Source organism: Clostridium sp. CF012 (assembly GCF_018861755.1).
Lineage (GTDB): Bacteria > Bacillota > Clostridia > Clostridiales > Clostridiaceae > Clostridium_AD.
Genome location: NZ_JAHLEF010000007.1, coordinates 57,672 through 115,342 on the forward strand (window position 1 = coordinate 57,672; position 57,671 = coordinate 115,342).

General features: G+C 31.7%; 55 protein-coding genes, 2 pseudogenes and 1 riboswitch (2 of these 58 cut by a window edge). Of the genes and pseudogenes, 18 read left to right on the top strand and 39 right to left on the bottom strand.

The genetic code is table 11. The features are described from left to right. The 4 genes from KPL50_RS08745 to KPL50_RS08760 all read right to left on the bottom strand — a co-directional run. Positions 1-29: the beginning of a GNAT family N-acetyltransferase gene (locus KPL50_RS08745; RefSeq protein WP_216298080.1), read on the bottom strand. Its footprint begins 181 nt before the window's first position; only the first 29 of its 210 coding nucleotides appear in the window; the start codon lies at positions 27-29; the stop codon falls past the left edge of the window. A gap of 54 nt (positions 30-83) precedes the next feature. Beyond that, positions 84-884 (bottom strand): serine hydrolase, encoded by an 801-nt coding sequence (locus KPL50_RS08750; RefSeq protein WP_216298081.1) that lies wholly within the window; start codon positions 882-884, stop codon positions 84-86. Between the two features lie 164 nt (positions 885-1,048). Beyond that, positions 1,049-1,762 (bottom strand): purine-nucleoside phosphorylase, encoded by a 714-nt coding sequence (gene deoD, locus KPL50_RS08755; RefSeq protein ID WP_216298082.1) that lies wholly within the window; start codon positions 1,760-1,762, stop codon positions 1,049-1,051. A gap of 239 nt (positions 1,763-2,001) precedes the next feature. Continuing rightward, complete coding sequence (locus KPL50_RS08760) at positions 2,002-3,156, bottom strand: ribose-phosphate pyrophosphokinase (RefSeq protein ID WP_216298083.1); 1,155 nt, start codon at positions 3,154-3,156, stop codon at positions 2,002-2,004. Between the two features lie 376 nt (positions 3,157-3,532). Here KPL50_RS08760 and nudC point away from each other — a divergent pair, with 376 nt between their 5' ends. Beyond that, positions 3,533-4,360, top strand: a complete 828-nt coding sequence (gene nudC / locus KPL50_RS08765; RefSeq protein WP_253200527.1) for an NAD(+) diphosphatase — start codon at positions 3,533-3,535, stop codon at positions 4,358-4,360. A gap of 536 nt (positions 4,361-4,896) precedes the next feature. Beyond that, complete coding sequence (locus KPL50_RS08770) at positions 4,897-6,075, top strand: DUF4317 family protein (protein ID WP_309245150.1); 1,179 nt, start codon at positions 4,897-4,899, stop codon at positions 6,073-6,075. Positions 6,076-6,174: 99 nt separating this feature from the next. Here the strand turns inward: KPL50_RS08770 and KPL50_RS08775 are convergent, their stop codons facing one another. The 10 genes and pseudogenes from KPL50_RS08775 to KPL50_RS08820 form a co-directional block, all read right to left on the bottom strand. After that, entirely contained in the window at positions 6,175-6,870 is a 696-nt protein-coding gene (locus KPL50_RS08775; RefSeq protein ID WP_216298084.1) for a response regulator, read from the bottom strand. Further along, positions 6,863-8,446, bottom strand: a complete 1,584-nt coding sequence (locus KPL50_RS08780) for a sensor histidine kinase (RefSeq protein WP_216298085.1) — start codon at positions 8,444-8,446, stop codon at positions 6,863-6,865. Before KPL50_RS08780 ends, KPL50_RS08775 begins: the two co-directional genes overlap by 8 nt. Positions 8,447-8,463: 17 nt before the next feature. Then, a complete protein-coding gene (locus KPL50_RS08785) occupies positions 8,464-8,817 on the bottom strand; it encodes an FMN-binding protein (protein ID WP_216298086.1) in 354 nt (117 codons plus the stop codon). Positions 8,818-8,919: 102 nt separating this feature from the next. Continuing rightward, positions 8,920-9,663, bottom strand: coding sequence for an ABC transporter permease (locus KPL50_RS08790; protein ID WP_216298087.1), 744 nt, complete (start codon positions 9,661-9,663; stop codon positions 8,920-8,922). Further along, on the bottom strand, positions 9,660-10,412 hold the full coding sequence (locus KPL50_RS08795) for an ABC transporter ATP-binding protein (RefSeq protein ID WP_216298088.1): 753 nt from the start codon (positions 10,410-10,412) through the stop codon (positions 9,660-9,662). Before KPL50_RS08795 ends, KPL50_RS08790 begins: the two co-directional genes overlap by 4 nt. Next, a complete protein-coding gene (locus KPL50_RS08800) occupies positions 10,396-10,998 on the bottom strand; it encodes a flavin prenyltransferase UbiX (protein WP_309245151.1) in 603 nt (200 codons plus the stop codon). The genes KPL50_RS08795 and KPL50_RS08800 overlap by 17 nt, the downstream gene beginning before the upstream one ends. 7 nt (positions 10,999-11,005) lie before the next feature. After that, positions 11,006-11,863 carry a UbiA-like polyprenyltransferase gene (locus KPL50_RS08805; protein ID WP_216298090.1) on the bottom strand — a complete coding sequence of 286 codons (858 nt, stop codon included), beginning with the start codon at positions 11,861-11,863 and terminating at the stop codon, positions 11,006-11,008. Positions 11,864-11,981: 118 nt separating this feature from the next. Continuing rightward, positions 11,982-12,277, bottom strand: a pseudogene (locus KPL50_RS08810) (UbiD family decarboxylase domain-containing protein); the annotation flags it as partial. Between the two features lie 89 nt (positions 12,278-12,366). Beyond that, positions 12,367-13,338: a polyprenyl synthetase family protein gene (locus KPL50_RS08815; RefSeq protein ID WP_216298091.1), complete on the bottom strand. Its 972-nt coding sequence runs from the start codon at positions 13,336-13,338 to the stop codon at positions 12,367-12,369. 161 nt (positions 13,339-13,499) lie between these two features. Beyond that, positions 13,500-15,347, bottom strand: a complete 1,848-nt coding sequence (locus KPL50_RS08820) for an FAD-dependent oxidoreductase (RefSeq protein ID WP_216298092.1) — start codon at positions 15,345-15,347, stop codon at positions 13,500-13,502. Positions 15,348-15,784: 437 nt separating this feature from the next. Between KPL50_RS08820 and KPL50_RS08825 the strand changes: the two genes are divergently transcribed. From KPL50_RS08825 to KPL50_RS08835, 3 genes are all read left to right on the top strand, one after another. Further along, entirely contained in the window at positions 15,785-16,735 is a 951-nt protein-coding gene (locus tag KPL50_RS08825; protein ID WP_216298093.1) for an ABC transporter substrate-binding protein, read from the top strand. 138 nt (positions 16,736-16,873) lie between these two features. Continuing rightward, positions 16,874-18,781 (top strand): peptidase U32 family protein, encoded by a 1,908-nt coding sequence (locus KPL50_RS08830; protein WP_216298094.1) that lies wholly within the window; start codon positions 16,874-16,876, stop codon positions 18,779-18,781. A gap of 41 nt (positions 18,782-18,822) precedes the next feature. Beyond that, entirely contained in the window at positions 18,823-20,112 is a 1,290-nt protein-coding gene (locus KPL50_RS08835; RefSeq protein WP_216298095.1) for an aspartate aminotransferase family protein, read from the top strand. A 147-nt stretch (positions 20,113-20,259) separates the two neighbouring features. On the opposite strand, the gene KPL50_RS08840 is transcribed toward KPL50_RS08835, so the two are convergent. The 5 genes from KPL50_RS08840 to hcp all read right to left on the bottom strand — a co-directional run bounded on the left by KPL50_RS08840 (position 20,260) and on the right by hcp (position 26,019). Continuing rightward, complete coding sequence (locus tag KPL50_RS08840) at positions 20,260-21,453, bottom strand: acetate kinase (RefSeq protein ID WP_216298096.1); 1,194 nt, start codon at positions 21,451-21,453, stop codon at positions 20,260-20,262. Between the two features lie 275 nt (positions 21,454-21,728). Continuing rightward, positions 21,729-22,094 (bottom strand): hypothetical protein, encoded by a 366-nt coding sequence (locus KPL50_RS08845; RefSeq protein ID WP_216298097.1) that lies wholly within the window; start codon positions 22,092-22,094, stop codon positions 21,729-21,731. 126 nt (positions 22,095-22,220) lie between these two features. After that, positions 22,221-22,955, bottom strand: coding sequence for a TIGR03915 family putative DNA repair protein (locus KPL50_RS08850; protein WP_216298098.1), 735 nt, complete (start codon positions 22,953-22,955; stop codon positions 22,221-22,223). Continuing rightward, positions 22,948-24,210, bottom strand: coding sequence for a putative DNA modification/repair radical SAM protein (locus KPL50_RS08855; RefSeq protein WP_216298099.1), 1,263 nt, complete (start codon positions 24,208-24,210; stop codon positions 22,948-22,950). Before KPL50_RS08855 ends, KPL50_RS08850 begins: the two co-directional genes overlap by 8 nt. A gap of 162 nt (positions 24,211-24,372) precedes the next feature. Continuing rightward, positions 24,373-26,019 (bottom strand): hydroxylamine reductase, encoded by a 1,647-nt coding sequence (hcp, locus tag KPL50_RS08860; RefSeq protein WP_216298100.1) that lies wholly within the window; start codon positions 26,017-26,019, stop codon positions 24,373-24,375. A 204-nt stretch (positions 26,020-26,223) separates the two neighbouring features. Here hcp and KPL50_RS08865 point away from each other — a divergent pair, with 204 nt between their 5' ends. Beyond that, complete coding sequence (locus KPL50_RS08865) at positions 26,224-26,718, top strand: methylated-DNA--[protein]-cysteine S-methyltransferase (protein ID WP_309245152.1); 495 nt, start codon at positions 26,224-26,226, stop codon at positions 26,716-26,718. An 89-nt stretch (positions 26,719-26,807) separates the two neighbouring features. Here KPL50_RS08865 and KPL50_RS08870 read toward each other — a convergent pair whose 3' ends face one another. From KPL50_RS08870 to KPL50_RS08905, 8 genes are all read right to left on the bottom strand, one after another. Further along, complete coding sequence (locus tag KPL50_RS08870; RefSeq protein ID WP_216298101.1) at positions 26,808-27,014, bottom strand: hypothetical protein; 207 nt, start codon at positions 27,012-27,014, stop codon at positions 26,808-26,810. 96 nt (positions 27,015-27,110) lie between these two features. Further along, positions 27,111-28,055 (bottom strand): ribonuclease Z, encoded by a 945-nt coding sequence (locus tag KPL50_RS08875; protein WP_216298102.1) that lies wholly within the window; start codon positions 28,053-28,055, stop codon positions 27,111-27,113. 448 nt (positions 28,056-28,503) lie between these two features. Continuing rightward, positions 28,504-28,896 (bottom strand): bacteriohemerythrin, encoded by a 393-nt coding sequence (locus tag KPL50_RS08880; protein ID WP_216298103.1) that lies wholly within the window; start codon positions 28,894-28,896, stop codon positions 28,504-28,506. Positions 28,897-29,051: 155 nt separating this feature from the next. Further along, positions 29,052-29,816, bottom strand: a complete 765-nt coding sequence (locus KPL50_RS08885) for a heme ABC transporter ATP-binding protein (RefSeq protein ID WP_216298104.1) — start codon at positions 29,814-29,816, stop codon at positions 29,052-29,054. Next, positions 29,817-30,869, bottom strand: a complete 1,053-nt coding sequence (locus KPL50_RS08890) for an iron ABC transporter permease (protein ID WP_216298105.1) — start codon at positions 30,867-30,869, stop codon at positions 29,817-29,819. It abuts the gene before it with no gap. Between the two features lie 16 nt (positions 30,870-30,885). Beyond that, positions 30,886-31,830, bottom strand: coding sequence for an ABC transporter substrate-binding protein (locus tag KPL50_RS08895; protein ID WP_216298106.1), 945 nt, complete (start codon positions 31,828-31,830; stop codon positions 30,886-30,888). 80 nt (positions 31,831-31,910) lie between these two features. Next, the gene (cobU, locus tag KPL50_RS08900; RefSeq protein ID WP_216298107.1) at positions 31,911-32,471 is read right to left on the bottom strand and encodes a bifunctional adenosylcobinamide kinase/adenosylcobinamide-phosphate guanylyltransferase; all 561 of its coding nucleotides are present in this window, start codon (positions 32,469-32,471) and stop codon (positions 31,911-31,913) included. Between the two features lie 160 nt (positions 32,472-32,631). Beyond that, positions 32,632-32,812: riboswitch (cobalamin riboswitch) on the bottom strand. 103 nt (positions 32,813-32,915) lie between these two features. Next, positions 32,916-33,209: a DUF5661 family protein gene (locus KPL50_RS08905; RefSeq protein ID WP_216298197.1), complete on the bottom strand. Its 294-nt coding sequence runs from the start codon at positions 33,207-33,209 to the stop codon at positions 32,916-32,918. Positions 33,210-33,562: 353 nt separating this feature from the next. Here KPL50_RS08905 and KPL50_RS08910 point away from each other — a divergent pair, with 353 nt between their 5' ends. Genes KPL50_RS08910 through KPL50_RS08920 form a run of 3 tightly spaced genes read left to right on the top strand, consistent with a single transcriptional unit; the run spans position 33,563 to position 37,390 of the window. Next, positions 33,563-34,648 (top strand): ABC transporter ATP-binding protein, encoded by a 1,086-nt coding sequence (locus tag KPL50_RS08910; protein ID WP_216298108.1) that lies wholly within the window; start codon positions 33,563-33,565, stop codon positions 34,646-34,648. A gap of 13 nt (positions 34,649-34,661) precedes the next feature. After that, positions 34,662-35,552 carry an ABC transporter permease gene (locus KPL50_RS08915; RefSeq protein ID WP_216298109.1) on the top strand — a complete coding sequence of 297 codons (891 nt, stop codon included), beginning with the start codon at positions 34,662-34,664 and terminating at the stop codon, positions 35,550-35,552. A gap of 2 nt (positions 35,553-35,554) precedes the next feature. Further along, positions 35,555-37,390, top strand: coding sequence for an extracellular solute-binding protein (locus KPL50_RS08920; RefSeq protein ID WP_216298110.1), 1,836 nt, complete (start codon positions 35,555-35,557; stop codon positions 37,388-37,390). 67 nt (positions 37,391-37,457) lie between these two features. On the opposite strand, the pseudogene KPL50_RS08925 reads toward KPL50_RS08920, so the two are convergent. Continuing rightward, positions 37,458-37,568, bottom strand: a pseudogene (locus KPL50_RS08925) (ornithine carbamoyltransferase subunit F); the annotation flags it as partial. A gap of 146 nt (positions 37,569-37,714) precedes the next feature. Here KPL50_RS08925 and KPL50_RS08930 point away from each other — a divergent pair. The 3 genes from KPL50_RS08930 to KPL50_RS08940 are packed head-to-tail and all read left to right on the top strand — an operon-like array spanning position 37,715 to position 41,470. Continuing rightward, positions 37,715-39,202 carry a spore germination protein gene (locus KPL50_RS08930; RefSeq protein ID WP_216298111.1) on the top strand — a complete coding sequence of 496 codons (1,488 nt, stop codon included), beginning with the start codon at positions 37,715-37,717 and terminating at the stop codon, positions 39,200-39,202. A gap of 33 nt (positions 39,203-39,235) precedes the next feature. Next, entirely contained in the window at positions 39,236-40,345 is a 1,110-nt protein-coding gene (locus KPL50_RS08935) for an endospore germination permease (protein ID WP_216298112.1), read from the top strand. Next, on the top strand, positions 40,346-41,470 hold the full coding sequence (locus tag KPL50_RS08940; RefSeq protein ID WP_216298113.1) for a Ger(x)C family spore germination protein: 1,125 nt from the start codon (positions 40,346-40,348) through the stop codon (positions 41,468-41,470). Positions 41,471-41,650: 180 nt separating this feature from the next. On the opposite strand, the gene aroQ is transcribed toward KPL50_RS08940, so the two are convergent. Genes aroQ through aroF form a run of 8 tightly spaced genes read right to left on the bottom strand, consistent with a single transcriptional unit; the run spans position 41,651 to position 49,162 of the window. Beyond that, complete coding sequence (gene aroQ / locus KPL50_RS08945; RefSeq protein WP_216298114.1) at positions 41,651-42,076, bottom strand: type II 3-dehydroquinate dehydratase; 426 nt, start codon at positions 42,074-42,076, stop codon at positions 41,651-41,653. An 11-nt stretch (positions 42,077-42,087) separates the two neighbouring features. Further along, positions 42,088-42,594 (bottom strand): shikimate kinase, encoded by a 507-nt coding sequence (locus KPL50_RS08950; protein ID WP_253200529.1) that lies wholly within the window; start codon positions 42,592-42,594, stop codon positions 42,088-42,090. After that, on the bottom strand, positions 42,591-43,730 hold the full coding sequence (pheA, locus tag KPL50_RS08955; protein ID WP_216298115.1) for a prephenate dehydratase: 1,140 nt from the start codon (positions 43,728-43,730) through the stop codon (positions 42,591-42,593). The genes KPL50_RS08950 and pheA overlap by 4 nt, the downstream gene beginning before the upstream one ends. Before the next feature lie 59 nt (positions 43,731-43,789). Then, the gene (gene aroC / locus KPL50_RS08960; RefSeq protein WP_216298116.1) at positions 43,790-44,860 is read right to left on the bottom strand and encodes a chorismate synthase; all 1,071 of its coding nucleotides are present in this window, start codon (positions 44,858-44,860) and stop codon (positions 43,790-43,792) included. Continuing rightward, positions 44,841-46,178, bottom strand: coding sequence for a 3-phosphoshikimate 1-carboxyvinyltransferase (aroA, locus tag KPL50_RS08965; RefSeq protein ID WP_216298117.1), 1,338 nt, complete (start codon positions 46,176-46,178; stop codon positions 44,841-44,843). Before aroA ends, aroC begins: the two co-directional genes overlap by 20 nt. A gap of 28 nt (positions 46,179-46,206) precedes the next feature. Beyond that, the gene (aroB, locus tag KPL50_RS08970; RefSeq protein ID WP_216298118.1) at positions 46,207-47,283 is read right to left on the bottom strand and encodes a 3-dehydroquinate synthase; all 1,077 of its coding nucleotides are present in this window, start codon (positions 47,281-47,283) and stop codon (positions 46,207-46,209) included. A 1-nt stretch (position 47,284) separates the two neighbouring features. Beyond that, a complete protein-coding gene (locus tag KPL50_RS08975) occupies positions 47,285-48,145 on the bottom strand; it encodes a prephenate dehydrogenase (protein ID WP_309245153.1) in 861 nt (286 codons plus the stop codon). A gap of 3 nt (positions 48,146-48,148) precedes the next feature. Further along, positions 48,149-49,162, bottom strand: coding sequence for a 3-deoxy-7-phosphoheptulonate synthase (aroF, locus tag KPL50_RS08980; RefSeq protein WP_216298119.1), 1,014 nt, complete (start codon positions 49,160-49,162; stop codon positions 48,149-48,151). A gap of 528 nt (positions 49,163-49,690) precedes the next feature. On the opposite strand from aroF, the gene KPL50_RS08985 reads away from it, so the two are divergent. From KPL50_RS08985 to KPL50_RS08995, 3 genes are all read left to right on the top strand, one after another. Further along, positions 49,691-50,638, top strand: coding sequence for an L-lactate dehydrogenase (locus KPL50_RS08985; RefSeq protein ID WP_216298120.1), 948 nt, complete (start codon positions 49,691-49,693; stop codon positions 50,636-50,638). Positions 50,639-50,796: 158 nt separating this feature from the next. Then, complete coding sequence (locus KPL50_RS08990; protein WP_216298121.1) at positions 50,797-51,438, top strand: pentapeptide repeat-containing protein; 642 nt, start codon at positions 50,797-50,799, stop codon at positions 51,436-51,438. Between the two features lie 54 nt (positions 51,439-51,492). Then, entirely contained in the window at positions 51,493-52,533 is a 1,041-nt protein-coding gene (locus KPL50_RS08995; RefSeq protein WP_216298122.1) for a metal-dependent hydrolase, read from the top strand. Positions 52,534-52,661: 128 nt separating this feature from the next. On the opposite strand, the gene KPL50_RS09000 is transcribed toward KPL50_RS08995, so the two are convergent. Then, entirely contained in the window at positions 52,662-52,865 is a 204-nt protein-coding gene (locus KPL50_RS09000) for a GH36 C-terminal domain-containing protein (RefSeq protein ID WP_309245155.1), read from the bottom strand. On the opposite strand from KPL50_RS09000, the gene KPL50_RS27850 reads away from it, so the two are divergent. The 3 genes from KPL50_RS27850 (at position 52,864) to KPL50_RS09015 (ending at position 54,586) form a co-directional block, all read left to right on the top strand. Continuing rightward, positions 52,864-52,953 carry an AraC family transcriptional regulator gene (locus KPL50_RS27850; protein ID WP_216298200.1) on the top strand — a complete coding sequence of 30 codons (90 nt, stop codon included), beginning with the start codon at positions 52,864-52,866 and terminating at the stop codon, positions 52,951-52,953. The genes KPL50_RS09000 and KPL50_RS27850 overlap by 2 nt on opposite strands. Positions 52,954-53,051: 98 nt before the next feature. Further along, a complete protein-coding gene (locus KPL50_RS09010) occupies positions 53,052-53,774 on the top strand; it encodes a phosphatase (RefSeq protein ID WP_216298124.1) in 723 nt (240 codons plus the stop codon). A gap of 107 nt (positions 53,775-53,881) precedes the next feature. Further along, positions 53,882-54,586 carry a tetratricopeptide repeat protein gene (locus tag KPL50_RS09015; RefSeq protein ID WP_216298125.1) on the top strand — a complete coding sequence of 235 codons (705 nt, stop codon included), beginning with the start codon at positions 53,882-53,884 and terminating at the stop codon, positions 54,584-54,586. Between the two features lie 121 nt (positions 54,587-54,707). Here the strand turns inward: KPL50_RS09015 and KPL50_RS09020 are convergent, their stop codons facing one another. Both KPL50_RS09020 and KPL50_RS09025 read right to left on the bottom strand, forming a co-directional pair. Beyond that, positions 54,708-56,258 (bottom strand): serine/threonine-protein kinase, encoded by a 1,551-nt coding sequence (locus tag KPL50_RS09020; protein ID WP_216298126.1) that lies wholly within the window; start codon positions 56,256-56,258, stop codon positions 54,708-54,710. 49 nt (positions 56,259-56,307) lie between these two features. Next, a protein-coding gene (locus tag KPL50_RS09025; RefSeq protein ID WP_216298127.1) for an alpha-amylase family glycosyl hydrolase crosses the window boundary here: on the bottom strand, positions 56,308-57,671 show its 3' portion. The gene runs 664 nt beyond the window's last position; only the last 1,364 of its 2,028 coding nucleotides appear in the window; its start codon lies off the right edge, out of view; it ends in the stop codon at positions 56,308-56,310.

The window sequence follows — 57,671 nt, forward strand, 5'->3', positions numbered from 1 at the left end:
CATTTATTATTGTCAATACCCTCATTCATTTTGTCAATATAAGCTTAGATATATAAGTTTGTATTATATACAATTTTAATTATTTAGCATTTTAATATGCCACTTGCCACGTGAGTGGCACTTAAGTAATCGTATACTGATTTAGAAACAGTTCCTATAAGCTTTTTACCACATATATCGTCCATTGCATCCCAGGTAAACATGCTGAAGATATAATCCCCCTTTGGGGTATATACGATGCCTACATCATGTTTCATGTAGGGAAGATCTCCTGTTTTGTGAGCAATATGTATTTCCACGGGCAGCTCTCTTTTCATCATTGAACCATCTAACTGATTTGACATAATATCCAACATCTTTTGACTATAAAAAGGGTTTACCACTTTTCCTTCATAAAGTAAATTTAAATATTTAGATATATCATCTGCTGTAGTGTAGTTTTCATATCCACTTTTTTTAGCTGAAAAATCCATCATTTTTCTTGCTAAAACGGTGTGCTTCATACCATAGTTTTTAATAAAGGAGTTAATATACTCCATACTAAGAAGAGATATCATTAAGTTTGTAGCAGTATTATCGCTTTGAATAATCATAAGTGTTATTAGATCTTGGATGCTATAAGTATTATTAGTTTCTAACAGTGAAATGATACTATAGGGCATTTTATCCTCTTCTTTAATAGTAATAGGATCATGTACTGTGAATAGATTTTCTTGTACACCTTGGAACGCAGCACCCATAATAAATAACTTTATAATGGAGGCTGAGGGAATCTGCACCTCCGCATTAATTGAAATATGCTCATCAGTAGTAAAGTTTTTAATAAAAAGAGCATAATTTGAATTACTATTTAAAAGGGATTTATTTATAACTTCATCAAGCATAATTATCTCCTCCTTTAATATCTTTAATTATAATTTTCTTAATAAAATAGATTGTGAATACACTTACTATAATAATATCAAATAAAATAAGGAGTAGCAATAATTGCTACTCCTTAATTCTAATTTTTCCTTACCGCCACTCGAGCTACACTCTTCTTATTAATCTACTCAGCCATCTCTAAAGCTATTTTCATCATATTAGTAAAGGCTTCCTGTCTTTCTTCAGATGTAGTTAATTCATGAGTTACTAAATTATCTGAAACTGTTAATAAACAAGCTGCCTTCTTACCCAATACATTTGCATTATGGAATAGTGCAAATGATTCCATTTCTACTGAAGTACAACCATGAGTTTCATAAATATCTTTATACTCATCAAAATTTTCGCGATAAAATACATCAGATGAGTGAACTCTATGTTTATGAACTTTAATTCCTAAATCCTCTGCAATTTTTTCTAACTTACTATTTAGCTCAATTGATGCAGGAATTGTGTCGTCGTTACATCCACTTTGAACTTTTGCATAAGTGGATTCACTCCAAGCATCAGTGGTAAGTATTACATCATATAAGTTTAAATCAGCAGTGTAAGCACCACATGAACCTATTCTTATGATATTCTCAACCCCATAAAAATTATATAGTTCATAGGAGTAGATACCAATACTGGGCATACCCATCCCACTAGCCATTACAGAAATTCTACGTCCTTTATATGTACCCGTATATCCATATACATTGCGGACATTATTAAATTTTTCAACATTTTCTAAAAATGTTTCTGCAATAAATTGGGCACGTAATGGATCTCCCGGCATTAATACTGTTTTTGCAATAATTCCCTCGTCTTTTACTTCAATATGTGCTGTTGGTATCATGTTGAAACCTCCTAATAATTCTATTTAATTATACATTTACTATTATACCAAAAATAACAATATAAAAAAATGCCATATGTCACTATTTATATTAATATTTTAACTATTCATTACAAAAGATTAAGATCTAATGTCACAATTCCAATATTTACAAAGACAAAGACCATTATAATAAAAGTTCAGTTATTCTTTTATTATAATAGTCTTTTATATGTACTTTTTTTGTAAGTTACATTTGCTTAAACTGTTGTTTTATTTAGCAAGTCTTTTATACCTTTAGTCGCATCAAGTAGTGGTGCAATAGATTTATCATAATTCAGATTGTTTATTACGCTGGCAATAAACCCAGACATATCAACTTCGCGGAACCATTTAGCCTCTTTAACCTCTTTGGGAATATACGTTAAATTTGTTGAATATATTCTTTCAATTAAACCCTCTTCATAAAATTTGTTAAATTTTTCAACACCTTCAGTAAATAATGCAAAAGTTGCCGTAACAAATATCCTTTTTGCTTTACGTTTTTTTAATTCCAATACTATATCGAATATTGATTCGCCAGAAGCTATCATGTCATCAACTATCAATACGTCCTGTCCTTCTACTTCTCTTCCCATATATTCATGTTGTACTATGGGATTTTTACCATTTACTACTTTTGAATGGTCTCTCCTTTTGTAGAAGAGTCCGATGTCAAGACCAATTACACTGGAGTAATAAACAGCTCTATCCATTGCACCTGTATCTGGACTTATCACAAGTACCTTTGCCTTATCTACTAATAGTTCAGGTTCCTCTTCTAAAATCGTTTTCACGATTTCGTAAGTTGGATATAAATTATCAAAGGATATAAGTGGTATTGCATTTTGAACGTTTGGATCATGAACATCAAAAGTTATAATATCATTAACCCCTAATCTTTCTAATTCTTGTAGTGCAATGGCGCAATCAAGTGATTCTCTATGTTTTCGTCTATGCTGCCTACTTGCATATAATAACGGCATTATTACAGTTATTCTTCTTGCCTTTCCACCTAAAGCGGACAAAACCCTCTTTATATCTTGAAAATGATCATCTGGACTTTTGTGGTTCTCAAAACCATACATTGTATAGGTACAACTATAATTTCCTACATCGGCTAATATGAATATGTCTTTGCCTCTAACACTATCTTCTATAATAATCTTGCCTTCACCATTTGAAAATCGAGTATCGGTCATATTTATAAGAAAAGATTTTTCATCACTCAAGTGGTGATTTGTAGGTTCATTATCGTAATTTTTACGTTTTTCCATTAAAAGCTCATTAATCCTATTTCCCAGTTCTGAACTACTCTCCAATGCCATAATACCTAGACTACAGTAAGGAATACTAGGTAATTCTTTAATATCCATAATAATACCTCCTTGATATCCACAAAAAAACAATTCCACTTACTATCAATTTCAACCTATATACAAATTTATCATATATATAATTTTACCATATATATAATTGTAAAAGAACCCCGAAATATAAAATTCGACTTTTTTTCACAATATTTTTTAAGAATTCTGCTAAGATAAGTGCTTTCAGTGCAAAATAATAAAAATGAAAGTAGTCAAAACTATAAATTTTAAACACAGGTCTGAAATGTCCTTAAAATTTAGAATATTAAAGCGTTAGAGTATATGATATAATTATATGGCATTGATAAATAATTAAACGAACACTAATTGCTTATTAATTAGGCTTTTTAATTTATAATTGTAGATTGGAGATAAGATACTAATGCATAATGAAAACAATATGACGAATTTTATACCATCAGTAGATATAGTTTTGCCTAAAACAAATAAAGACATTTATTTTTTATTTTATAAGGATGATTTATTAGTTAAATCTGAAAACAATAAGGCAGTAATTCCCGCTATTCAAGACCTAGACAATTTAGAAATAAGTTATACTCAATATCTTGGATCTATAAATGGGGAAAATTGCTTTTATGGAGAATTAATTAATGATGCTATTATCCCCCCCAATATGTATTTCAGTAAACTTAAGGCATTAACTCATCAGTTATCTGAAGACATGTTTTGGATAGGTGGGAGAGCTATTCAATTAGTAAACTTTAATAATGATCATAAATATTGTGGAAGATGCGGTACATTAGCTCAAAATGTAGAGGGAGAAAGAGCTAAAAAATGTCCCAAATGTGGGCTCGTAAATTACCCTAGAATTTCTCCGGCTATAATTGTGGCTGTTGTACGGGATGGAAAATTGCTTCTTGCACATAATAATCAATCTCCAAAAGAATTATATAGTGTGGTTGCTGGCTTTGTAGAGGTTGGTGAGACTTTTGAGGAGTGTGTTGTTCGCGAGGTTCAAGAAGAGACAGGGATTACTGTAAAAAACATAAAATATTTTGGAAATCAGCCTTGGCCCTTCCCAAATTCTCTTATGATAGGATTTATAGCAGAATATGCAAGCGGAGAAATACAAGTAGATGGAAAAGAAATTGGTCATGCTAACTGGTATAGTTCTACTGAAATGCCTTTGACCCCTGACAGTATCAGCATAGCTAAAAAATTAATTTGTTGGTTTACTGAAAATTATTAAATCATCACCTGCGGTGCTGCAATATTAACGAAATCAAATAGAAGTTAGAATACTTAATTCTGAGCGAATTAGATTCTAACTTCTATTTTTTTCTAATATATTTAACAATATTTTATCTCCTTAAACTATATATTGACCTGTTTTATCTTAATCATTAAATCAGTACTTTGTTACATACTTAAACTTAAACTATTACGGTAAATCTATCTTCTGTATTTCTAAGTAATTACATTAATGGCTTCTTAGCCGATTGCAATGGCAATCATCATTGAATTCTTAGTATACTTATAGTTTTTATATATTTTTATGACCTCACCCCACTCTCTTATTTTTCAATTTGTTGGGGGTATCAAGCTTTGTTTAAAGATTTTACTAAACATACGATAAGTTGCGCTTCTTATATTTATAATATAGCACGCTAATAATACTTTGTCAATAGTTATTATTAATCAATATAGGAAATTTTATAATTTCGTTCCATAATTTTGTGTTATAATTTTAATATATAAACGAAAATATCAAGGAAAAGAGGTTTTATGATGAATAAAAAGGAACTTTCAGACATAAGAAAAGAATTTAAATTAGATGGTGGCATGATTAAAATCCAGGAAATTTATAGTGTTTATCTAAAAAAAGATAATGTCCAAATTGATTATGAGCCAGTTATTCATTCAGAATTTGATTTTTTTGATAGAATGGATATGGATAAAAAAGAATTGTTTTTAGGTAATTTTAAGAAAGTACTTACTGGCGCTATAGATACAAAAATTTTCGAGTTAGATTTTCAGAATATTGAAGAAGAAAATAATACTCAAAACATTCTAGGAAGTGCTTTAAAAGCGATCGATAAAAATGAAATTCAAAACTCCCTTAATGAACTTATTAAAAAGATTACTGCTAATTATAAATACGAGACTGATGTGGTGGTTACTTTTATTAAAGCTGAATGTTGGCTAGGTTCTAACCATAGAAATGTAGATGCAGATGAAAGCATTGATGATGCTATGCAAACTTTTAATTTCATTCTTTCCAGTGTCAACAAAATAGATATTCCAAAGAGAACTTTAAAATTTGATTATAATGATAAGGAATTTAAAGCAAATTCTGCCTTAGATTCAGTAATTAATCTTAATTCGCCCTTGGAGGGATTCATGTTCCCCACTCTTAGCAATGGTTACTCAGATATGAACAAAATTTTGTACTATGCTTCAAAACCTAAAGAATTAAACGTTGCCTTCATTGAGCAGGTTCTTAACTGTGATTTTAAATTTACTGCTGAAGACGAGAAAAATTGCTTTAGTGATATATTAAAGTCTATAATTGGTGATAAAATCAAACCTGAACTTATGCAAGATATTTATGTAAATATTCACGAGTTGGCGGAGCAAGCTGAAGAAGGTGAAAACCCTATTATTGGAATTGCCGATATTAAAAATATCCTTAATAACTGTAATGCAGAGATTGTATGTGATATAGACACTGCATTCGAAGAAACTTGTGGTGTAAAGTATGATTTTAAGATAACCAACATTGTGCCAGAATTCAATTCAAAATCTATTAGGATTACTAGCGAAATTGCGAATATTACTTTAACACCTAAGGATCTAAATTCAGTTAAGCAGGTAAAAAATAAAGAGGGTAGAAGATGTCTGCTAATTGAAATTGATGAGGATATTGTAATAGAAGGATTTAAATTAGAAACGGAGGAGTTTTAGGGTTTATCACTCCCCCCTTTTAGCTGTTTTAATTATCACTACGATATATTAGTTCATGTTCCAGAATAAAGGGAGAATATTAGTGCATCTTAAAATGCACTAATATTCTCCCTTTATTCTATATTTGTTTTTAGGTCTGCCCACTTTACCGTATTCCATTTCAACTACAAGCTTTTGTTCTTTTTCTAAGTAGTCTAAATATCTTCTAGCAGTTATTCTTGACACCCCAATATTTTTTGCAATCTGTTCTGATGTAAATGATTTATCCTCCATATCGGATATACCCACTATAACTTTTTCATAGGTGTATTGATTAAATCCCTTAATGTCACCAATATTTTCGTAGTATTCTATTACATGTTTGTTTTCCTTTATAGTATATTTATCAATAATTTCTTGCTCCATACTATCAACGTTTTTAAAACTATTCTTTCTACTCTTAAATTGAAGAAGTGCTTCCTTAAACCTATTGAATATGAAAGGCTTTACCAAATAATCTACTGCTCCATATCGAAATGCTTCTTCAACGGTTTCTGTATTCCTATCGGCAGTGATTAATATAACATCACATTTCAAATTTTCCAGTCGTATCCACTTTAATAAATCTGTACCTAGACCTTGTGGAAAAAAAACATCTAATAATATTAGGTCAGGTTTTCCACTTATTATAACTTCTTTTGCTTTTTCAAGAGAGTTAACGCTATCAAATAATATAAATCCTTCTATCTTTCTTAGAAATTTTTCATTTATTTCTCTCACCATAGGATCGTCTTCAACAATAAGAACCTTAATCATATGATCTACCCCTTTTCATTGGTATAAATATATCCCATATAGTTCCATCATCTTGCAAAATATTTATGTCACCACCTGCATAATCTACTATTTGCTTTACAATACTAAGCCCAAAGCCTCTGTTCCCGGGTTTAGTTGTAAATCCACGAACAAAAACACTATCTATTATACTTTCACTAATTCCAGGTCCATTATCCTGAATTCTTATTCTAAGTGCTTCATTATTGGATATTAATCTTATGAATATCTTACCATTTTCAAACTTCACTAATTCCTCTATAGAATTCTCTATCAAGTTCCCAATTACAGAGCAAATTTCATCTACTGTTATATTTTCAGGAATTTTATCTAAATAAGAATTTGCATCAATTTCTACAGAAATTTTAGCTTCTGTTGCTTTATTATATTTGGCAAGTAAGAGCCCTGCTATGTGCGTATTCTTAATTCTTTTGCTGAGAATGTCAGAAACTTCTCCACGAAGCTTGGATATATGAGAAATATACTCTACAGCTTCATTATACTCTTCTAATTGTATTAGGCCTGAAATAGTGTGAAGTTTATTCATAAATTCATGATTTTGTGCTCTTAAGGCACAAGTCATTTTTTTAATTCCAGTTAATTCTTCTGCCATATTCTTAACCTCAGTTAAGTCCTGAAAACTGGAGACAACACCTATAATTTCTTCTTTATGATTTTTTAATAAGGTATGACTACACATAAGTGTTTTACCAGGCCGCATTTTAACTTCTTGGTTATATACCCCTTCCCCCCTTCTCAATACTTCCATCATTTCATCTGTATAATTCAGGTTTAAACTGGCAACACTTTTACCTATATTTGCATCTTCTAGTTTTAAAATTTCTTTAGCTACTTTATTAAAGAGTATTACCTTTCCATCTTTATCAATAGCTATAATTCCATTTTTTAGATTCTGCAAAATTAAATCCCTCTGCCCTAGAAGTAGCGCAATTTCCTTTGGCTCCAGTCCAAATATGCTTTTCTTTATTGTACTTGCTAAGAGTGCTGCGCATAATATTCCCATTAAAAGTGCAACTACTAAAACAATCTTTAAATTAAACATATGATTGCTAAGTTCAGCATATACTGTATCTGTTAAAAGACCAACTAAAACCGCTCCTACTTGTTCTCCATTATAATATATGGGTACGAAGGATCTTATTGCAGAAATCAAAACATTTCTGTCCCTTGCAACATATGATTCTCCCTTTGTTAGCACCTGTTCTTCTCCACCGTCAGCATATTTTTTACCCAGTGAGTTCCCATAGGGATAGGAATACTTTATTCCTTTCATATCCATAACAATGATATATTGGAATCTAGTTTTTTTTCTGAAGCTTTCTATAGTATCTTGAACAATTTCATAATCTTTTGAAGTTGCTAGTGTTTCTTCAATTATATCAATAGATGCAATAGTTACAGCTAAATCCATGGCGTTATTTCCCATTTGAGTTTCCACAGAATTTTGCACTTGATAATAAGTAACAATGCCTATTCCGCCAATTACCATAAATATTATAATACTTATAAATATTGTTAATCTATACTGTAATTTCAATAATACTCCACCTCATATTATGGTTCTTTTATTTTTGCTTTATTTAACCCATCCACAATAGCTTTAATAAGTCCATTACTCGTATATGTTGCTCCTGCAACAACTTCAACCTCTGGACTATTGGCTTTTATTACTTTGGGTGGGATTTTTTCATATACTATTTCAGCTATCACTGGAGTTTCTTGTTGCGATAGTATAACAATTTCTTTTATTTCATATTGATCTGTTACTATTTTAACCTTTATGGGACCTATATGTCCTTCTGCGTTTCCCTCATAGGTTCCTTGTTTATACATAATTTTTTTTGAATCGCAAGCTACTAGTCCCGATGCTAAAACTATAGATAATGCTAGTCCTACTAATCTTTTCAAGCAAGTTTCCTCCCTTGTTATTCTCTTTGATTTTCTGGATTAATTACATTACTTTAATTATATCATTTATGAACTTTTTTGTCATTTTAAGTATTCGTTTTTTTACCTCCAGGGACAAAATACCCCCTCTAAAACATCAGTTATAATAAAGAAAAATAGACCGATTATACTTAAAATCAATATACCTGAATACATTTGAATATAGTTAATCCTCATCCAAGCATCCATAATAAAATACCCCATACCATATTCTGTACCAAAGTTTTCAGTAAAGAATAAAACAGATATTGCGGTACCTATACCTATTCGGAGAGATGTTAATAAGGCTTTAAGGATTCCCGGAAAAATAATCTCTCTTATTATTTGAAAATTTGTTGCTCCCAATGAATACATAGGGTAAAAAACTTCTTCAGGGATATTTTTTACTTCATCTCGTATATTAACTACCACCGGAAAAAAAGTAATTAAAAAAATCATAACTATTTTTGTTAAATCACCTAACCCAAAAATAAGCATTACTATAGGAAGTAATGCGATCTTAGGTATTGGATAATTAAAATATATAATTGGTGAAAATATTAAATCAATTTTTTTAAAATATCCCATTAAAATACCTACAGGAACACCTAATGCCAAAGTGAATAACAATCCTACTACAATCCTATTAAAACTGTAAACAACATGGATTGCTATTTCGCTTTTAAAAGTTATAAATATATTTATTATTATTGCGTAAGGCGGTGGAAATAATGGCTTATTGATAATCATTGCTATTATTTGCCACAAGCCAAAAATAATAAAAAAAGCAATTACATAGTTAACAAGTTTGTATTCTTTAAGTCTCATTCTTGTCTATCTCCTTTAAGAGTTTTTCTAAGTTTATTGTTTATATTTATGTACTCAAAATCCACTTCAGCATTTATGCGACCAAATAATGGATTAGTTATAACTTCAACTATTTTTCCTGGGGAGGAGGATATTACAGCTATGTTCTTTGCTAAATATATTGCTTCTTTAATATCGTGGGTTACAAGTATAGTGGTAACCTTATGTGCTTCCCAAACCTCCAAAAACATTTTCTGAACCTCTGCCCTAGTCATAGCATCTAAGGCAGAAAAAGATTCATCCATTAAAAGTATATTTGGTTTTAATAATAGGGCTCTAGCCATAGATACTCTTTGCATTTGTCCCCCGCTGAGCTGACTTGGATATCTTTTAACAAATTCTTTAAGCTTTAATTCGTTTAGTAATTTTTCATAAAAATCCATATCTATAGATCCTTTACCATCTTTGATTTTTGCGGCTAGAAATATGTTCTGCTCTACTGTTTTCCACTTAACTAGTCCATAATTTTGAGGTATTAATCCAATTCTATGTATTTTAGGATCCACCGCTGCCCCCTCTATTAAAACTTCACCGGTGTAGTCAACAATAATTCCTGCTAGAACCTTCAATAAAGTTGATTTTCCTCCACCAGAGGGCCCAATTATAGCGCAAATTTCCCCTTTTTTTACTTTTAAATTCGCATTTTCTATGACTTTGGTGCGTTTGTTCTCATTTTTATAATAAACACTTAAATTACTTATTTTTATCATTTGTGCTCCCCCACGGATGGTTCAATTTATTATCTATATTTAAGCTTGAAAGAATTCTTCCTACAGTAACATTCACAATATCTTCAATGGTTTTAGGCTTTTCATAAAAAGCTGGCATAGGCGGTATTATCAAAACATTTAAATTGCTTAAAAAAAGCATGTTTTGAAGATGAATAGAACTAAGTGGAGTTTCTCTTGGAATCAAAATCAATTTTCTTTTTTCTTTAATCATTACGTCTGCTGCTCTTATTAGCAAATTATCGGAAGTTCCATTACTTATTTTTGAAAGAGTCCCCATTGAACAGGGAATAATTACCATTGCATCTGTTTTAAAGGAACCACTTGCTATACAAGAAAACATATCCTCTATATCACATAAATTAAACCGTCCACTGCTTTTTTTAATATTTTGGAGCCATTCGTCAAAATTAATTTCAAGCTCATACTCCAAAACTTTTTTACCGTTATTTGTAATAACTAAATAAATTTCATTATCTTCTTTTATTAATTCTTCTATAAGCCGCACACCGTAGATACTTCCACTTGCCCCAGTAATCCCTACTATATATCTTCTCAAATAAATCACCTCTTAACTATAATATAAAAAAATCTAATACAGTAAAAATTAATATACAAACACTTACCACTTGATTTATGTTATAAGAAGCAATTTTCATCTTCTTTGTGTTTGTTGGCGACACAATATAATGTTCTGTGATTAACAAAATAGAACTTATAAATATGCCCAATAAATATATCCAACCTATATGCATTATAAAATATAAACTAATTAAAAGCAAAATGGTAATAAAGTGAAACAGGGAGGATATATATAATGCACCCTTTAACCCAAATTTAGCGGGTATAGAAAATAAACCCGTTCTTCTATCAAACTCAATATCTTGAGTTGCATAAATTATATCAAAACCTGCTACCCACAATGTGACAACAGCACCTAAAATGATTGGCGCTAGCGCAAATTTTCCTGTTACTGCTAGCCATGCTCCTACAGGAGCTCCACCACAGGTAATACCTAGAATAATATGACATACCCATGTAAATCTTTTAGTATAGGAATAAATTATAAATAGAAAAAGTGCCACAGGGGATAGCATAAAACAGAGAGGATTTAACATATAGGCCGCTAACTCAAAAATAAAGAAACAAAGTAGCACTATTCCTAAGGCCTCATAATCCTTTACCAGGCCCTTTGGCAAATGTCTATTTGCAGTCCTTGGATTCTTTTTATCAATATCTTTATCTACAATTCTATTAAGAGCGTTAGCCCCATTTCTAGCTCCAATCAATGCAATTAATATCCAAAATATTGTAGCAGCTGAAGGTAACCCCTCAGCTGCCCAAATCATTGATATTAAAGCGAAAGGAAGGGAGAATAGTGTATGGGAAAACATTACTAACTCTCCATAACTTTTAAGTTTCTTTAATACCATACTCACTACACCTCTTATCTACCATTTTTTTAATTTCCTCCGACATTTCTATGTCATCTGGACAATGCCTTGAATGTCCTTCTGAAATCACTAAATCCCTACTCGGATCTATATTATGAAATACGCCTTCTAGTCTTTTTTCATCTAAGTCTACATATCCTTCTAGTATAAATTCAGCATTAGCAGGTACATAAATATCATTTGTAATTGATTTAACAAGTTCTACCGGAGGTTTTCTAAGAAATCCTGCAAAAATAATCTCATCTATCATTTTGGGAAATGGCGCAGTTGCTGCATATATTTTTCATATATCTCGCTTCCGTATTTATGTAAATGCCAATGCATACCAGCAGTATTTTTGTCATATACTTGAAGCCTGTACATTCCAACATTTTGCTGATTGGTTTCTGGATCTAATCATCTAAAAGTTTTTTATCTCTTAAATGATTTATAATATCCTGTAAATCCTTATAAGCCACATAATCAAACCTTTCTGGAGTTCATTAGGAATTACGATTTAATAATTTTTGCGTTATGTCTTTAATTATTTCTTTGCTTTCACACTCAGGTAATTTTTCTATATAATCAAAGGCTTTCTTTGTGTATTTGTCCGCTAAGTTTTGAGCTTTATCTATTCCCTTATATTTATTAACTAATATAGTTATTTGTTTTACATCTTCATCATTTAATGAAGACTTATCTAAAATGTCAGAAATTATGTTTTCCGAGTCCTCTGCCATGGCATATATTAGTGGTAGTGTATAATACCCCTTTACTAAATCACTTTGAGCATTTTTACCTAGTTTACTTGTATCTCCACTGTAATCTAGTAAATCATCTATGATTTGAAAAGCCATTCCAATATAGTAACCAACCCGTCCAAGTAACTTTGAAGTTTTCTCACTACATTTGGATTCTTTTGCACCAGTATAAAAACTAATATAAAATAATGCTGCTGTTTTGCCTGATATAATCTTTATATATTTTCTAAGGCTTGTATTTTTTATATATCTGATATTATATTGTCTTATTTCTCCCATACATATTTTAGATATACCCTTTGATATATCTCTTAAATTTTCTGTGGAATAATTAAATCCAGATAGCATTATAAAGCATTGACAAAATAGAAAATCACCTATATACACTGCGTATTCTTTACTGTATTTGTGTTGAACCGTTTCCACGCCACGTCTAAGTTTAGATTCATCTACAACGTCATCATGAACTAAGGTTGCCATATGCATCATTTCAATGGCTGCCCCCAAATTATGTATTTTGTCCTTATCATACTCTCCAAATTTTGCAGCTAATAGTAAAAATGCAGGTCTTAACATCTTTCCTCCTGCTTCAACTAGTGGAGAAATAGCCTCATCAAACTCTTTTTCACTAGATTTTACATTAGTCTTAATTAAATTTTTAATATTTTCTAATTCTTCTGCAATATCAGGGTAATTTTCCCAAAATTTACTCATTTTTATCACCTTGTCCAATTATTTTTTAAGTTTTTCAATAATTATTACTTCTTATTAATATTCCACTATAAAATCAAATGTCCTTTTAATTTTTTTAAAAGGACATTGATTTAATAAAATTCAATTTTAAATTACAGAACTATTTTATAAATATATATTTATTAATCGACATATAAATAAGATTTTTTAACCCATCCTATACTCTTCCAGTACTTTTTAAGTATTGGTAGTACATAATAATCCATACCGAAAGTACTTCCAGATCCGCCTATAAGAGCGATTCCTGCACACATATACCATAACATCTCAGCAGGAGCCATTCCTGAACTCCAAATCATAATGCCCATAGCAACTGATAATAGTGAGGCTAATGCGCTAAATAATCCAACTATAAGCATTATTCCTACTAGTATTTCTGCAATTACCATACCTGTTTGGAAGATAGTAGCTAAAACTGTATATCCACCATCGCCTGTATAAAAGAAAGTATCCATAGACCATTTAACTATTTTTTCTATAAAACCTGGCACTGGTAATGCAACCCACGCTTCTACTGGTGCTGCCCCCGCTGCTGGTGCTGCTGCTGTTGCAGCTGTTGCTCCATCAACTACTGGTGCAGGTATCAAGAAAATTTTTGTAGGATCAGCTATGATCTTAGGTAATTTCGCAAGTCCTTCTGTTAACCATTTGTAACCAACAAACATCCTAAGTACTAATAGCCAGAAATTTGGAGATGACTTTGAAAAATATCCACCCACAAAGCTTCTATTATCTTTTACATGGAAAAATTCATGTAATAAGTATGACCAGCATTTGTTAAATCCAGCAACCTGGATAAAGTATACAATATTTATAAAATGCTTAACGAATAATGCAAAGAATCCCGATAAGGCAAAAAAGTTCTTTCCTGCTCCAACGTTTGCTACACCATACTTACCACCTACGCAAACCATTGCGCCATGGAATGAAGGTTTATAAGATTTCTTTTCTCCACCCTTTATGTCTATACAAAGATTGTGTGCAATTAAAGCAGCAGATTCTTCTGCATTTTCAACCATCTGAGGGAGAGGTCTTTCTTCACCTTCAGGAATAAAGAAGATATTATCACCAACAACATAAACATTTTTATAATCTAAAGATTGCAATTTATCGTCAGTTACTATTCTTTTTCTACCCTTTTGCTCAATATCCATTTTCCCAATAATATCGGCGCCTTCTACACCAGCAGTCCAAATTACTGTATATGTGCTAACCATTCCATTATTTCTTATTGTAGCAGTGTCTGGTGTAACTTCTGTTATGCCAGCATTAGTTAGTACTGTAACACCTAACTTATTAAGTCTTTTTTTAGTTTTTGCTTGTAACTTTTCCGGGAAATTAGGTAATATTTTAGGTAAGTCATCTGCTAAAATTAAAGTTACTTCTTCTTTTCCTATGTAAAAATCCTTACATAATCTTTCTTTCCACTCACCAAGTTCTCCCATCATTTCAACACCTGTGAAACCACCACCAACAACAATAAAAGTTAGAAGTTTTTGTCTTTCTTCTTTATTAGTTTCTTTCACAGCTTTTCTAAACATTTTTAAAATATGTTCTTTAAGTGCTACGGCATCTTCAAAAGACCATAATTTATGACAAAATTCCTCCGCACCCTTTATACCAAAGTAAGTTGGCTTACAACCTGCACCGATTACTAGATAATCATATTCATAGGTATTATTTTCAGATTTCAACATATTATTTTTAAAATCCAAATCAGTAATTTCATCAAGTACAACTTTTACTTTTCTTTTTGCAAATATTTTATTGTAATCAATTCTAATAGCATCCTCTGAGACACGTCCAGCAGCTACTTCATGAAGTTCAGTAAGTAGTGTATGGTATGGATTTTGGTCTATAAGCGTGATTTCAACATCTTCATCTTTTTTGAACTTTTTAGCGAGTTTTTTTGCAGTTAATACCCCACCATACCCTCCGCCAAGTATCGCTATTCTTTTCTTTTCACTCATACTATATCCCCCTCAATTTAAAAATTATTATTTATAGGACCACTTTTACTAAAAAACAAAACTTATTATTGCTTAACTGTAAAATCATCAAAATACTGCCCCACAATAAATTATATATGTTATTTACACAATTACTAGTCTTTATTTCTTCAACTTTACTAGTTAAAATTTTATCACAATAATTTTAACTGTGCAAATAAAGAAGTGATTTGGTCATTAATAGTATGTTTTGTTAATTTAGTTCACAGATATATCCCACAGGTTGGTTTGTTGGTGTTTACAGGTCGTTAAATAAGTGTTATGATGACTCCGTTATTTACATTTCATTACAGTGGTTTATATTAATTTATATAATATTTTACTTTTTTCAACTTTATAAATTATATGATCGTTAGAAAATTATTTTCCAACGAAATAATTTATTATTGGAGGTACATATGAAAAACAAATTTTTAGCATTTACATTAGCATTAATAGTGGGTATAAGTATTGTTGGTTGCACAAGTAAGGTGAAAGAGGAGACAAAACCGTTAGCAGTAAAAACTCTAACTATTGGTGTTATGCCAGATTTAGTCATCCTTCCACTTATTATAGCAGATCACAATGGATATTTTAAAGAGCAAGGTATTCAGGTCAAAATAGAACATTTTAAGAGTGCAGCGGACAGAGATGCAGCCCTTCAAACCGGTAAAATTCACGGAGCAACATCTGATATGCTTTCAGTAGTTTTTTTTAACGATAGTAAATTCGATGTTAAAATCACATCAAAAACTGAAGGAAGCTTTAAATTAATTGCTGGAAAGGATTCTGGTGTTTCAAAAGTTGAACAATCTGCCGGAAAATCCATAGGAATTTCTAAAAATACTATTATTGAATATCTAACAGATAGGATTATGGCAAGTTCAAATATAGATGTTAATTCGCCCAAAAAGGTTTCAATACCAAGTTTACCTACTAGAATAGAAATGTTAAACAATGGTAAATTAGATATGGTCACAATACCAGAGCCTCTTGCAAGTACTGCAATTGCATCTGGTGGAAAAATTTTAAGCAGTTCTGAAAAACTTGGAATAAACCCTGGTGTAATGATATTCACAGCAGATGCAATAGCTTCAAAACCTGAAGAAATCAAAGCACTTTATAGGGCCTATAACAAGGCCGTAGAATTTATAAATAAAGAAAAGCCTGAAAGCTATATTGATTTTGTAATTAAAGAAGCTGGTTTTCCCGAAACTGTAAAAGGCACCTTGATTCTTCCTAAATATTCAAAAGCTTCTATGCCACCTGAAAAAGAACTAAAAGAAGTTTTAACTTGGCTTAAAGCAAAAAAACTAACTCCTAATAACTACACATTAAAAGATCTATCCAATAGCTCCTTTATTAAATAATATTTTATAGCTATTGATATAACCTCTTTTTACTAAGCGTAGAAAGAGGTTATAATAATAATTGGATTAGTTAAAATCATTTTTAATCATTTTTATATAAAAACTAAAACTTTAAATGTAAAGGAAAGGTGTTTTAATATGAGTAGATTTTTTAATAACAAGGAAATAGAATTACTAGTTCCTGCGGGAACTTTTGAAATTTTTGAAAAGGTTATTCACAGCGGTGCTGATGCCGTATATTTGGGTGGCAAGAAATTAAATATGCGTATGCTACGACCAGATTATAACCTGTCAAATGATGAAATAGAAAAAGCTATTGCTATTGCTCATTCCTTAAACAAAAAGGTTTATGTAACAGTAAACAATCTTTTAAGTCAGCAGGATTTAAAAGAAGCGGAGGAATATCTAAAATTCCTAGATAAAGTGAAGCCAGATGCACTACTTATTCAAGATCTTAGTATATTAGAATTAATCAATAGTTTAAATTTGAACCTAACTCTCCATTCATCTGTAATGATGAATGTCCACAACTTAGAAACTATTGTAACCCTTAGAGAATGTGGAATTACTAGAATTGTTGCATCCCGGGAGATGGATTTACAAACCATAAAGAATCTACATAGCCAAACTGATATGGAATTCGAATATTTTGCACATGGTGATATGTGTATTGCCCACGGTGCTCAATGCTTGTATAGTGCCATGCTTTTTGGACAAAGTAGTAATAGAGGAAAATGCATGAAGCCCTGTCGCTGGAATTTTACAATGAAAAAAGATGGACTAGCTTATCCTACAGAATATCCAATGGCGGTTAAAGATATGTATATGTATGAACATTTACCTGAAATGATTGAGGCAGGTATCCTCTCTTTTAAAATAGAAGGAAGAATGAAAGATTCAGATTTTCTAGTTACCTTAATTAATTACTATAGCGATGCTATAGATAGATATATTGATGACCCTATTTGCTATGATAGAACAAAAGATGCACAAAATATTTATAAAACTCGCAAAAGAGACTTATCTACCGGCAGTGCCTTTGGAAAACCAGGGCTCTCAAATATCAACAGACTTAACGAAGGTACGGGTAAAATTTTTAGTAAAGCTGCAGAAGAAATTGAAATAAGTAAAGATAAGATAGATGGAATAAGAAAGATTTTAAATGTGGAAACTTCTCTAGCGCAGAAACCTAAGTTAAGTGTAAAAGTAAATTCCTATTCACAAGCTAAAGTCGCATTAGAGGTAGGCGCTGACGCAATTTATTTATCTGGAGAAGTTTTTGCGCCAAATCATCCTTTTAGTAAGAGCGAAATACTTAAGTTAACTGCAGACAAAAAAAACACAAAGATATATTTAGGTTTCCCAAGAATGATGTTTGAAGAGGATTTTTCTAAATATAATCAATTACTTGTGGAAAATGACTTAGGTCTTGATGGCTTAATTGTAACCAATTTAGGAGCTATTCATAAATACAAATCACTAGGACTTGAGCTTATTGGGGATTATTCTTTAAATATTTATAATCACTCTGCAGCTAAGTTCTATGAAAAGCAAGGGTTATCTATTGCTACTCTTTCTGTAGAAACACCACTGCTAGACGCTAAAGAAACTATTGCGAAATCAAAAGTTCCTATTGAAATTATAGTTCATGGCTCTCCAACAGTTATGTATATGGGCTATAATTTATATGAGAACACTAAATCCTTAGAGCCTTCAGGACGCGAAGATAATTCTCGCGCTCCGAGCGAGGTATTAGTTTTAGTTGATGAAAAATCAAATGAACACCCAATATATATGGATAACTATGGAAGAAGCCATATGACACTTTATAAAGATCTTTGTTATCTTCCTTTTTTAAAGGAACTTAATGATATTGGCGTAAATCATTTTAGAATTGAAGCATGCCATTATGATACTAATAAGCTACGAAAAGTTTTAAGTATTTACAAGGAAGCCATTAATGATTTAAGCAAGTGTGAAGAATTATTCCATACCCTAGATCCTAGTGATGCAGGATTTACTCTTGGAGCTTTTCAATTTAGTTAAGCAAATAAAAATAAATAAATAATAGGTTAAGGAGGTATAAGATGTCAAGTTACATAGGACCAGAGAAAATCATAAAAAAGAAAAAACAATTTCTTTTTCCCTGTTCACAACATTTTTATAAAAGTCCTCCTCAGATTGTACGTGGAGAAATGCAGTATTTATTTGACTGCGAAGGTAAAAAATATCTCGATTTCTTTGCAGGGGTTTCTGTTGTTAATTGTGGTCATTGTAACCCTGAAATTTTAAAGGCAACAATAGATCAAATGAAAACCCTTCAGCACACAAGTATTATATATTTAACTCAGCCCATAGTTGATCTGGCTGAAAAGCTTTCACATGTATTACCTGGGGATATTGTACATTCCTTCTTCTGCTGTACAGGTTCAGAGGCTAATGAAGGTGCTCTTTTACTTGCTAGACTTTATACTGGAAAAAATGAATTTATTTCATTAAATAACAGCTTACATGGTAGAACTTATTTAACTATGAGTGCTACAGGAATCCCTATGTGGAGAGCGGATCCTATGCTTTCTGATTGTTTTACCTTTGTACCAAATGCTTATAACAGCGATAAAACCCTTGAAGAATCAGCTTTAGATTCATTAGAGGCTATAGAGAAAGTAATAGAGACTAAAGGTGCAGATAAAATTGCAGCTTTAATTGCAGAACCGGTGCAAGGAAATGGAGGAATTATAACTCCACCTCAGTGGTACTTCAAAAAATTAAAAACCCTGCTTGAAAAACATGGAATATTATTAATTATAGATGAAGTTCAAACAGGCTTTGCAAGAACCGGTAAGATGTTTGCTATAGAGAATTATGATGTAGTCCCAGATATAATTACCGTGGCAAAGGCTCTTGGAAATGGAATACCAATATCAGCCTTTTGTACAAATGATAAAATTGCTAAAGCGTTTACTAATGCGTCTGCCTCTACCTTAGGTGGTAATCCGGTTGCTGCAAGCACAGCTATAGCTGTACTTGAGTACATTGAAAAAAATAATTTATGTTTAAATACTGAAAAGTTAGGATTAAAGTTAAAAGATGGACTTAACATACTGAAGGGAAAGTATCCAATAATATATGATGTTAGAGGTTTGGGGCTTATGGTAGGTGTAGAACTAATAAAGGAAGATGGTCAGCCAGCCTCAAAAGAAGCTGATTTCATATTAGAGGTATTAAAGGATGAGGGCATTCTCTTAGGTAAAAATGGATTACATAGGAATGTGCTAGCCTTCCAGCCGCCTCTTGTTATAACCGAAAATGATGTAGAATTAATTTTAAACAAATTAAATTTAGCTTTAAGTAAATTAAATAGCTTATATTTATAATTTGCCTTATGGTTATAGTATAAAAATTTATAGAAAATTAAAGAAACCTCTACAAGCCTTGTGTTTGTAGAGGTTTCTTTAATTAGTCACATGGAAATAAATACACTAACTTATTGATTTGTTATTTATTTTCATGTGTTTTCTATCTTATGAATTAACAACTTCCTTTGTATCTCTTGCTATCATTAATTCTTCATTTGTTGGTATTACAAAAACTTTTACTGTTGAATCTGATGTACTTATTTCTGCCGCAGTGCCTATAACATTATTCTTTTCACTATCTATTTTAACCCCTAAAAACTCTAATCCACTGCAGCAAGCTTCTCTAGCTTTCACTGAGTTTTCGCCAACTCCAGCAGTAAATATGATACAATCCACGCCACCTAAGGCACCTGCATAACTGCATATAAACTTTTTAACTTCATAATGAAAAACATCTAGTGCGAGTTGTGCTCTTTTATTGTCCTTAGCTGCAGCCCAAAGATCTCTAAAATCACTGCTCATTCCAGAAATTCCCAGTACTCCTGATTTTTTGTTAAGTATTTCTGCTATTTTTTCTGAAGACAAAGATAGTTCTTCCATTAAGAAAGTTATAATTGAAGGGTCTATATCTCCAGATCTTGTGCCCATAACAAGCCCTGCGAGAGGAGTGAACCCCATACTTGTATCAATGGATTTACCTCCTTTAATTGCAGCAATACTTGCTCCATTTCCTAAATGGCAGGAAATGATTTTTAAATCTTTAATATCTTTGTTCATCATTTCTGCAACCACTTGGGAGACATATTTATGAGAAGTTCCGTGGAATCCATATTTTCTTATTTTGTGCTCTTCATAAAATTCATATGGTAGTGCATAAATATATGCATGTTCTGGCATATTCTGATGAAAGGCCGTATCAAATACTGCTACCATTGGTGTATTTGGCATTAGTACCTTGCAACTGTTGATTCCAATAATATTTGGTGGATTATGTAATGGTGCGAGTTTTGAACAATCCTCTAGAGCCTTCATTACTTTTTCATCGATCAATACAGATTTAGAATAATATTCTCCACCATGAACCACTCTATGACCTACTGCTGATATTTCATCTACACTTTTAATTACTCCATTAGTTTCATCTATAAGAGTTGAAAGAACTAATTTAATTGCATCTTTATGATCCTGCATAATTTGTTTTACTATATATTTTTCTCTGCCTTCTACTTTTTGAGTTAAAATAGAGCCTTCACTGCCAATTCTCTCAATCAATCCTTGAGCTAAACAATTTTCATCCTCCATATTGATAAGTTGATATTTTAGAGAAGAACTGCCACAGTTAATAACTAATATTTTCATAAAAAAATCCCCTTCCAGCATATTATTTACTTCTTTGAACTTGGGCAAATATTACAGTCACAAGATTTATAATCTTGTTATTTTCTATTTCTTTTGTATAGCACATTTCCTATATAGTATATCATACAATACATATATTATATAAATAACTACATATTTGCAAGTAGTTTTGGATTTTTAATGATATAACCACTATAAAAACTAAGTCTTAAAAGTTAAGACTTAGTTTTTATAGTGGTTATGTGCTTGTATCCATGAAAAACAAATTACAAATATTACATATCTCTAGGGTCTATATCACTAATCATTTTTATAGTTCCAGATATGTACCATTTAGTTTCTTGTTTTTCTACTACATATACTTTTCCAAGTATTTTAAACTTAGACATAACTCCTGCAAGTGAACCTACAAATGAAGGTGTATTCAAGTGGGCTTTTTTGTTTTTTTTCACATTATCTATGTGCTGCTCAGTAAACTCCTTAGGAAGGTTACTGTTTATTTCCTTACTACTTTTAGCTGTCTCTTTATTTTTAGCCCCTAATGCCTCTAGTGTTTTATAAATCTCTTCCATTTTGCGTTTTTTTCTTTCAATACTTATACTAGGACTTTCAACTTGAGTGTATTCTACTAATTTTTTCATAATCATCTTTCCTTCCTTTAAATAACAATAATCTAATAAATGCATTTAAATCTATTATATCATGATTTCTAGCATTTTTAAGAATAAATGTTGAAATATAAAAAAGTGTTCACTATAAAATGGTGATCACTTTTTCATTTCAGTTAAATTATCCCAGTATTTCTTTGGCATATGCTGCATTTGTAACCTTTCATTGGCTCTTTCTTCTATGGATATACTTTTATGGAAGGCCTTCCAAAGATTTTGATAAAACAACTCTTCCTCCTCATGACTTTCTAATTTTTCAAATTTTAAATCTCTAAGTATCATTTCATTATTTTCATAAACTAAACCAATTTTTCTTTTTATGTCATGAATTACCCACTTTTCATTTTTAAGTCTTTCACTAAAGTGATTTCCTATGAGTTCAACAATATTATAAGTAGGCTCTATTGCTGCATACAATATTCCCTTAAACTCTTGAAATCTAGCTATCCCTAAAAACCTATGTGCTTCAAAACCCACTTTTCTAGAAATTTTCTGTACTTCATTCACAGCTTCCTCTGTTAGAAAGTCATTTACTTTACTGCCAAGATTAAATCCTAATTGTATATACCTAAATAAATTTAATTCTATGCCATTTTCCTCAGATAAAAAGGCCTGATACACATAAACTAGTGTATCTTGTGAAATCTTTTCTAATATAGCCCTGTATACTTTACCCGATTTTGTCATATCAGTTCCAATAACTATGTCCTCGTATAATATATTGAAGTTATAATCACTTTCTTTCTCAATACTTTCAGGGATTCTACTATAATAGCAAGCATATATAACAGATAAAAACCCATCAAAGCTTCCATCATAAATATATCTAACCAAATAAATCACTCCTTTGGGTAAATAAACTAAGCTGCTCCGGCTTATCAAAGCTTTCATAATCCAATAAATAATTTTTAAGCCTTCCTCTTTCCATGGCTTTATCTCCATAAAATTTACCACTGCAGGTTAAAAAATATCTAGCTCTTTTAAGTACAACTCCTATTTTTTTCAAATTGTCATATGAAAGATTACAAAGTCTTCTTGCTCTTACGATTCTTAAAGCTGATGTTACTCCTATTCCCGGGACCCTAAGTAATATTTCATAGGGAGCATTATTAACCTCTACAGGGAATTTGTCTAAATTATTTAATGCCCAAAAGGCTTTAGGATCTAAATCCACATCGAAATTAGGATTTAGTTCATCTAATAATTCCTTTGCCTTAAAACCATAATACCTTAAAAGCCAATCTGCTTGATACATTCTATGTTCTTTTAGAAGTGGAGGAGTGGTTTGAATAGCTGGCAAATTTATGTTCTCTACTACTGGCACATAAGCTGAATAATAAACTCTCTTAAGTCCAAAAGTATTATATAGTCCTTCTGTAAGACTAATTACTCTTAGGTCACTTTCATTTGTTGCCCCAACCATTATCTGTGTACTTTGGCCACCCGGAGTAAACTTTGGTGCTTTAAAACCTTTTTTCTTATATTCCGTGGATTCTAATATACTATGCTTAATAAGTCCCATAGGTCTTAATATATCTTCCTTATTCTTTTGAGGTGCCAAGAGCTTTAAGCTTTTTTCAGATGGTAGCTCAATATTTACACTCATTCTATCTGCATACAAGCCTGCCTCATATATTAATTTCGGATCAGCACCTGGGATAGCCTTCACATGTATATATCCATTAAACTTGTGAATTAGTCTTAAATCCTTTAGTATTCTAACTAAGTTTTCCATTGTATAATCTGGACTTCGCTCTACCCCGGAACTTAAGAATAATCCTTCAATATAATTTCTTCTATAAAAATTCATAGTTAAATCTACTACCTCACTAGGAGTAAAGCTCGTTCGCTCTAACTCATTACTAGCTCTATTAATACAATATTTACAATCATATATGCATTTATTAGTATACAGGATTTTAAGTAGTGAAATACATCTACCATCCTGTGACCAAGAATGGCAAATTCCTGATGCTGATGCATTTCCTATACCACCTGCTGTATTCTTTCTATTAGAACCACTAGAGGAGCAAGAAGCATCGTATTTTGCTGAATTTGATAATATTTCAAGTTTTCTCATTACATCCACTTTAATCACCCCCAAACGTTTGTTCTCATTTTATCATATTTTAGAGATAATTGAAACACTTATTTACTGAAAAATCATATTAAAATAAGGCTGTTTCTAAAGATATTTGACTACCTTTAGAAACAGCCTTTGTCTAAACTATAATTTTGATATCCATTTTTATTATCCTAGTATTTGTTTTAAATCAGCTTCTGGTGTGCTTATAGGTTTTATATCAAAATTATCAACTAGGAATTGTAATACATTCGGGCTTAAGAATGCTGGTAGTGTTGGCCCCAGGTAAATTCCTTTTACTCCAAGTGAAAGTAATGCCAATAAGTCAGCAACAGCCTTTTGTTCATACCAAGTTATAACCATTGCCAGTGGTAGGTCATTGATTCCACATTTAAAAGCCTCAGCTAGTGCTAGAGCTATTTTAACGGCAGAATATGCATCGTTACATTGACCTATATCAAGTAGTCTTGGAAGTCCTGCTACCTCTCCAAACTCCAATTTATTAAAACGGTATTTTCCACAAGCTAAAGTAAGAATAATGCAATCCTTTGGAACTAATTGAGCGAATTCAGTGTAATAATTTCTTCCTGTTTTTGCGCCGTCACAGCCTCCAATCAAGAAAAAGTGTCTGATTTTCCCTTCCTTCACTGCATTAACTATTGTTTCAGCATGACTTAAAGTTGCTTTATGACCAAACCCTACTAGAATTTCTTTAACTTCTTCATCTTTCTCGAAGCCACCGAGGTCTAAGGCTTTACTTATTATTTCAGAGAAGTCCTTATGACCATTTTCATCAGCTGATATATGTTTTATGCCCTCCCAACCAACAACACTTGTTGAGTAGATTCTATCTATATATGAATCTTTTGGTTTCATTAAGCAATTTGTTGTCATTAAAATACAGCCTGGTATGCCATCAAATTCCTTTTGTTGATTTTGCCAAGCTCCTCCAAAGTTACCTACTAAGTGAGTATATTTATTTAACTTAGGATATCCATGGGAAGGAAGCATTTCGCCGTGGGTATAAATGTTTATTCCCTTACCTTCAGTTTGCTCTAGTAGCATTTCGAGATCTCTTAAATCATGACCAGAAATTACTATAAATGGTCCTTTTTTAATATTTACATTAACCTTTTGAGGTGAAGGTGAGCTATATTTTTCATTATTAGCACTATCCAGTACCTCCATAACTTTAACACTCATCTCTCCAGTTTTAAGTAAGTATTTGATAAGATCTTGAAGATTTAAACTATCATCTGTTAATGCTGCAAGAGCTACAAAATAAAATTCATCTACTTCTTCACTATTATATTTTATAAATCTAGCTTGATGTGCATAAGCTGCAATTCCTTTTAATCCGTATTTTATAGTTTCGCGTACGGAACGGATATCTGCATCTAATTTTTCATCATACATAACACCCGCTTTTTTAGCATCTTCAAGCATTTGCTCCTTAGAATCACTTAAATTATATTGAGCCTCTTTTGCATTTACTTTTTCATTTCCTACTTTTTTCCTAACTTCTTCTTTGATTACTTGAGATTTTTTTAGCATATTAGTATGAGCTTCAGGATCAAAATTTACGTTAGTTAATGTCATAAACAATGCATTTTCAACAAATGAAATCCATGACTTGTCAAGTTTCTCACCTTTTTCTAAAAGTTTAGTAGCATAGCAACTTATCCCTTTTAGCTGATATATGAGCAAATCCTGCATTGCTGCAATTTCTGGTGTTTTTCCGCAGACTCCTATGTTGGTACAGCCTTTTCCACCTGCAGTTTGTTCGCATTGAAAACAAAACATTTTTCCTTGCATATGTAACCCTCCTAAATTTTCAAAATATTCTAATACTAGCTTACACTTATTATAGGTAGATAAGCAAGTGAATGGTTAACATTCGCATACGAATTCAAAGAAAATTCATTTATATTCCAACTGGAATGGCTTTAAACTAGACAGGCTCAAAATCTTATGTTACCTTTATTTATAGAGAGCATTTTATAATTGAGGAGGGATTTTGTGAAAATTGGGTATGACATTTATGATTCACCTATAGGTCTAATCCACGTGGTTGTGGATGAAATAGGTGTAAAAAAAGTAGAGATTTTTGAAGAAGATTGGAAACAATACAAGAGCAAGCATGAATTTATTCAGAAAGATGTGGAGCTATGTAAGGAAGTTATAGTTCAACTAGATGAATATTTCAAAGGAAAAAGAAAAAATTTTAATATACCATTATCTATAGAAGGTACGCAGTTCAGAAAAAAAGTATGGACGGCGCTTCAAGATATCCCATATGGTGAAACCCGAAATTATTTGCAGGTTGCAGAATCCATAGGAAATCCTAAAGCTGTAAGGGCAGTAGGTCAAGCTAATAGATTTAATCAATTACCTATAATTATACCTTGTCACAGGGTTATTGGTAAATCTGGCAATCTGATAGGCTTTGCAGGTAATAGAACACCCACACAAAAACTACTATTGCATATAGAAGGGGCAAATTTTGATAAATGACTTTATACTCGTATCTCTTAATACCATTTTAGAAAGAAATCCCCCATTTTTACAAGTGGGGGAAAGCTGATGTTTAACTATTAACATTTCTAATCTAGAATTTTTATTAGATACAAGCCATGATCTAAAATACTTTGTTCACAACTAAATTTAACACCCTCATCAATAAATTCAAAGCATACATCTCGTGTACTATTTATATCAAATAGACATTTCCCTTTTTCATCTAAGGATTTTACAGCATCCTCATGAATTCCTTCCCGCAATAGGTTGGCCTTAGCTTTGCTATTCAACATATCCGCACCTTCCTCTCAATTTTATAAAATCCGCTTGATAACTCACTCAAATCACTGTTGTATTTACTATATAGTATCATAGACTTTCTGTTTTCTCTAATCTTTAAATGAAATTGTCTTTACAAGTCTATCAAATCCAATAATAGTGTTCTTGAAAATACTCTCTGCTCTGTCTTTATATTCTTCTGGGATATGCATAGAAGGACTAAAATGTGTCAATAGGAGTTCTAGCACTTCACCCTTCAAAGCAAGCTGTGCTGCCTCGCTAAAGGTCATATGTTTGTTCTTTATGGCTTTTTCAATATCATTATCATTACCATAGGTCCCCTCACAAATAAACAAGTCACTTTTTTTTATAAAAGTCGCTATTTCAGGTATTGGTCTTGTATCCGTGGTGAAACTGAGCTTTATTCCGGTTCTTTCTTTTCCAAGCACCATACCGGGCAAATATGTTTTTTCATGATGAATTATAGTCTCATTGTTTTGGAGCCTACTCCAAAACATTTTTGGAATTTCATTTATAATTGCACATTTAACATCAAATTTTGGTTTTCTCCTAAAGTAAAAGCTATAACCCAAACAATTAGTTGAGTGCTCAAGTTCCAGTGTTGAAATTATTAAATCATGATCTTTACACACTGAAGTATTAATACTATCTTTTAATATTTGTACTTTCAATGGTTCCTGTGGATTTTCTATAATGTTAAGCTCGTAAGGAAGGTAAGGTGCCGCAACCCTCAGACCCTTCACAATGTCAGCAATGCCTTTGGGGCCAATTATGGTAATAGGTTCAGTTCTACCGCTGTTACCTATTGTGGCAAGAATACCTGGTAGTCCAACAATGTGATCCGCATGTCCATGAGTTATACAAATTATATCTATTGATTTAAATCCCCAGCCAAGTATTTTCATGGATACCTGCGTACCTTCACCACAATCAAGCAGTATCTTTCTCCCTTTGTAGTTTATGAGAAGTGAAGATAGATACCTTTCAGGAATAGGCATTCCCCCTCCACATCCTAGAAGAACTATATCAAGCAATTAAATCACCTCATCTAATATTTTCATTAAATTTATTGTACACCCGGAGGCAGTACAATATCTATATCTATACTGAAACTCCCATGCCTAAATGAATCGTTGCTTAGCTTCTTTTTTTGCCAGTGGATATCCACCCCGCATTCCATTAACATCTTATTTTTGTTCTTACATGTTTTTTAATGCTTTCACTAATACAATAGTTGTTAATAATATTTTTCTCATATACCTTGGACAATATACAAAATAATAGAGTTATTTTCATATATTATAAATGTTTTTATACACTTATTACTGTTTATAATCATTATCTTAAATATCTTCAAGTGATATCCATCCCACACCTGAAGGAGTGGGCTTTCCGCACAAACATTGTAATATTGACGCAACAAAAAAAGAATCATTTTATTGATTCCCTTTTTAAAAATAATAATAAACGTTTAATATAATGTTATTTTACAGGTATAAGTAAATCTTTCTCTAATATATGATTAATAAGCCAATCATTTAAAAAAGTTAGTATTCCCATAATAGCCTCATCTTGATTTTCATCAACTTTATTTAAATTAACCACATCAAGTTTTTCAATAAAGGCTGCATGGTCCATTTTTTGAGTAAATAATCTTTTATAATTTATACTCTCCATATATTTTTCTTCATCTTGAAAGTGATAAACTGTATATTCTCTTAGTTCTTCAATTACTTCTACTATTTTATCATATTTATCCGTATCATATGGACTTTTTAGTAATTGATACGCTCTTTCCCCTATTTCAAAAAGTTTTTCATGCTCTGTATCAATAAGTATAATACCGGTTTTATACTTTTCTTTCATCTCAAACATATTTAATCCCCCCTTAACTTTGCTCTCACTCATATATGGTACTTTATTTTATTCTATTTTACAACAAAAATACTCATATTACCTTATGTTTTTATATGATCCACTTGTAAAAAAGAATTCTCAAATTAATGCGAATCCTTTTGTTACATTAAATACTAAAAAGGCATAATAAAGGTCTTTCCCGTTTTGGGGTTCTTAGTTATAAATACCTCTAATCCATAAACCTCTTTTATTATATCTTCTGTTAATACTTCCTCTGGAGTTCCATTTTTGTAAACTCCTCCATCATGCATTAGTATCATATGATCCCCATAGGCAGCTGCTATGTTCAAATCATGAAGCACTGCAATAATTGTGATGTTTTTATTTTGATTTAGTTGTTTTAGTCCATTCATTATTTCAATTTGGTGATGAATATCCAGGTGAGAAATAGGCTCATCTAAAAGGATTATTCCTGTATCTTGGGCAATTGCCCTTGCCACTATCACTCGTTGTTTTTCTCCACCACTGAGTGCATTTATGCTTTTATTCCTAAGCTCCCAAGTATTTGTGCACTTCATAGCATCCATAGCTATTTTTATGTCTTTTTCACTTTCTGAACAGAATCTAGAAATATGAGGAGTTCTTCCCATAAGGACTATGTCTTGTACCGAAAAATCAAATTCAATATCGGTGCTTTGTGGAACTACAGCCATTTCCTTTGCTAGCAGGTTTGGTCTTATTTGGGTTAAATTCTTTCCATCAATAGAAATCACACCTTTTTCCATATGCAAAGATTTTGATAGTACCCTTAAAAGAGTAGTTTTACCTGACCCATTTGGTCCTAAAATCGTGTAAAACTTTCCTCTTTCTATTTTTATGTTAATATTCTTTAATACTTCCTCTTCAAAGGAAAAGCACACATTATTTATCTCTATCAATTAAATCGCCTTCTTTTTTGTTCTATATAATAAGTATATAAAAAATGGCACTCCAAAAATCGAGGTAATAATTCCAACGGGTATTTCAGAGGGAGGAACTACTACCCTTGCAAAAGTATCGCAAATTATTAGAAATATAGCTCCTCCAAGTGCAGAAAATGGTATAACCACCCTATTATCAGATCCAAAAATCATTCTAATTGCATGAGGAACTATAAGTCCTACAAAGCCAATTATTCCACTTACAGATACGACTGCAGCCACCATTAACGTGCTTATTACAAATATGTACTTTTTAAATCCATTTACATCTATACCAAGGCTTCTTGCAGTATCTTCTCCAAGCAGCATGATATTCAGATCTCTTGAAAATGTAGATATAAACAATATTGAGGGAATTACAATTATAGACAGTAAAATAACCTCATTCCAACCGGCTGTGGAAAAACTTCCCATAGTCCACATAACTATTTTTTCAATGTTATCTCTATTAAAAGTCATCATTAATGAAATAATAGAAGATAACAAATAATTTATAGCAATACCAGCAAGAAGTAGTGTGGCCACTGGAACTTTTGTACCAACTCTCGCAATATTATAGACCAAAAAAGTAGTTATTATCGCACCTATAAATGCAGTTAATGCTACCATACTCATTCCAAAGAAATGAACTTCTTTAAGAAAAACCATGGTTATAGTAGCTCCAAGTGCTGCTCCTGATGAAACTCCCAGAACAAAGGGGTCTGCCATTGGATTCTTAAAAATCCCCTGAAAAGAAGTACCAACCACCGAAAGTGCCGCTCCAACTAAGCAAGCTAGAAGTATTCTCGGGAGTCTTAAATTTAATAATATGATTATAGATGTAGACTTAATTCCGCCTGTGGATACAAGGGTATTTACTATTGGAATTTTACTTATTACTATTAATGCCGTCTGTTTGAAAGATATATCTGCCACTCCAAAATTTGCTGCAGCAATTATCACAAATATAAGTAAAAATACACCTATTGCAAAAACTCTTTTATAATAACTCTTATTTTCTATAAATGTCATGGCACTGCAACCCCTTTTATTTGAAAAGTTCAGGATGAATTAGTTTAGCCATTGCTTCTAGTCCTTCTGCAAGTCTTGGTCCCTGCCTAACAATAGTATTTTCGTCAATTTCCAATAATTTACCATTTTTAACTGCTTTCAAATCTTTATAACCTGTTGTAGCTTCTATACCTTTTTTCGTATCAAAGAATTTGGAGCATATTAGCACATCTGGATCCTTTTCTACAAGCTTTTCTACACTGTATTTCCAACCAATTGCATCATCTGCGGCATTTTTTCCACCAGCTATTTCTATCATATTTCCTATAAATGTATCTTTCCCAGCAGTGAAATCGCCACTCTTACCGAAACCTGCTACATAATAAACTGTTGGTTTCTTAGCCTTTGCTACCTTAAGCGTTATATCTGCAACCTTCTTTTTCATATCTGATATTATTGACTGCGCTTTTCCACTAGCATTTACAACCTGGCCAAGTTTTGACATTGTATCATATACACCGTCAAAATTCTCTTCACCATAAAGTACTATGACTTTTATACTAAGGTCCTCTAATTTTTTAACAACAGCCTTATCAAAATGAGTTGATGCAATAACTACATCAGGTTTTAATTCAACAATTTTTTCTATATTGGGTTGTAATAAACTACCAATAGTTGCTACCTTACTTACCTCCGTTGGATAGTCATCATAATCACTTCTACCAACTAAACTTCCACCTTTACCAAGTGCATATATTCCCTCTGTTATATTTGGTGCAATTGTAATAATTCTTTTAGGTTCACTTTCAATTGTAACGGTTCTATTATATGAATCCACCACTTTTAGTGGATATACTACAGATGCTGTTTCCTTTTTAGTAGTATTAACCTTATTGCCTTTAGCTTTATTACCACATGCACTAAACACAACACAAACAAAAACAATTAAAACTATACTTATTATACTCTTTCTCTTAAACATAATTTTCCTCCTAGTATTCCTTAGGGGCACTAAACAATTATTAATTGTTTAGCCTCCATAAATTTTGATTTTCTAATTAATTATTTAATTTTAATTGGTATACCACTAACCACCAAGTGAACTTCCTTAGCCTTGGATGCGATATACTGGTTTACTCTACCTGCAATATCTCTAAAAACCCTAGCCATTTTATATTCTGGTACAATTCCAGAGCCAATTTCATTAGTTACAATAATTATTGTTTTTGTACTTTTTTCAGCCTCGCATAGAAAGTCAGCTACCTCTTGCAAAATTTCACTTTCCATAGTATCTATAGCTTCATTATTTAAATCATCAAAGTTATCCCCTGCACTATCAAACATAAGATTTGTAACCATTATTGTTATACAATCTAATAAAATCGTACCGAACTGCATTTCTTCTTTATAAAACACCTGCTTTAAATTATTATAGCCTTCAAAAGTATGCCAAGTAGATGGCCTTCTTTCTTTATGCTTTTGTACTCTGTCCTTCATTTCATCATCAAAGGGAATTGAGGTTGCAATGTACAGTACCCCGCCCTTTTCTTCTTTAGCTAACTTCTCAGCGTAGGTACTTTTACCGCTCCTTGCACCACCTGTTATAAGTACAATGTTTTTCATAGTATCTCCTTATTAATTTAGTGATAAATCCCTAAGCAAAAAAATTCAAATAAAAAAACCACATCTCATGGATGTGGAATAATGCAATTAATTTTTTTCACCTATTGGATTACCCAATATTATTGCTAAATTACGCATTTTTCATCCTCCCCCCGAAGACTAAAATCTTGAGCATTTAGGCAGGTTTACTGGCTTTAGCATCATCTTACTCTCCAACCTTCTCAGTTTCCCAATGGTTTTTTGGATTTCATCCTCTAATACAGTAGCGGTGGGCTGCAGTGGTCTTTAACCACTTTCCCTTTTAACCCTTGTTACAAGGCACCTAAAGCTAATATTCAATTTTAATTAAATTCACAATAATTATTGTAACATCAAAAAAATATTAAAGCAATAAAAAAATAGGAAGTAGCTGATTGGAAGCTATCTACTTCCTATTTTTTCAGTTTAGTCACCCCAATATTTTTCTGCCTCTTCTTCCATTTTAGTTAGTCTTGTATAATAATCCTGGAATTCATTTAGATGAGCAAGAGCTATTTTGCCAGTTAAAATAGGATCGTCATTAGTTACATTTGTAAGAGGATTAATATTGCCATGTTCTAATTCAACATCTAATCCAACCCTAAATTGCTCTACATCAAACTTGTCAAATCTAATATTCAAATGTTTAGCAATTAATACAGCTTCTTCTATTGTAAATTTTTTTCTTTGAAAATTCCTGCTATCACAATATGAAATCATATTATGATATATCATTTCATTTTTCATCTGTTCGTATATATCTATATTAGTCATATTATAAAAATAAGGATATCTGAACATATTACCCTCCCAAAAATAGCTATCACTATATATTATACATAAAAAATTATTTTGCCACTAAGTTTTATTGTTAAATTTTATATAATGGAATAATTTATAAATACTATAACTTTACTTTTTTTCCTGAATATAAAACTTATTGATATTTAAAAATTATTGTGCTATTATTTTTAAAGTTATGTTTATTCACTATAGTGTATAATTATAACTTTTAACAATTCTAATATGAATTGTATACTATAAATATATATTAAAAAAGGAGCTGTTACGGTGTGACAAAAAATGTTTTTGTTCAATTGTTAAATATTTGTAAAAGTTTTGATCAAGATGAGGCCGTTATTAAAAACTTAGACCTTGATATACTACAAGGTGAGTTTCTAACCTTACTTGGACCAAGTGGTTGTGGAAAAACCACTACCTTAAGAATGATCGCAGGCTTTGAATTACCTACAAGTGGTGAAATTGTAATTGATGGAGAAAACATCACAGACAAGCCACCTTATAAGCGTTGTGTTAACACGGTATTTCAAAACTATGCCTTATTTCCTCATATGAATATCTATGACAACATAGCCTTTGGCCTTAAGATGAAAAAAGTTCCAAAAGCTAAAATCAAAGATAAGATAGATGAGATGTTAAAAATGGTTCAACTTGAAGGTTATGAAAATAGAATGCCTTCTCAACTAAGTGGTGGCCAAATGCAGCGTGTTGCTATTGCTAGAGCTATAGTAAATAGCCCAAAGGTTCTTCTTTTGGATGAACCACTAGGTGCTCTTGATTTAAAGCTTCGTAAACAAATGCAATTAGAGCTTAAACATCTCCAAAAAATCCTTGGTATAACCTTTGTATTCGTAACACATGATCAAGAAGAAGCATTAACTATGTCTGATAGAATTGTGGTTATGAACAATGGGATTATTGAGCAAATTGGAACACCAGAAGAACTTTATGAGCACCCTAAGACTAAATTTGTAGCTGGTTTTTTAGGTGAGACAAACATCTTAGAGGGAGAAGTGATTAAGTTAAAAGACGATGAAGTTCTTCTTAATCTTGAACAAGAAGAAGATATAATCAGAATACCTAACCTGAATTATAAACTCGGAGATAAGTTTGTTGTTTCTGTTAGACCTGAGAGAATTAGAATAAAGCAAGTCGTTGAAGATGGGGATGTATGGCTTCAATGTAAATTTAAAGAGAAAGTTTATGTAGGTTCAAACATTAAGGTTATTATGATAGCTAAAAACAGAAAAGAAATTATAGTTAATGAGCCCATAGGACAAAATTTCAATTTTTCAGATGAAATCAAAGATTATTTCGTAACTTGGAACCCAAATCATACTATTGTAATTAAAGCATAGAGGGAGGTCATAAATGAAAACTAATAAATGTAAAAAACCCATTATAAAATACTTATCTTCAGTTTCAAAATATTTAACCACAATTTTACCTGCTATGCTATGGATGGTTGGATTTTTCATTATACCCCTTTTATTTATAGTAGTAGTAAGTTTTTCCACTAGAGGTGAAGTTGGAAATATCGTATATAAGTTTACATTATCCAATTATACTAAACTTTTAAATCCTCTTTACCTTAGTGTCTTTTTTAAATCCATATTAATAGCTATTTATACCACGGTGCTATGCTTGCTGCTAGGATATCCCTTTGCATTTATAATAGCTAATGTGAATAAAAAGCTTAAACCACTGCTACTTTTACTTATAATACTTCCATTTTGGACTAACTCTTTAGTTAGAACTTATGCAATGATCATATTACTCAGAACAGAAGGATTAATAAATACTGTACTTCTGCACTTGAATATAATAAATATACCGCTTAATTTAATGTATAACAACACTTCGGTAATGATTGGGATGCTATATATGATGTTTCCCTTTATGGTACTCCCTCTTTATACCTCTATAGAGAAACTTGACAAAAGAGTATTAGATGCTGCTTCAGACCTAGGAGCAGCACCACTATATAAATTTTTAAAGATTACCCTTCCACTTACAAAGGGTGGAATTGTATCAGGTTCTATTTTAGTTTTTATTCCTACTCTAGGCCTCTTCTTTGTAACTGACCTTATGGGTGGAAGTAAAGTAGTCCTTATGAGCAATCTTATTAAAAATCAGTTCCTTACTGCAAGAGATTGGCCCTTTGGGTCAGCTATATCAGTTGTTTTAATAACTTTCATGCTTTCAGTTATTATATATAACTCAAGGCTAACTGGAACTAAAGGAACTAAGGAGGTATTATAAGGATGAAAAACAAAAAAATAGATTCTATAAAATTTATATATTTACTTTTAATATTTATGTTTTTATATATACCCATTATAGTACTTATCGCATTTTCCTTTAACCAGTCAAAATTAAATGTTGTTTGGACGGGTTTCACCTTTAAATGGTATCAAAGCCTTTTCCATAACGCAGGAATCTTAGAGGCTGTTAAAAACTCCTTTATAATAGCTATAATAAGTACAATACTTTCGGTAATTATAGGTACCTTAGCTGCTATTGGAATGTATAGATACAAATTTAAAGGAAAAAGAATAGTTGACTCAATACTATATGTTCCCTTAGTTATACCTGAAATAGTTATGGGTATATCACTCCTTGTCTTCTTTTCTATTGTAAAGATTCCTCTCGGAAAGGTATCTTTAATTATTGCTCATGTAACTTTCAGCATAGCTTATGTTGTTGCAGTAGTTAAAACAAGACTTGACGGTTTTGATAAATCTGTTGAAGAGGTTGCAATGGACCTTGGCGCAACCCCTTTAAAGACTTTTTTTTATGTGACACTGCCAATTATCATGCCAGGCGTTATTGCGGGTGGACTACTAGCCTTTACCTTATCACTAGATGATGTAATAATTAGTTTTTTTGTGGCTGGACCTGGCAGTGTAACTTTACCACTTAAAGTTTTCTCCATGGTAAAATTCGGTGTTACACCTGAAATTAATGCCCTTTCAACTTTACTAATATTTTTAACTGTTATAGTGATTTGTTTTGCGCTTTTGATTAGAAATGTAAACATAAATATGAAAAAGGTGGTAGTTATACTAACATCTATTTTCCTTGTTTTCGCAAGTATTGGTGGTAGCATATTCGCTTATTCTAAAAACAATGCGCAGCCTAAGGAGGTTTTAAATGTTTTTAACTGGTCTGAATATTTACCGCAATCTGTTATTGATAAATTTGAACAAACCTACAATATTAAAGTAAATTATAGTACCTTTTCTTCCAATGAAGAAATGCTAGCAAAACTAATGGCAGGTGGAGGAAATTATGACCTAACAGTTGCCAGTGATTTCATGGTTGAAATATTAAGTAAACAAGGTCTTCTTGCTCAAATAAATAAAAATAGTCTTCCAAATCTAAACAATATAGGATCTCAGTTTTTAGACCTACCTTTTGATAAAGGTAATAAGTATAGTACTCCCTACATGTGGCTTGCAGGAATAATAGCCTATGATAGTTCAAAGATTCCCGAAGGTAGCATAAAGGGATATAAAGACCTTTGGAAGCCTGAACTTAAAAACTCTTTAACCGTCCTTGATGACGAAAGAGTTATAATTGGAATAACCCTAAAAAAATTAGGATATTCCCTAAATGAAACTAGTCCTCAGGCTCTTCAAGAAGCAAAAATGGAGTTAAAGAAGCTTCAGCCCAATATTAAATCTTATGATAGTGACAGCCCAAAAACAAGCCTTATAAATGGAGAGGCAAAAGCAATATTTGCCTGGGGGGCTGAAGGAAGTTTGGCTAGTCGTGAAAATCCAAATATAAAGTACGTAGTACCTGAGGAGGGTCTATTCCTCCAACAAGACAACTTTGTAATTCCGAAAGCTGCAAAGAATATTAAAGCAGCGGAGCTTTTTATTAATTTTATAATGGAACCAGAAATAAGTGCTGAAATTTCTCGTAATTTCCCTTATGGAAATCCTAATACCTCTGCCTATAAATATATAGATAAAAAAACACTAGATGACAAAGCAGTTTATCCACCAGAAGAAGCTGTAAAAAAAGGTGAGTACTTAAAGGATATAGGAAACTCAGTAACAGAGCTAGATAAGATATGGACTGAAGTTAAATAAATAAAGTGGCTAGGATGCAATAATCCTAGCCACTTTATTTATTTGCTTACTATAGAATGTGCACTTTCAAATTCATATATTTTTGGACTAATGCTTCTTCTGGGAATAAGTTCTTTGGTGACACAATCCTAAAGTCCATACCCATTTTAGCAGCACCTATAATCAATGCATTTGCCATAAATATTCACAAGATCTATTTGGATGTTTATGCCATTAAATGTATAAATTTTTCTATTATATTTTTTATTACTCATATATTCACCTTTAAAGGGAACACTATTACTATTATTATATTCATTAAAATATGCCATAAAGGTGATATATATGAAAATTGAAACAATTGACTCTAAAATAACTACAATTATAAATGTATTGGGAGCATCAGCTCCCAATAAAGTAAAGAGAATATCGATTGGTAAAAATCCACCAATTCAAGGCGCTATTATATATATTGATGGTCTAGTAGATAAAAATATTATTAATAGAGATATTCTCACTCCACTAATGATTGAAATACGCAGCTCCATAGTACTAAATAATGACACACCAAGTTTTTTATGCAGTAATTACATCACTGCCGATTGTACTTTTATTAAGGGTAACACGGTGGAAGTTTCTAAGAATATTAAAAATGGAAACACGCTACTTCTAATTGAAAATGTAGAAGATTATGTAATAATCGATACCACTGGTGGTGCAATTAGAGGAGTATCCGATCCAATGAATGAAACCTCCTTAAGGGGATCTAGAGATGGTTTTGTGGAAAATTTAGAAGTTAATATAAGTTTGCTTAGGCGGAGCATAAAAGACCCAAATCTTTCCATTGAAAAATTTGTTGTTGGAAGGCGTTCACAAACGGATTTAGCTTTAGTTTATATTAAAGATTTAGTTAATACTAAGGTTCTAGATGAGGTAAGAGAAAGAATAAATGCAATAGACGTAGATTCCATTACCGGCATTGGAGCATTCCAAGAATTCATAGATGAAAATCCCTATAGTCTTTTTCCTATGTGCCTCGCCACAGAGAGACCAGATAGAGTAACTCCAAATATTATGGAAGGAAGGGTAGCTGTGATTTTAAATGGATCTCCCTTTGTATTAACACTTCCCTCTGTATTCATTGAATTTTTTCATACTGTTGAGGATTATAACGAAAGAACAATATCTGCAAATTTTGTAAGGCTTCTTAGATTTTTATCAGTTTTATTAGTAATTACACTTCCCTCAATTTATTTAACATTAATTAAATATAATGGTGAACTCATTCCTATTGAATTTGTTGTTCCGGTAGTACAATCCCGAACAGGAATATCTCTTTCACCCTTTATGGAAATTCTTATACTGGAAATACTAATGGAAATTTTAAGAGAAGGTGGATTAAGGCTTCCAACAAAAATAGCACAGACTTTAAGTATAGTGGGAGGCATTATTATAGGAAATGCTGCAGTACAATCAAATATGGTAAGTCCTACTACGCTTCTTGTAATTGGTGTTACTATTATTGCTTCTTTTGCAGTGCCCACAGTTGATATGTCTCTTTCTATAAGGATATTAAGATTTCCCATGTTATTTCTAGCAAATAGCATGGGGATAATGGGAGTTGCTACAGGCTATACACTACTTATAATCCATTTATCCTCTTTAGAAAATTTTGGTGTTCCATATATGCAATTTAACAAGAATGATTTAAAGGATACTTTTACTAGATCCCCATTATGGAAAATGAATGCTCGTCCATCCATAATTTCAGACCGAAATATTAAAAGACAAACTAATTTTAGGTCTAAGTTCAGGAGAAAAAAAGATGATTAAAAAAAATGGACTTATAAACTTAGGAGAAATAAGATGAATGAAAAAAACAAGCTAATAACCTCTGTGGAGCTCTTTTTTATCTTGGTTGGTTGCATGATTGGTATGGGCGTCACAAGTCTCCCTGCTGATGTAGTAAGTATTTCAAAACAGGATGGGTGGATTTCTTCCATTATAGGTGGAATATATCCATTGTATATTGTTTTAGTTGGAGGAATAATAATCAAAAGACATCCTGATAGCAATATAATGGATTTAAGCAAAGCATACTTTGGAAAAATAATCGGCAATGTTTTAAATTTATTGTTTATGCTCACATTTTTATTTTATATGGTTCTAGTTATTTCCGGTTCAAGCAATCAATTAAGAGCATATAGTATATATTTTATCCCACCTTTTAAAATGGTTTTAATCTTTGCTTTTGTATCTTGTTATGCTTCAATTAAAGGCTTAAAGGTATTAGCCAGGTTTACAACTATAACATTTTTTTTATTATGTTCTATTGTTGTGGCTTCATCAGTAACCTTTAAGTCCGGCAGCATTTTAAATGTAAAACCTTTTTTTGGTGCAGGTTTTCCAAAAATTTTAGAAGGAAGCCTAAAAACTTTCTTCTCCTATGCTGGTATGGAATTACTATTAATAGTATATCCATATGTGCAAGATAAAAAAAACATATTAAAAGCTGCCTACATTAGTGTTCTTGTAGTAACTATCTTTCATACCTGGATAGTGTTTACATCAATTTATTTTTCTGGACCAGATTTAGTAGTAAAACAATTATGGCCATATTCCTTCGTGGCTGAATCATTTAAAATACCTGTGGTAAATAATTTCAGATTTGTAGAGATGGTTATATGGATTACAATTGCTTATAAAACCATATCTGTTGAATTTTATGCCGCAACTAAAATATTTAGTAATATTACTAAAATGAAAAGGAAAAAAAATTGTTTTCTATTACTCCCAATTATCTTAATTTTCCCATTGTTTATGGAAAATGAAGTAATAAGGAGAGATATTGGTAGCAAGGTTCTTCCTTGGATAACATTATTTAATTTCTTTTATATAACCATAATTGCGTTAATATCTCTTTTAAAGGATAAGAACAGACTTAGGAATATTCAAAAAAAAGGAGAGAACTTATAAATGAAAAGATATAGCTTACTTATATTATCTATTTCATGTATAATTATATATCTCATATTTAATTCAAGCAAAAGTAATCTTCCTATAGAAAAAACTGAGATTTGCTCAGGAATATCCTATGACCTCATTACAACTAGTCCTCTGAATGAATATTATGTTGGTGCAAGTGTCTATACTTTCACTAAAAAAGATGAAGTTTCAAGTTCTATATTAGAAGGTATTGGTAAAAGTATTGCTGAAACCAGAGCATCCAGATCAACCATCAGCAGCAAGGAATTCTTGCTTGGATTACAGAAAGTATTTATTTTTAGCGAAGCTGCGTCAATTAATGGTATTAACCCTATTGCCGATATAATATTTTCTAATCAACAAATGAATGATGCTACTTGGCTGGTTGTATGTAAAGGCAAGGCCATTGATATGCTAAAATTCAAAGTTGATGATGCTATCACTTCATCAGATCATATTGACGGTTTGATAGAAAGCTCTACAGAGCAGAATTTCATGTCTGACCAATATAAAGTGATAGATATGTTTGCAAGGGTAGGTTCAGAGGGAAGAAATCTAGTTCTTCCCTACCTTGAAATAAAAAACGAAAAAATCACTTTGACTGGCATGGCTGTTTTCAAAAAAGACAAGATGGTTGCAAATATACCAATGGCGCAAGCCGGGTATATGAATATTTTAAGGGAAGATAACGTTCAAGGAATACTAACACTTCAAAAGGATTCACAAAACTTAATATCAAATTATGGGGAATCAAAAAGAAAGGTACGCTGTGAAAAAATTAATGGTAAATATAAATTTACTATAGATATAGAATTTAAAGGTACAATAGTAAATAATACTATGTATAAGGATTTTATGATAAATCCCAAAACAGTAGAAAAGTACAGTCATGAATTAGAAGAACAAACAAAAAAAAGGTGCAATGAATTTATAAATAAAATGCAAAATCAGTATAAAACCGACTGCCTGGAACTGGGTCGTAATGCCGCAGCTACTTTTGGGCGAAACCCTGAAATAGATTGGGATAACATTGTTTGTAATGCGGAGATTATAGTTAATGTGAAAGTAAAGGTTAAAGATCTTGGAAGAGGTCAGTTTTTATTTAAAAGTAAATAAAGATAGATTTTTATTTGAATATTCATTATTAATAATATATACCGATAAAAGGTCCGTAGCCAATAACGCCACTGACCTTTTATTTATTATAATAATTCGATATCTTCATTTTTAGAAAATTCTTCTAAAATATCTTCAACTATTTCTAAAATTTCGTGCTTTGCTTCTTGTTCTAAATCACTATTCCTGAACTAAAGCGTTTATTGCCATAATATAGCCATATTTACCAAAGCCACAAATTTGGCCCTTGCAGGCTGGTGCTGTTACTGATTTTTGTCTAAATTCTTCCCTAGCATGTATATTACTAAGATGAACCTCTATAGTATTTATAGAAACGGATTTTATTGCATCAAATATTGCAATACTATAATGGGTGTAGGCTCCCGCATTAATGATTATTCCTTCATACTTTTCGTAAGCCCCCTGTATGAAGTTTATAATTTCACCTTCAATATTGCTTTGAACAATATCAATATGAACCTGAAGTTTTTTAGCCTCTTTATAGAGATAGCTGCACATTTCTTCGTAAGTTGTGTTCCCGTACACTCCCTTTTCCCTAATTCCAAGAAAATTTAAATTTGGACCATTAATTATTAATATCTTCATAACCGCACCTCTTATTTATTAATTTCTGTATATATTTCTATAATATTACTCACCACATCATCAATATTACTAATATTCATAATTTCATGATCACAATATTTTTTATACAAGGGCCCTCTCTCCTCAAACAATTTATAAATCTGAGATGGGTCCTTTGAAAGTAAGGGACGAGTTTCAATGTCTATATCCCCTGCTATGTTTTCAATCGGGCGGTTGATATAAATTATAATACCATTTTTCTTAAGATTTAAAATATTTTCATATATCTTAACCACTCCACCACCGGTTGAAATAACCGCAGGAGCTTTTTCTGATACTTCCGTAATAGCTTTAGCTTCTATTTCTCTAAATAAAGCCTCACCATTTTTAAATATTTCAGTAATGGTGTGATTTGTACACTCCTCAATATATGTATCTATATCTAGAAATGATAATCTTAGTTTTTCTGCAAGTATTTTTCCAATTGCACTTTTACCACAACCAGGCATCCCAATTAAAACTATGTTTTTCATCATCATTTTATATCCACAATTTCACTTCTATAATTTCCCAGTATCTTAAAATAACGACTATTCAGTTTAATTAAATCAATTGAGGCTATTACTTTACTTTCATTCATATTTCCCTCAAAATCTATGTAAAAGAAATATTCCCAGGGCTTATCTACAATTGGCCTAGATTCAATTTTCAAAAGATTTATATTGCTCTGCGCAAAATGCTTTAAAACGTTATAAAGTGAACCTGCCTTGTGGGTTGTAGACAAAACTGTGCTTATTTTATCGCTAGAGCAGGTTATTTCCATATCCTTACCAATGACAACAAACCTAGTCATGTTTGTTGCATTTGAATTTATATTTTTCTGCAAAATTTGGAGACCATATATTTCTGCTGCCTTAGAACTGGCTATTGCTACCAATGTTTTATCCTGTCTTTGTTTAACTAACTCTGCACTTTTTGCAGTGCTCTTAAATGGGACTAACTTCCAATGTTTATACCCTTTTAAGAATTCCATGCTTTGCTCTAGCCCTTGCGAGTGAGAATAAACCTCTTTAATATCATCTAGGGTTGAACCTTTAATTCCCATTAGATTTTGGCTTATTTTAAGATATTTTTCCCCTACTATATAAAAGTTATATTTATTAAGTAGATCATAAACTTCAGATATTGCTCCTGTGGAAGAATTCTCTATGGGAATTACCCCATAATTTATTTTACCATATCTTAAGTCTAAAAATATATCCTCAAACTCACTTATTGCTTTTGTATCCACTTTTTCACCAAAATACCCTTTTAGTGCCTCTTCACTAAAGGATCCTGTAACGCCATAAAATCCAACTGTTAGCTTTTTATCGCTAACTAAAACTCCACTTGAATTTAAATTTTTGCTTTGAAATTCTCTACTTATTTCCATTACAGATTTAAAGAATGCTTCTACCTCTAAGAGTAAGTCACTATTCTTAACGAGATTTAAGTTTTTCTTTATAACCGCCTCTTCTCTAGCTTCATTTAAAATTTCCATATTATTTTTCTTTTTATATTCAGCTATATTTAAAACTACCTCCATACGATTTTCAAATAGTGAAAGTAGGCTAGCGTCGATTTTATCAATTTGATTTCTCAAATCATTTATATCATAATTATCTACATTACTCATTAAATCACATCCTTAAATTATCACCCTCGGTGCTGTTTATCTTCTAATAAGCTCTAATATTACATAAAATCTAAAATGCTCATTGCTGCGCAAGATTCAATTACTGGTAAAGCTCTTAAAACTATGCAAGGGTCATGCCTACCTATAACAGACACTTCTGAATTTTCTAAGGTGTGCATATCAATGGTATTTTGAAGTTTAGCAATGGAAGGTGTTGGTTTCATTGCAACTCTAAACACTATAGGCATTCCATTAGAAATACCCCCATTAATTCCACCATTATTATTAGTTTTCATTTTTACACTACCCTTATCCATGTAAGGTATATCATTTGCCTGACTTCCTCGTACTTTTGTTATTTCAAAGCCACTACCAAATTCTACACCCTTTACTGCGGGTACAGAAAATAGTAATTGAGCTAAATTACTCTCTATAGAATCAAAGAATGGTTCACCAAGTCCACAAGGTAAGTTTAATATGGAAGCTTCAATTATACCTCCAACAGAATCGGACTCTTCCTTAGCTTTTAAAATAATGCTTTCCATTACTTTTCCTTGCACATCATCAATTACAGGGAAATTTTTCTTTGAAATATCTATTAAAAGCTCATTTTTTAAATTTACAGCATCAAAATAGCTATCAAATACATTTGTAATACTCAAAATATGACTTCCAATTAGTATTCCCTTTTCTAAAAGAATTTGCTTAGCAACAGCACCTGCAAAAACAAGTGGTGCAGTAATTCTTCCTGAAAAATGGCCACCACCTCTATAATCGTTAAAGCCTGAATATTTAACTTTACCTGTAAGATCTGCATGACCTGGTCTTGCTAAGTCTTTTAACTTATCATAATCCACAGAATTTTGATTTTCATTATAAATAACTGCGCAAAGAGGCGTACCAGTGGTATATCCATTAAAATACCCACTTAAAATTTCAACCTTGTCTCCTTCACTTCTTGTGGTTGAAAATTTATCTCTGCCTGGGGCCCGTCTTTGCATTTCATTATTTATAAAATCCATATCAAGTTTTATACCGGTGGGTAATCCATCAATGGTTATTCCTATGCCTCTTCCATGAGATTCTCCAAAAATAGAATACTTCACTTTTTTACCCCATTGTCCACTCATTAATTTCCCCTCCTAGGCTCCTAAAATCCTCATAAAAATTCGGGTAAGATTTTTTTACTGCACCACTATCCTGTATTGTAAGCTTTTCAGTACATCTAATTGAAGCAATTGCCATAGCCATAGCTATTCTATGATCATTCCAACTTTTTACAACTCCGCCCATAAGCCATGGTCTACCATGAATTAGCAGTGAATCCTCTCTTTCCATAACATCTGCTCCAATTTTATTTAGTTCTGTTGCTATAGCTTTTACTCTATCAGATTCTTTAATTCTAGCTCTACTTGCATTAATAATTTCTGTAGTACCAAAGCTTAGTGCACCAAGCACTGCAACTATTGGTAAAAGGTCAGGACATTGTGATACATCGATAATAGTACCCTTTAAATCTGATTTTGAAGCCTTTAAGATACCATCCACAAGTGAAATCTTTCCGCCCATATTTTTTATTATGTCCACAATTACCATGTCTCCTTGAAGTGATTGCATATTTAGATTAACACATTGAACCTCTCCACCTAAAACACCCGCTGCAAGGTAAAAGGCTGCTTGAGAAAAATCGCCTTCAACTGTGTAGTCTCTTTTTTGATAATATTGGTTGCCTTTTATCTTGAATTCTCTATAATTATTGTTTTCTATGATTACTCCAAATTTAGATAGTATATCTAAGGTTAAATCTATATACCCAATGGATTCCATTTCCGTAGTAACTTTAATTATTGAATCCCCATTTAATAGTGGTAAGGCATAAAGAAGGCCCGTAATAAACTGAGAGCTTACATTTCCTCTAAGTTCAAAAGTTCCAGGTTTAAAGCTCCCATCTATTGTTAGTGGAAGATATCCTCTATCTGTTGTGTACTTTATATTCTGCTTATCAAAGATTTCATAATAAGGTTTAAGTGTTCTTTCTACTAGTTTCCCTCTACCTTTAAAAACTATTTTTTCTCCAGTGTGCATGGCTATAGGGATTAAAAAACGTAAGGTTGAGCCGCTTTCATTGCATTCTAACTCATTGCGAGCTATTTTATTGTTCGTAGTTTTATTGTTTTCAATTTTATTATTAACTATCCCTTGATTAGAAAACTCAATAGCGCCTTTTCCAATTATCCGCAGGCTATTGGGCAGTTTTTTTATTTGTGCTCCAAGCTTTTCCATGATTTCACAGGTGGCTATTATATCCTCAGACATATTAACGTTATGAACCGCGCATTCGCCCTGGCTCAATGCTGCAGCTATAATTGCTCTATGACATACGGATTTTGAAGGCGGAATTTTCACTTTTCCATTTAAAGAAAAAGGCTGAATAACAACTGATTTCATAGCTTTCACCTCAATTCAATATAGTAATTTATTTATGATTTCTTTGTAAATAATCCACAATCTTAGAGTCCTGAATTTTACCACTAAAGCTATTACCAATGGACTCAATTAATATGAAATTCATATATTCACCAAGGTTTTTCTTATCATGACTAATAGCTTCAATTATAACTTCAGTTTTTATTTCAGGCAAGGTCCACGGTAAATTAAACTTAATTAATATATCTTTTATAGTACTTGATGTTCCAATTTTAGTCATCCCTAGTTCTTCCCCTAATTTTGTTATAGCATACATTCCTATTGCCACCGCTTCTCCATGGGAATACTCTTTAAAATTAAAGAACTGCTCAATTGCGTGGCCTATGGTATGACCAAAGTTTAGTAACATTCTTTCTCCAGTGTCCATCTCATCTTTTTCAACCACAGCAGCCTTAATCCTGCAGCAAGTATAAATGATTTCATCTATGTCTTTTAAAATAGATTCTTTATTTTCATAATTCATCAATTTATAAAATAGCTCTATATCTTTAATTGCTCCATATTTTATAACTTCACCCATGCCGTCATTAAAAAACTTATCATTAAGTGTTCCCAGCAGTAATGGATCAATAAAAACCGCCTTTGGATTATAAAAGTTTCCTACAAGATTCTTCCCACGAGGCAGATCTACTGCAACCTTACCTCCTACGCTACTATCCACTTGTGCTAGTAATGTAGTTGGAATTTGTATTAAAGGAATACCTCTTAAGAAAGTTGCGGCTGCAAAACCAGTCATATCTCCAACAACTCCACCGCCTAAGGCAATTATAATATCTCCTCTGTTTATCTTAAAATCTAAAAGTTTATCGTATACTCCAAAAAGAGTATCAAAAGACTTGCTTTCTTCACCTGCCTTGACCACAATTTTAAAAGTCTCAAATCCCTCGGATTTTAAAGAGCTAATGACCTTTGGGGCATAAAATTTATTAACATTAGAATCTGTTACTATAGCTATTTTTCTTCCTTTATATATCTTTTTAACTTCACTGCCAATTTGTTCTAGTAATCCATTCTTAATGTATATTGGATAACTTCCACTTGATGCTTCTACCTCTATACTATACATCTTAGCCTAGCTCCTTTCTCTTATTGGTCGCACTCTCAAACCTTTTCTTTAAAAAAGCTTTATCACCTTTAATTATTGCATCTTTTATCTCTTTTATATTATTTTCAAAGTCTTGTATTTTATTAATTATATTTTTTTTGTTATACAAGAGTAATTCAGGCCATAATTCCTCATTTATAGTAGCGACTCTAGTTGTATCCTTAAAACCTTCTCCAACAAACTTCGATATTTCCATAATTGAATTATTACAATCTATTAAGGAAACAGCTATAACATGTGGAAGCTGGCTTGTATAAGCAATTATATCATCATGCTCCACAGGAGTAAGGTGGACCACTCTTTTGCATCCCATCCCCCTTGCCAGCTCCCCTACTAAATTTATATTTTCCTCCTTGTTGCTATCTATCGGGGTTAAAATATAATTAGCATGTTTAAACATATCCACAGTGGCGGCCTTTAATCCAGATTCTTCTTTTCCTGCCATAGGGTGACCACCTATAAAATCTAAATCTTCCCGAAGTATCGGCATAATTTCTCTTAGTAAATCACTCTTAATGCCAGCAGTATCTGTAATAACCGCTCCACTTTTAAAGAAATTCATATTAACTTTCACAAAATCAATGGTCTTTTGAGGATAAATGGCAAGTATAACAATGTCCGAATTCATAAGTGGTATTTTTGGGCTTGTATATCCCTTATCAATAATATTCATCTTCTCCGCTATTTCTAAAACATCACTATCAATATCTATAGCCCAAAGGTTTTTAGGTTTTAATTCTTTTAGTGCCATGGAAAAGGAACCACCTATAAGTCCTAAGCCCACAATTGTAATATTAAAGTCACTAAAGTCTAATTTTACCACCTCTTAAATTATTCTATCTTGCGATATTGCAATTGCTCTTACTGAATCTATAAAAGTCTTGAATTTCTCTGGTTTTAAAGATTGTGCCCCATCACACAATGCATTAGCAGGATCGTAATGCACCTCAATTTCCAGCCCATCGGCACCAACGGCTATGGCAGCCTTTGCCAAGGGTTCTACTAACCACCATTTACCAGTAGCATGACTTGGATCTACTATAACCGGCAAATGAGTGAGCTTCTTAAGCACTGGAATTGCACTTAAATCTAGTGTATTTCTTGTAAAAGTTTCAAAGGTTCTAATTCCTCTTTCGCATAAAACTACATTTTCATTTCCCTCTGACATAATATATTCAGCTGACATAAGAAGTTCTTCAATGGTTGCACTCATACCTCTTTTTAAAAGTATTGTCTTATTACATCTTCCTACTTCCTTTAAAAGATCGAAGTTTTGCATGTTTCTAGCTCCAATTTGCAATACATCAGCATATTGTGATATTTTCTCAACTAGCTCTACACTCATAACTTCAGTAACTATTGGAAGTCCTGTTATTTTTTTTGCTTCTAATAATATTCTTAATCCTTCTTCCTCCATTCCTTGGAAACTGTAAGGAGAAGTTCTTGGCTTGTATGCCCCTCCTCTTAGAAAATTAGCGCCTGCTAGCTTTACATCTTTAGCAATAGTTATAAGTTGTGCTTCACTTTCCACAGCGCAAGGTCCAGCTATTATTGCTAGTTCTTTTCCGCCTATTGTTCTATCATCTACTTTTATTATAGTATCTTCAGGATGAAAAAGTCTATTAGCTCTTTTGTACGGAGCTTGAACGTTCATAACCTTATCAACAAATTCCTCTGCTTCAATCTGGCTTATGTTTATTCTACTTGTGTCTCCAACAAGTCCTAAAACACAATGGTTTTCTCCCTGGGAAACATGAACGATGCAACCTAACCCCTCTAGTTTTATCACAATACCTCTAACTTCATCTTGTTTTGCATTTGGATTCATTACAATTACCATTTAAAATTCCTCCTAAAATATTATTTTCTGCCTGAAATTTAATAAAGTGTTTCGGTTATAATTCCTTATAAAAATTTATAAAAAAAGGAAGACCCCTTATAATGGGTCTTCCTTTAAAAAAATAGGAAGACCTCTTATAATGAGTCTTCCTTGCGTGCAGACACAGTTTACTTTCTATAAATCAGCATATACTGGTATTATAGTTTTATTATTAAACTCATTATTTAAAGAAATCATATATATTTTTTTGCACAAAAAGTAGCTAACGCTAAAATAACGATAACTAAAGCTAAAATAAAAATATACTTTTTGGCTGATTCCTTTAACAATGATATTTTTCATAATTACGCCTCACAAAAGTTTGAATTAGTACCTGTAAATTCTTTAATATTGAAATAGTATAACATGTTGGGCTTATTTGTCAAGGAATTACTTTTTGAGAATAGTAAGATTTAGAATACATAATTGATAATAACTATTATTTAGTATATAATGTTAGTATGATATTGAACGAAGGGAAGTTTTTGTATGAAAACAAGAGGAAATAAAATATCCATAATTGGAGCAGGTTTTGTGGGTTCTACTACAGCCTTTGCTCTAATGACTAGTGGACTGGCATCTGAAATTGTAATTGTAGATATAAATAAAGAAAAAGCTGAAGGCGAGGCAATGGATTTATCCCATGGTGCTCCCTTTGTAAGACCTATAGATATAAAGTCTGGAGAATATTCCGACACAAAAGATTCAGATATAGTAATTATCACAGCAGGAATTGGTCCAAAACCTGGAGACTCTAGACTTACATGTATTTCAAAAAATCTAAAAATATTTCAAAGCATTGTCCCAGAGGTTGTAAAATATAGCCCAGATTCTATATTATTAGTAGTATCAAATCCTGTGGATATATTATCCTATATAACCTATAAGCTTTCAGGCTTTCCAAGTAATAGAGTAATTGGGTCAGGTACAGTTCTTGATACTTCAAGGTTTAAATATATGCTTGGTCAGCATTTTGAAGTTGACCCCCGAAATATACACACCTATATAATGGGTGAGCATGGGGACTCAGAAATTGCCACTTGGAGTTTAACCAGCATTGCAGGTATGAATGTTGATGAGTACTGCGATACTTGTGCAAAAAAATGTGGTGGAGAACTAAAATTAAATATATATAATGACGTAAAACAAGCAGCCTATAATGTAATTGAAAAAAAGGGTGCAACCTATTATGCTGTTGCACTAGCTATAAAAAGGATAGTTGAAGCAATATTAAGCAATGAAAACTCTATTCTTACGGTATCCTCTCTTTTAAAAGGTGAATATGGAATTCAAGACGTTTATATGGGAGTTCCAACAATTATAGGTAGACAAGGAGTAAAGAAAATATTACATGTTAACCTAAATGAAGATGAAAACAATCAACTTATTGAATCTTCAAAGGTACTTAAGTCAGTTATAAATGATTCAAAAATATAAGATTTTAATAAATCATTGACTTTTACTGAATTTGTGTATAGTATTTATAATGAAATATGAAGACTTTTAGCCACTTCTCAAAATTGGTTAGGAGTCTTTTTATTTAAGAATACTATATAGAAGGAAGGCAAATAAATGTATTTGCCATGGAGGTAAAAATGGGTAAGAATCATAGTGTTAGAAATAATTTTGTATACAATAATATAGAGAAAAAGGATAAGAATTTTATGTATAAAAATCTTGAGAGAAGCAATTGCTACAATTGTGATTTTACAAGGTCAAATTTTGATTTTGTAACTTTTAGGGGCGCACATTTTAAATCCTGTGTTTTTTTTGAATGTACCTTTAAATGGGCTGAATTCATTGGAACAAATCTAAAGGGCAGTGATTTTAAAAATACTATATTTGAAAATGCTATTTTCGACTCCGTAAATTTAGATGGGGCTGATTTCAAAGATGCAGAATTTAAAAATACTATATTTTTATCAACTGATCTTACAAAAGCTAAGAATCTTAGTATTAAAAATTCAGATACTAAAGTATTTAGTGAAATGCCTGAAATTGAAATTAGTGAAGAACTTCGAATCGCAGTTATAAATTCAATGAAAAATAAATATGTTAAAGCTGCTAGAGTACTTGATACAAAAGATGGTGGCATTAACACGATAAGTCTAATGATATTACTAGAAAACTTTGATGAACAAACCTTAATTAAAGGATTAAATATGATTCAAGCTCAATTAGATTGCGATTTTTACACATTAAGTTATATAGTTAAGTATTTGAAAAATAATATCTAATCAATTTTGCTTACGATTTTTTCAATGACATTAAAAAGGTAAGGTGGACATAATATGAATGGAAAATCGCATCAAAAAATAGCAATGCTATCCTATGCAATAGTAGCAACAATCCCTGCAATTAATTCAATGCTAATATTCAACAATAAATATATAGATGTTCCCATGGGAATAAGTCTTATAGGCCTTGCAACTGCAGGGCTTTCAGGATTACTTGTTGATGCGGATAGTCAGCATAGTAAGATAAATCACATGAACCCACTTACAGGTACAAGTAATAAAGTGATTAACGATGTAGAAAAAATATTAAAGTTATTGCTAAGATTAATCTTAGGGGTTGGACTTGGCGCACTAATTTTGTGGTATTCAAAAACTATCACAGGTGAGTTAGCAGAAATAAAATATATTGAGGAGTATGCTCATATAAATATATATGCTCATATATTTACATATTCTATGGCTTTCATTTTTGTAGTTTTAGGTGTAACTAATGAAAGAAATTTTAAAAGAATCCCCCTAATTGGATCCGTATATAAGAAATTATCAGCTATAATAAGTGTGGGCTCCAATGATTTTGTAAGAATATCCATGTTTTTAACTTATGCTGGCTCAAGCATAATTTTAGCAGTTTATAACTTTACCAATTTAAAGGATCCAACTATTTATCTTATTTGTATCTTGTTAATTGGTATAGCAACCTTCCCTCATAGAACATTTTTGCACTCAATAGAAGGGGTTGCTATTTTTACCATTTCAGCTTCCTATGTATTTAATAAATTGGGCTACGAATATTTAACAGGATGTTTTTTTGTTGGTTATATAAGTCATATTTATTGGGCTGATATATTTACAAAGGAAGGGGTTCCAGTACTTTCAATGCCGAGATTTATTGGGTCATTATTAAAAAAATTAGGTTTTCATAATAAACTTGTTCATTTTTTAGAAAAAATAGGTAAGTTTAAACTTAAATTACCACCTCATATTACCACAGGCTCTGATGCGGGGAATTTATTTGAAGTAATATATATTCTACTGTTATTTGTAGTTGTTGTAATAGGTTTCATTGTTTATGGTGGAAAATTCACAGTAATTTAAATATAGTCCGTGTTTAAGAACTTAAAAGTATATAAGTTACTTTCAGCAAAATATAACGCCTATATCTTAATTTACATAATAATTAAAGATATAGGCTATTTTATTAATTTATATTTTTGTTAACATTGTTAATGTTTTTTTAATCTCCTAACGCAGCTTGTGAAATCCCCCTTAAGTTCTGGCACAACCATGCCAGCATACATTAGCTCATCTCCACCATATATTTCATCTGTACCAATTACTATATAATTCATCTCTGGATCTAACCCTTTAAACTTTAGAGTTTTTAGTTTCATATTACATTCTGCTAATTTTTTAAAGTAACTTACAATTGGTTACTCTGATCAATTTATTTTTTCGAAACAATTTAAAAAAACCATAGGACAATCTCCTTCATATTATAGAAGTAACCATAACTAAATATGTAATTATTAAATATTATATCAAAAGTTTTAACAATGATCTTAAATTTTGGTATACAATAAGGAGAGACAAAGGAAACGTAAAGGAGAGATTTTATGAAATTTGTTGCGGATTTACATACCCATACTATAGTCAGTGGTCATGCATACAGCACACTAATGGAAAACGCAAAATATGCTAGTGAGATAGGCCTAGAGATATTAGGAGTTACTGATCACGGTCCTAATATGCCTGGTTCCCCTGATGTTTGGTATTTTGGAAACTTTAAAGTACTGCCAAGAGAATTGTACGGTGTTAAAATGCTTTACGGATGTGAAGCTAATATAATTGATTATGAAGGTAATCTTGATTTACCAGTAGATATACAAAAGGGTCTTGACATTATGATAGTAAGCATGCATGAGCCACTTATGGAAGGTGGAAAGAGTGCGGATTTAAATACAGCCACAATTTTAAAAGCTATGGATAATCCAAATGTAAATATTTTAGGACATTTGGGAAATCCAAAATTCCCTATACACGAGGAAGAAATAGTAAAAAAAGCAAAAGAAAAAAATATACTGATAGAATTAAATAATAGTTCTTTTGTATCCTCAAGGATAGGCAGTGACGTGAATTGCATTAAAATAGTAAGCCTTTGCAAACAATTTGGTGTAAGGATTATTGTAAATAGTGATGCTCATTTCTGTTTTTCTATAGGAAATTTTACAGTTGCAGAAAAAGCACTTAAAACTATAAATATGCCTGAAGAGCTTATTATTAATACAAATAAAGCAATATTAATAGACTTTCTTCGCGAAAAAGGGAAAAATATATAATCCCATATATCAATTTAACTTTAACCTCAAAAAAATAAGGAATACATAGCTTTATAGGGTTTTAAGTGTCAACTTAAAGCCCTATAATAAAAGAATAGGTGGAAAATATGAAATCTCGATGGTTTAAATTCCCAATATTAATTTTTATTGTTTTTGCGGGCATAATAGTTAGTACTGCAATTAAAAACCTTAATTCAAAAAATAATAGTGTGATTCAAACAAACAATAAAGCTGAAGTAAATACTAATAAAAGTGAAGAAATAATAAATCGTAAATTAGAAGATGCTAAAATTAAAAAACAACAAGAGTTAAAACAAAAGCAAGAGAACTTAGAAAAAAGATGGAAACTAGGTTATGATGAGTTTTTCGAAAAAAAATATAAGCAAGCTATTGAAACTGAAAGACAAGTAATTAAAGAAGATCCTAACTTTTATAAAGCATATGCGGTTGAAGGGATTGCATTAGCTTACAGTGGAAACTTCAAAAGTGGTATGGCGCAAATTGACATTGCTTTAAAACTTAAGCCTGATTATGGTTATGCAAGATTTAATAAAGCACTAGCTAATGAATTATACGGACATTATGATGAAGCTATCAAATGGTATAAAAAAGATTTGGAAGTGGAAAAATTCGAATGGAGCTATTATGGTATAGCTAGTATTTATGGAAGAAAAGGTGATATTGAAAGTACTATAAAATATTTGAAACTAGCCATTGATATTAACCCAAATATTAGAAATGCAGCAAAAAATGAAGAGGATTTTGATAATGTACAGGAAAGTAAAAAATTTAAAGAGTTAATAAAATACTAAGAGGAAAAAATTTCTAATGACATTTGGATACTTGAAACTACATTTAGCACCAGGTGAGATTAAAATATTATTTTCATAAAAAACTATGCCATATACATAATGTATATGGCATAAATTATCATCATTTTTTAATATCAACAGATAAATTTATATCTTTATTTGTAGCAGAACTTAAAACTGTTTTCAATATATAAGCTCCTTTTTCTAAATCGAAATCTTTAAAGTATAGCTTAATTTCCTGAATGTCAGAGCTTTGTGGAATTAGCATCATAGTAGTTGAACTCTGATTATAGCTTTTTGTAGCTTCATTTTTATCATTTACTAAATAAGTTTTGCTTATATCTAATCTTTGTGTAGTAGCAGCTATATTTTCAATGTTTAATGTAACGATAACAGCATCCTTTATAAGCAGAATGCTTGTTAAAGAAACCGATAGTTTTGAGTTAGAAATAGCTGCTGCAGGATTTAAAGTGAATTGTACAGGAAGATCTTCATCCTCCTCATTCTTATGCTTTCCCTTGCCCTTGCCTTTATCTTTTGCCTTTCCGGGTTCAGCACTTAATTCCGCGGTGCTTTTCATGTCTAATATCCCCTTAACAATAGTGTCCTCTTCTACAACTTCCTTTGGAGGTTCAACAATTGCCTTAGTTTCTTCAGTTGTTTTTGTAGTATTTGCTTCCGTTGTTTTAGCAGCAGTTGAAGAAGCATTTTTATCTACTCCTTTATTATTCATGCTCAAGGCTAAAATAACAACCAAAGCCATTATACAAGCAAGTACTGTTATTATAATTAGTTTAGCTTTCTTCCCAATCCTTTTATCCGCTACCAAAACAGCTTTGGTAGCCTCAGCATAGGATTCATTTGAATCCATAAACATTGTTTTGTCATATTCCTTGTCAGCTTTAATAGCATTTAGCTCAGGGAGCATTAGGTTTACATCACTATAGCGGTTTTTAGGCTCTAAAGCTGAGGCCTTTTGAATTACACTAACTAAACTTTTAGTGGCATCCAAGCTATAATTATCTTCAAATATAAGCTCTGAGGGTATGTTTATGGATTTACCTGTAAACATAAAAAACATGGTGGCACCAAGAGAATAAATGTCTGTTTGGGCGTTGGATTGAGCATTTATAAGTTGTTCTGGCGCTATGTATCCCATAGAACCTAAAATCATAGTGTCGCCTTCTTGATTTTCCTTATAGGTCCGAGCTATTCCAAAGTCAATAAGCACTACCTTGTTGTTAGGTTTTATCATTATGTTAGCAGGCTTTAAATCTCTATATATAATGGGTGGATTAAAGCTATGAAGGTAACTTAATATACTGCATAGTTGTAGTGATATGTCAGATACAAGCTCTGGTGAAAGCACACCATTAGAATTCACATGCTCCTTTAAAGTCTTTCCTTCAATGTAATCCTCCACAATATATAAATTATCGTTTTCATAAAAGATATCGATAATTCGTATAATTCCTATGTGATTTAAATTCTTTAGTATATTAGGCTCAGCAAGAAAATCTATTTTATCTTTCCATTGGCTTTCTACCTCCTTAACTGCCCAAAAATTTCCTAGCCTGTTATTCTTGCACAGGTAAACTGTAGACATACCGCCTCGTCCTAAGACCTTTATTATTTCGTATTTTTCATCTAGTATTTGTCCCGGATTTAACATGTTTTTCCCTCCAATATGAAAGACTCATCTATAAAATGTATTATAAGTATTACCTCACTTTCTTTAGTACCAGTGCTGTTCTACTAGGTGAATATATTATAACCCCAGTTTTATTTCCCTTCTGCTTCAGTGTTTCTGTATGGTAAATATAATCACTTGCAATTCTACCCTGCCCACCAAATATTTTTTCATCACTATTAAACACGATTTTATATTCACCCATTTCATCAGTAGGGAGTTCATATTTAGTGAAAGAAACAGATGTATTAAAATTAAATAAAAATACCAATGCACCTTTTCTAAAAGCAAGCAATTTATGTTCCTCATCAGTCCAAAGATTTTGTAGGTCACAAGCACTTAAAACATTATAGGTTTTTACTAAATCCAACATTTCTCTATCAAAATTTGATAAATATTCATACTTTAGCTGCTTGTCTTCCATTAAACTCCATTGTCTTCTTGCATAATGATAACTCCAATTGTTACCTTCTCGTGGAAAATCGATCCATTCTGGGTGACCAAATTCATTACCCATGAAATTTAAATAACCTTCACCACCTAAAGTTATAGTAATAAACCTAATGAGTTTGAGAAGTTCTACAGCTCTACTTATTACCAAATTATCATCATTTTTTGACATATGAGTATACATTTCCTTGTCCCCTAAACGGAACATTAAGGTCTTGTCGCCTACTAGTGCCTGATCATGTGATTCAGAATAACCTATGTTTTTCTCACGAGGTCGTCTATTAGTCAATTCATACCAAAGATTACTCATACTCCATTTTTCATCTGGTAGTTCTTTAAGTATTTTTACCCAAAGATCGGGTACTCCCATAGATAAACGATAGTCAAAGCCCAAACCGCCAGAACTCACTGGCAAACACATTCCAGGCATTCCACTCATGTCCTCAGCAATAGTTACTGCACTAGGTCTCACTTGCCTTATCAAATCATTAGCTAATTGAAGATAAGTAATTGCTTCTATATCAGTATCCATACTAAAGTATTTACTGTAATCTGTAAAGGCTACTCCAAGCCCATTGTGATGATACAACATAGAAGAAACACCATCAAATCGATACCCATCAAAATGATATTCCTCTAGCCAAAACTTAATATTTGACAAAAGAAAATGAAGAACCTCTGGTTTTCCATAATTAAAAAGTTTTGTACCCCAAGCCGAATGATTACCTAAAGCGCCAGTATTGAAAAATTGATAATCTGTTCCGTCAAACTCATTAATGCCCTCAGCTATATTCTTAATTGAATGAGAATGCACTAAATCAAGTAATACTGCTATACCCATAGAGTGAGCGGTATTTATTAATACTTTAAGTTCTTCTGGGGTTCCGAACCATGATGAAACAGCAAAAAAATTAGATACTTGATAACCAAAGGAAGCATAATAAG

Excerpts from the sequence above, each read along its gene's own strand:
- KPL50_RS08750 (WP_216298081.1), bottom strand. The coding sequence starts at position 884 with ATGCTTGATGAAGTTATAAATAAATCCCTTTTAAATAGTAATTCAAAT.
- deoD (WP_216298082.1), bottom strand. The coding sequence starts at position 1,762 with ATGATACCAACAGCACATATTGAAGTAAAAGACGAGGGAATTATTGCA.
- KPL50_RS08760 (WP_216298083.1), bottom strand. The coding sequence starts at position 3,156 with ATGGATATTAAAGAATTACCTAGTATTCCTTACTGTAGTCTAGGTATT.
- nudC (WP_253200527.1), top strand. The coding sequence starts at position 3,533 with ATGCATAATGAAAACAATATGACGAATTTTATACCATCAGTAGATATA.
- KPL50_RS08770 (WP_309245150.1), top strand. The coding sequence starts at position 4,897 with ATGATGAATAAAAAGGAACTTTCAGACATAAGAAAAGAATTTAAATTA.
- KPL50_RS08775 (WP_216298084.1), bottom strand. The coding sequence starts at position 6,870 with ATGATTAAGGTTCTTATTGTTGAAGACGATCCTATGGTGAGAGAAATA.
- KPL50_RS08790 (WP_216298087.1), bottom strand. The coding sequence starts at position 9,663 with ATGAGACTTAAAGAATACAAACTTGTTAACTATGTAATTGCTTTTTTT.
- KPL50_RS08795 (WP_216298088.1), bottom strand. The coding sequence starts at position 10,412 with ATGATAAAAATAAGTAATTTAAGTGTTTATTATAAAAATGAGAACAAA.
- KPL50_RS08805 (WP_216298090.1), bottom strand. The coding sequence starts at position 11,863 with ATGGTATTAAAGAAACTTAAAAGTTATGGAGAGTTAGTAATGTTTTCC.
- KPL50_RS08815 (WP_216298091.1), bottom strand. The coding sequence starts at position 13,338 with ATGAGTAAATTTTGGGAAAATTACCCTGATATTGCAGAAGAATTAGAA.
- KPL50_RS08820 (WP_216298092.1), bottom strand. The coding sequence starts at position 15,347 with ATGAGTGAAAAGAAAAGAATAGCGATACTTGGCGGAGGGTATGGTGGG.
- KPL50_RS08825 (WP_216298093.1), top strand. The coding sequence starts at position 15,785 with ATGAAAAACAAATTTTTAGCATTTACATTAGCATTAATAGTGGGTATA.
- KPL50_RS08830 (WP_216298094.1), top strand. The coding sequence starts at position 16,874 with ATGAGTAGATTTTTTAATAACAAGGAAATAGAATTACTAGTTCCTGCG.
- KPL50_RS08835 (WP_216298095.1), top strand. The coding sequence starts at position 18,823 with ATGTCAAGTTACATAGGACCAGAGAAAATCATAAAAAAGAAAAAACAA.
- KPL50_RS08840 (WP_216298096.1), bottom strand. The coding sequence starts at position 21,453 with ATGAAAATATTAGTTATTAACTGTGGCAGTTCTTCTCTAAAATATCAA.
- KPL50_RS08845 (WP_216298097.1), bottom strand. The coding sequence starts at position 22,094 with ATGAAAAAATTAGTAGAATACACTCAAGTTGAAAGTCCTAGTATAAGT.
- hcp (WP_216298100.1), bottom strand. The coding sequence starts at position 26,019 with ATGCAAGGAAAAATGTTTTGTTTTCAATGCGAACAAACTGCAGGTGGA.
- KPL50_RS08870 (WP_216298101.1), bottom strand. The coding sequence starts at position 27,014 with ATGTTGAATAGCAAAGCTAAGGCCAACCTATTGCGGGAAGGAATTCAT.
- KPL50_RS08880 (WP_216298103.1), bottom strand. The coding sequence starts at position 28,896 with ATGTTTGAGATGAAAGAAAAGTATAAAACCGGTATTATACTTATTGAT.
- KPL50_RS08890 (WP_216298105.1), bottom strand. The coding sequence starts at position 30,869 with ATGACATTTATAGAAAATAAGAGTTATTATAAAAGAGTTTTTGCAATA.
- KPL50_RS08895 (WP_216298106.1), bottom strand. The coding sequence starts at position 31,830 with ATGTTTAAGAGAAAGAGTATAATAAGTATAGTTTTAATTGTTTTTGTT.
- cobU (WP_216298107.1), bottom strand. The coding sequence starts at position 32,471 with ATGAAAAACATTGTACTTATAACAGGTGGTGCAAGGAGCGGTAAAAGT.
- KPL50_RS08905 (WP_216298197.1), bottom strand. The coding sequence starts at position 33,209 with ATGATTTCATATTGTGATAGCAGGAATTTTCAAAGAAAAAAATTTACA.
- KPL50_RS08915 (WP_216298109.1), top strand. The coding sequence starts at position 34,662 with ATGAAAACTAATAAATGTAAAAAACCCATTATAAAATACTTATCTTCA.
- KPL50_RS08920 (WP_216298110.1), top strand. The coding sequence starts at position 35,555 with ATGAAAAACAAAAAAATAGATTCTATAAAATTTATATATTTACTTTTA.
- KPL50_RS08930 (WP_216298111.1), top strand. The coding sequence starts at position 37,715 with ATGAAAATTGAAACAATTGACTCTAAAATAACTACAATTATAAATGTA.
- KPL50_RS08935 (WP_216298112.1), top strand. The coding sequence starts at position 39,236 with ATGAATGAAAAAAACAAGCTAATAACCTCTGTGGAGCTCTTTTTTATC.
- KPL50_RS08940 (WP_216298113.1), top strand. The coding sequence starts at position 40,346 with ATGAAAAGATATAGCTTACTTATATTATCTATTTCATGTATAATTATA.
- aroQ (WP_216298114.1), bottom strand. The coding sequence starts at position 42,076 with ATGAAGATATTAATAATTAATGGTCCAAATTTAAATTTTCTTGGAATT.
- KPL50_RS08950 (WP_253200529.1), bottom strand. The coding sequence starts at position 42,594 with ATGATGATGAAAAACATAGTTTTAATTGGGATGCCTGGTTGTGGTAAA.
- pheA (WP_216298115.1), bottom strand. The coding sequence starts at position 43,730 with ATGAGTAATGTAGATAATTATGATATAAATGATTTGAGAAATCAAATT.
- aroC (WP_216298116.1), bottom strand. The coding sequence starts at position 44,860 with ATGAGTGGACAATGGGGTAAAAAAGTGAAGTATTCTATTTTTGGAGAA.
- aroA (WP_216298117.1), bottom strand. The coding sequence starts at position 46,178 with ATGAAATCAGTTGTTATTCAGCCTTTTTCTTTAAATGGAAAAGTGAAA.
- aroB (WP_216298118.1), bottom strand. The coding sequence starts at position 47,283 with ATGTATAGTATAGAGGTAGAAGCATCAAGTGGAAGTTATCCAATATAC.
- aroF (WP_216298119.1), bottom strand. The coding sequence starts at position 49,162 with ATGGTAATTGTAATGAATCCAAATGCAAAACAAGATGAAGTTAGAGGT.
- KPL50_RS08985 (WP_216298120.1), top strand. The coding sequence starts at position 49,691 with ATGAAAACAAGAGGAAATAAAATATCCATAATTGGAGCAGGTTTTGTG.
- KPL50_RS08990 (WP_216298121.1), top strand. The coding sequence starts at position 50,797 with ATGGGTAAGAATCATAGTGTTAGAAATAATTTTGTATACAATAATATA.
- KPL50_RS08995 (WP_216298122.1), top strand. The coding sequence starts at position 51,493 with ATGAATGGAAAATCGCATCAAAAAATAGCAATGCTATCCTATGCAATA.
- KPL50_RS09010 (WP_216298124.1), top strand. The coding sequence starts at position 53,052 with ATGAAATTTGTTGCGGATTTACATACCCATACTATAGTCAGTGGTCAT.
- KPL50_RS09015 (WP_216298125.1), top strand. The coding sequence starts at position 53,882 with ATGAAATCTCGATGGTTTAAATTCCCAATATTAATTTTTATTGTTTTT.
- KPL50_RS09020 (WP_216298126.1), bottom strand. The coding sequence starts at position 56,258 with ATGTTAAATCCGGGACAAATACTAGATGAAAAATACGAAATAATAAAG.